General features: G+C 66.1%; 56 protein-coding genes and 1 riboswitch (2 of these 57 cut by a window edge). Of the genes, 33 read left to right on the forward strand and 23 right to left on the reverse strand.

What is annotated here, in order from left to right:
• A protein-coding gene (locus P2G67_RS05620; RefSeq protein WP_275820887.1) for an FAD-binding protein crosses the window boundary here: on the forward strand, positions 1 to 850 show its 3' portion. Its footprint begins 104 nt before the window's first position; the window shows 850 of its 954 coding nt (coding positions 105-954); its start codon lies beyond the left edge, outside the window; its stop codon occupies positions 848 to 850.
• Between the two features lie 48 nt (positions 851 to 898).
• A complete protein-coding gene (locus P2G67_RS05625; RefSeq protein WP_275820889.1) occupies positions 899 to 1,798 on the forward strand; it encodes a 3-hydroxybutyryl-CoA dehydrogenase in 900 nt (299 codons plus the stop codon).
• A 69-nt stretch (positions 1,799 to 1,867) separates the two neighbouring features.
• Here P2G67_RS05625 and P2G67_RS05630 read toward each other — a convergent pair whose 3' ends face one another.
• Positions 1,868 to 2,377 carry an Lrp/AsnC family transcriptional regulator gene (locus tag P2G67_RS05630; protein ID WP_275820891.1) on the reverse strand — a complete coding sequence of 170 codons (510 nt, stop codon included), beginning with the start codon at positions 2,375 to 2,377 and terminating at the stop codon, positions 1,868 to 1,870.
• 339 nt (positions 2,378 to 2,716) lie between these two features.
• On the opposite strand from P2G67_RS05630, the gene P2G67_RS05635 reads away from it, so the two are divergent.
• Complete coding sequence (locus P2G67_RS05635; RefSeq protein ID WP_275820893.1) at positions 2,717 to 3,079, forward strand: helix-turn-helix domain-containing protein; 363 nt, start codon at positions 2,717 to 2,719, stop codon at positions 3,077 to 3,079.
• 213 nt (positions 3,080 to 3,292) lie between these two features.
• Entirely contained in the window at positions 3,293 to 4,270 is a 978-nt protein-coding gene (trxB, locus tag P2G67_RS05640) for a thioredoxin-disulfide reductase (RefSeq protein WP_275820895.1), read from the forward strand.
• 43 nt (positions 4,271 to 4,313) lie between these two features.
• On the opposite strand, the gene P2G67_RS05645 is transcribed toward trxB, so the two are convergent.
• The gene (locus tag P2G67_RS05645) at positions 4,314 to 4,529 is read right to left on the reverse strand and encodes a DUF1674 domain-containing protein (RefSeq protein WP_275820897.1); all 216 of its coding nucleotides are present in this window, start codon (positions 4,527 to 4,529) and stop codon (positions 4,314 to 4,316) included.
• A 75-nt stretch (positions 4,530 to 4,604) separates the two neighbouring features.
• On the opposite strand from P2G67_RS05645, the gene htpX reads away from it, so the two are divergent.
• Genes htpX through P2G67_RS05660 form a run of 3 tightly spaced genes read left to right on the forward strand, consistent with a single transcriptional unit; the run spans position 4,605 to position 7,596 of the window.
• The gene (htpX, locus tag P2G67_RS05650) at positions 4,605 to 5,471 is read left to right on the forward strand and encodes a zinc metalloprotease HtpX (protein ID WP_275820899.1); all 867 of its coding nucleotides are present in this window, start codon (positions 4,605 to 4,607) and stop codon (positions 5,469 to 5,471) included.
• An 11-nt stretch (positions 5,472 to 5,482) separates the two neighbouring features.
• Positions 5,483 to 6,622, forward strand: a complete 1,140-nt coding sequence (locus P2G67_RS05655; protein ID WP_322099646.1) for a Do family serine endopeptidase — start codon at positions 5,483 to 5,485, stop codon at positions 6,620 to 6,622.
• 14 nt (positions 6,623 to 6,636) lie between these two features.
• Positions 6,637 to 7,596, forward strand: a complete 960-nt coding sequence (locus tag P2G67_RS05660) for a zinc metalloprotease HtpX (protein WP_275820901.1) — start codon at positions 6,637 to 6,639, stop codon at positions 7,594 to 7,596.
• Between the two features lie 126 nt (positions 7,597 to 7,722).
• Here the strand turns inward: P2G67_RS05660 and P2G67_RS05665 are convergent, their stop codons facing one another.
• The 8 genes from P2G67_RS05665 to P2G67_RS05700 form a co-directional block, all read right to left on the reverse strand.
• Positions 7,723 to 8,049, reverse strand: a complete 327-nt coding sequence (locus P2G67_RS05665) for a hypothetical protein (protein WP_275820903.1) — start codon at positions 8,047 to 8,049, stop codon at positions 7,723 to 7,725.
• Positions 8,050 to 8,176: 127 nt separating this feature from the next.
• A complete protein-coding gene (locus tag P2G67_RS05670) occupies positions 8,177 to 9,388 on the reverse strand; it encodes a phosphoglycerate kinase (protein WP_275820905.1) in 1,212 nt (403 codons plus the stop codon).
• A 60-nt stretch (positions 9,389 to 9,448) separates the two neighbouring features.
• Positions 9,449 to 10,282 (reverse strand): ferritin-like domain-containing protein, encoded by an 834-nt coding sequence (locus P2G67_RS05675; protein ID WP_275820907.1) that lies wholly within the window; start codon positions 10,280 to 10,282, stop codon positions 9,449 to 9,451.
• A 187-nt stretch (positions 10,283 to 10,469) separates the two neighbouring features.
• A complete protein-coding gene (locus P2G67_RS05680; RefSeq protein WP_275820909.1) occupies positions 10,470 to 10,886 on the reverse strand; it encodes a F0F1 ATP synthase subunit epsilon in 417 nt (138 codons plus the stop codon).
• Positions 10,887 to 10,922: 36 nt separating this feature from the next.
• Positions 10,923 to 12,347, reverse strand: a complete 1,425-nt coding sequence (gene atpD / locus P2G67_RS05685; RefSeq protein WP_275820910.1) for a F0F1 ATP synthase subunit beta — start codon at positions 12,345 to 12,347, stop codon at positions 10,923 to 10,925.
• A 51-nt stretch (positions 12,348 to 12,398) separates the two neighbouring features.
• Positions 12,399 to 13,295, reverse strand: coding sequence for a F0F1 ATP synthase subunit gamma (locus tag P2G67_RS05690; protein WP_275820912.1), 897 nt, complete (start codon positions 13,293 to 13,295; stop codon positions 12,399 to 12,401).
• Positions 13,296 to 13,334: 39 nt separating this feature from the next.
• Positions 13,335 to 14,864, reverse strand: coding sequence for a F0F1 ATP synthase subunit alpha (gene atpA, locus P2G67_RS05695; protein ID WP_275820914.1), 1,530 nt, complete (start codon positions 14,862 to 14,864; stop codon positions 13,335 to 13,337).
• Positions 14,864 to 15,424, reverse strand: coding sequence for a F0F1 ATP synthase subunit delta (locus P2G67_RS05700; RefSeq protein WP_275820916.1), 561 nt, complete (start codon positions 15,422 to 15,424; stop codon positions 14,864 to 14,866). The genes atpA and P2G67_RS05700 overlap by 1 nt, the downstream gene beginning before the upstream one ends.
• A gap of 241 nt (positions 15,425 to 15,665) precedes the next feature.
• Positions 15,666 to 15,780: riboswitch (TPP riboswitch) on the forward strand.
• Between the two features lie 55 nt (positions 15,781 to 15,835).
• On the opposite strand from P2G67_RS05700, the gene P2G67_RS05705 reads away from it, so the two are divergent.
• A complete protein-coding gene (locus P2G67_RS05705) occupies positions 15,836 to 16,795 on the forward strand; it encodes an ABC transporter substrate-binding protein (protein WP_275820918.1) in 960 nt (319 codons plus the stop codon).
• 39 nt (positions 16,796 to 16,834) lie between these two features.
• Here P2G67_RS05705 and P2G67_RS05710 read toward each other — a convergent pair whose 3' ends face one another.
• The 4 genes from P2G67_RS05710 to P2G67_RS05725 all read right to left on the reverse strand — a co-directional run bounded on the left by P2G67_RS05710 (position 16,835) and on the right by P2G67_RS05725 (position 22,102).
• On the reverse strand, positions 16,835 to 17,452 hold the full coding sequence (locus P2G67_RS05710; RefSeq protein WP_275820921.1) for a sarcosine oxidase subunit gamma: 618 nt from the start codon (positions 17,450 to 17,452) through the stop codon (positions 16,835 to 16,837).
• Positions 17,445 to 20,465 carry a sarcosine oxidase subunit alpha family protein gene (locus P2G67_RS05715; protein ID WP_275820923.1) on the reverse strand — a complete coding sequence of 1,007 codons (3,021 nt, stop codon included), beginning with the start codon at positions 20,463 to 20,465 and terminating at the stop codon, positions 17,445 to 17,447. The genes P2G67_RS05710 and P2G67_RS05715 overlap by 8 nt, the downstream gene beginning before the upstream one ends.
• Positions 20,466 to 20,544: 79 nt before the next feature.
• On the reverse strand, positions 20,545 to 20,838 hold the full coding sequence (locus P2G67_RS05720) for a sarcosine oxidase subunit delta (RefSeq protein WP_275820925.1): 294 nt from the start codon (positions 20,836 to 20,838) through the stop codon (positions 20,545 to 20,547).
• A gap of 10 nt (positions 20,839 to 20,848) precedes the next feature.
• On the reverse strand, positions 20,849 to 22,102 hold the full coding sequence (locus P2G67_RS05725) for a sarcosine oxidase subunit beta family protein (RefSeq protein ID WP_275820927.1): 1,254 nt from the start codon (positions 22,100 to 22,102) through the stop codon (positions 20,849 to 20,851).
• 229 nt (positions 22,103 to 22,331) lie between these two features.
• On the opposite strand from P2G67_RS05725, the gene P2G67_RS05730 reads away from it, so the two are divergent.
• The 7 genes from P2G67_RS05730 (at position 22,332) to P2G67_RS05760 (ending at position 28,303) form a co-directional block, all read left to right on the forward strand.
• Entirely contained in the window at positions 22,332 to 23,327 is a 996-nt protein-coding gene (locus P2G67_RS05730) for a GlxA family transcriptional regulator (RefSeq protein WP_275820930.1), read from the forward strand.
• A 72-nt stretch (positions 23,328 to 23,399) separates the two neighbouring features.
• Entirely contained in the window at positions 23,400 to 24,770 is a 1,371-nt protein-coding gene (locus tag P2G67_RS05735; protein ID WP_275820932.1) for a murein hydrolase activator EnvC family protein, read from the forward strand.
• Entirely contained in the window at positions 24,770 to 26,101 is a 1,332-nt protein-coding gene (locus tag P2G67_RS05740; protein WP_322099647.1) for a S41 family peptidase, read from the forward strand. Before P2G67_RS05735 ends, P2G67_RS05740 begins: the two co-directional genes overlap by 1 nt.
• A gap of 20 nt (positions 26,102 to 26,121) precedes the next feature.
• A complete protein-coding gene (locus tag P2G67_RS05745) occupies positions 26,122 to 26,355 on the forward strand; it encodes a hypothetical protein (RefSeq protein WP_275820934.1) in 234 nt (77 codons plus the stop codon).
• Positions 26,352 to 26,885: an RNA pyrophosphohydrolase gene (locus tag P2G67_RS05750; protein WP_275820936.1), complete on the forward strand. Its 534-nt coding sequence runs from the start codon at positions 26,352 to 26,354 to the stop codon at positions 26,883 to 26,885. The genes P2G67_RS05745 and P2G67_RS05750 overlap by 4 nt, the downstream gene beginning before the upstream one ends.
• Before the next feature lie 40 nt (positions 26,886 to 26,925).
• On the forward strand, positions 26,926 to 27,942 hold the full coding sequence (locus P2G67_RS05755) for an endonuclease/exonuclease/phosphatase family protein (protein WP_275820938.1): 1,017 nt from the start codon (positions 26,926 to 26,928) through the stop codon (positions 27,940 to 27,942).
• A 73-nt stretch (positions 27,943 to 28,015) separates the two neighbouring features.
• A complete protein-coding gene (locus P2G67_RS05760) occupies positions 28,016 to 28,303 on the forward strand; it encodes a ferritin family protein (protein WP_275820940.1) in 288 nt (95 codons plus the stop codon).
• A 25-nt stretch (positions 28,304 to 28,328) separates the two neighbouring features.
• On the opposite strand, the gene P2G67_RS05765 is transcribed toward P2G67_RS05760, so the two are convergent.
• The 4 genes from P2G67_RS05765 to wrbA form a co-directional block, all read right to left on the reverse strand.
• Complete coding sequence (locus P2G67_RS05765; protein ID WP_275820942.1) at positions 28,329 to 30,779, reverse strand: ligase-associated DNA damage response DEXH box helicase; 2,451 nt, start codon at positions 30,777 to 30,779, stop codon at positions 28,329 to 28,331.
• A gap of 66 nt (positions 30,780 to 30,845) precedes the next feature.
• The gene (locus tag P2G67_RS05770) at positions 30,846 to 31,289 is read right to left on the reverse strand and encodes a universal stress protein (RefSeq protein WP_275820944.1); all 444 of its coding nucleotides are present in this window, start codon (positions 31,287 to 31,289) and stop codon (positions 30,846 to 30,848) included.
• A 92-nt stretch (positions 31,290 to 31,381) separates the two neighbouring features.
• Positions 31,382 to 32,365 (reverse strand): glutathione S-transferase family protein, encoded by a 984-nt coding sequence (locus P2G67_RS05775; protein ID WP_275820946.1) that lies wholly within the window; start codon positions 32,363 to 32,365, stop codon positions 31,382 to 31,384.
• A 49-nt stretch (positions 32,366 to 32,414) separates the two neighbouring features.
• Positions 32,415 to 33,014 (reverse strand): NAD(P)H:quinone oxidoreductase, encoded by a 600-nt coding sequence (gene wrbA, locus P2G67_RS05780; RefSeq protein WP_275820948.1) that lies wholly within the window; start codon positions 33,012 to 33,014, stop codon positions 32,415 to 32,417.
• 209 nt (positions 33,015 to 33,223) lie between these two features.
• Between wrbA and tsaB the strand changes: the two genes are divergently transcribed.
• The 11 genes from tsaB (at position 33,224) to lnt (ending at position 43,365) form a co-directional block, all read left to right on the forward strand.
• Positions 33,224 to 33,934 carry a tRNA (adenosine(37)-N6)-threonylcarbamoyltransferase complex dimerization subunit type 1 TsaB gene (tsaB, locus tag P2G67_RS05785; RefSeq protein ID WP_275820949.1) on the forward strand — a complete coding sequence of 237 codons (711 nt, stop codon included), beginning with the start codon at positions 33,224 to 33,226 and terminating at the stop codon, positions 33,932 to 33,934.
• Positions 33,927 to 34,397 carry a ribosomal protein S18-alanine N-acetyltransferase gene (rimI, locus tag P2G67_RS05790; protein WP_275820951.1) on the forward strand — a complete coding sequence of 157 codons (471 nt, stop codon included), beginning with the start codon at positions 33,927 to 33,929 and terminating at the stop codon, positions 34,395 to 34,397. Before tsaB ends, rimI begins: the two co-directional genes overlap by 8 nt.
• A gap of 194 nt (positions 34,398 to 34,591) precedes the next feature.
• Positions 34,592 to 34,999, forward strand: coding sequence for a Ros/MucR family transcriptional regulator (locus P2G67_RS05795; RefSeq protein ID WP_275820953.1), 408 nt, complete (start codon positions 34,592 to 34,594; stop codon positions 34,997 to 34,999).
• Between the two features lie 325 nt (positions 35,000 to 35,324).
• Positions 35,325 to 35,783: a Fur family transcriptional regulator gene (locus P2G67_RS05800; RefSeq protein ID WP_275820955.1), complete on the forward strand. Its 459-nt coding sequence runs from the start codon at positions 35,325 to 35,327 to the stop codon at positions 35,781 to 35,783.
• Between the two features lie 79 nt (positions 35,784 to 35,862).
• Positions 35,863 to 36,696: a GNAT family N-acetyltransferase gene (locus P2G67_RS05805; protein WP_275820957.1), complete on the forward strand. Its 834-nt coding sequence runs from the start codon at positions 35,863 to 35,865 to the stop codon at positions 36,694 to 36,696.
• A gap of 4 nt (positions 36,697 to 36,700) precedes the next feature.
• Positions 36,701 to 37,579 carry a lysophospholipid acyltransferase family protein gene (locus P2G67_RS05810; RefSeq protein WP_275820959.1) on the forward strand — a complete coding sequence of 293 codons (879 nt, stop codon included), beginning with the start codon at positions 36,701 to 36,703 and terminating at the stop codon, positions 37,577 to 37,579.
• Between the two features lie 90 nt (positions 37,580 to 37,669).
• Positions 37,670 to 39,088, forward strand: coding sequence for a tRNA (N6-isopentenyl adenosine(37)-C2)-methylthiotransferase MiaB (gene miaB, locus P2G67_RS05815; RefSeq protein ID WP_275820961.1), 1,419 nt, complete (start codon positions 37,670 to 37,672; stop codon positions 39,086 to 39,088).
• Positions 39,085 to 40,080 carry a PhoH family protein gene (locus tag P2G67_RS05820; RefSeq protein ID WP_275820963.1) on the forward strand — a complete coding sequence of 332 codons (996 nt, stop codon included), beginning with the start codon at positions 39,085 to 39,087 and terminating at the stop codon, positions 40,078 to 40,080. Before miaB ends, P2G67_RS05820 begins: the two co-directional genes overlap by 4 nt.
• Positions 40,077 to 40,658, forward strand: coding sequence for an rRNA maturation RNase YbeY (gene ybeY / locus P2G67_RS05825; protein WP_275820965.1), 582 nt, complete (start codon positions 40,077 to 40,079; stop codon positions 40,656 to 40,658). The genes P2G67_RS05820 and ybeY overlap by 4 nt, the downstream gene beginning before the upstream one ends.
• A 29-nt stretch (positions 40,659 to 40,687) precedes the next feature.
• Complete coding sequence (locus P2G67_RS05830) at positions 40,688 to 41,743, forward strand: hemolysin family protein (RefSeq protein WP_275820967.1); 1,056 nt, start codon at positions 40,688 to 40,690, stop codon at positions 41,741 to 41,743.
• A complete protein-coding gene (lnt, locus tag P2G67_RS05835; RefSeq protein ID WP_275820969.1) occupies positions 41,740 to 43,365 on the forward strand; it encodes an apolipoprotein N-acyltransferase in 1,626 nt (541 codons plus the stop codon). The genes P2G67_RS05830 and lnt overlap by 4 nt, the downstream gene beginning before the upstream one ends.
• 10 nt (positions 43,366 to 43,375) lie before the next feature.
• On the opposite strand, the gene P2G67_RS05840 is transcribed toward lnt, so the two are convergent.
• Positions 43,376 to 44,197, reverse strand: coding sequence for an ABC transporter permease (locus P2G67_RS05840; RefSeq protein WP_275820971.1), 822 nt, complete (start codon positions 44,195 to 44,197; stop codon positions 43,376 to 43,378).
• On the reverse strand, positions 44,194 to 45,021 hold the full coding sequence (locus P2G67_RS05845) for an ABC transporter permease (RefSeq protein WP_322099659.1): 828 nt from the start codon (positions 45,019 to 45,021) through the stop codon (positions 44,194 to 44,196). Before P2G67_RS05845 ends, P2G67_RS05840 begins: the two co-directional genes overlap by 4 nt.
• Before the next feature lie 74 nt (positions 45,022 to 45,095).
• Between P2G67_RS05845 and P2G67_RS05850 the strand changes: the two genes are divergently transcribed.
• From P2G67_RS05850 to P2G67_RS05870, 5 genes are all read left to right on the forward strand, one after another.
• Positions 45,096 to 45,683 (forward strand): RecX family transcriptional regulator, encoded by a 588-nt coding sequence (locus tag P2G67_RS05850; RefSeq protein ID WP_275820975.1) that lies wholly within the window; start codon positions 45,096 to 45,098, stop codon positions 45,681 to 45,683.
• A gap of 49 nt (positions 45,684 to 45,732) precedes the next feature.
• The gene (locus P2G67_RS05855; protein WP_275820977.1) at positions 45,733 to 46,812 is read left to right on the forward strand and encodes a PA0069 family radical SAM protein; all 1,080 of its coding nucleotides are present in this window, start codon (positions 45,733 to 45,735) and stop codon (positions 46,810 to 46,812) included.
• A gap of 155 nt (positions 46,813 to 46,967) precedes the next feature.
• Positions 46,968 to 47,147, forward strand: coding sequence for a hypothetical protein (locus tag P2G67_RS05860; protein WP_275820979.1), 180 nt, complete (start codon positions 46,968 to 46,970; stop codon positions 47,145 to 47,147).
• A gap of 276 nt (positions 47,148 to 47,423) precedes the next feature.
• Positions 47,424 to 48,047, forward strand: a complete 624-nt coding sequence (gene rnhB / locus P2G67_RS05865) for a ribonuclease HII (RefSeq protein ID WP_275820981.1) — start codon at positions 47,424 to 47,426, stop codon at positions 48,045 to 48,047.
• Positions 48,048 to 48,273: 226 nt separating this feature from the next.
• Positions 48,274 to 49,311 carry a site-specific DNA-methyltransferase gene (locus tag P2G67_RS05870; RefSeq protein ID WP_275821469.1) on the forward strand — a complete coding sequence of 346 codons (1,038 nt, stop codon included), beginning with the start codon at positions 48,274 to 48,276 and terminating at the stop codon, positions 49,309 to 49,311.
• A 66-nt stretch (positions 49,312 to 49,377) separates the two neighbouring features.
• On the opposite strand, the gene greA is transcribed toward P2G67_RS05870, so the two are convergent.
• Complete coding sequence (greA, locus tag P2G67_RS05875) at positions 49,378 to 49,854, reverse strand: transcription elongation factor GreA (RefSeq protein WP_275820983.1); 477 nt, start codon at positions 49,852 to 49,854, stop codon at positions 49,378 to 49,380.
• An 80-nt stretch (positions 49,855 to 49,934) separates the two neighbouring features.
• Positions 49,935 to 53,198, reverse strand: coding sequence for a carbamoyl-phosphate synthase large subunit (carB, locus tag P2G67_RS05880; RefSeq protein ID WP_275820985.1), 3,264 nt, complete (start codon positions 53,196 to 53,198; stop codon positions 49,935 to 49,937).
• Positions 53,199 to 53,518: 320 nt separating this feature from the next.
• Between carB and P2G67_RS05885 the strand changes: the two genes are divergently transcribed.
• Positions 53,519 to 54,124, forward strand: a complete 606-nt coding sequence (locus P2G67_RS05885; protein WP_275820987.1) for a hypothetical protein — start codon at positions 53,519 to 53,521, stop codon at positions 54,122 to 54,124.
• Between the two features lie 121 nt (positions 54,125 to 54,245).
• On the forward strand, positions 54,246 to 55,016 hold the full coding sequence (locus tag P2G67_RS05890) for a metallophosphoesterase family protein (RefSeq protein WP_275820990.1): 771 nt from the start codon (positions 54,246 to 54,248) through the stop codon (positions 55,014 to 55,016).
• On the opposite strand, the gene P2G67_RS05895 is transcribed toward P2G67_RS05890, so the two are convergent.
• A protein-coding gene (locus P2G67_RS05895; protein WP_275820992.1) for a Na/Pi symporter crosses the window boundary here: on the reverse strand, positions 54,944 to 55,506 show its 3' end. It continues 1,072 nt past the right edge of the window; the window shows 563 of its 1,635 coding nt (coding positions 1,073-1,635); the start codon falls outside the window, past its right edge; the stop codon is at positions 54,944 to 54,946. The two genes, P2G67_RS05890 and P2G67_RS05895, sit on opposite strands and share 73 nt — an antisense overlap.

The raw sequence follows: 55,506 nt of genomic DNA on the forward strand, positions 1-55,506 counted from the left end.
ACTGCACATGCTGGTTGCCGGTGAAGGCGTCGACGCCGCCGCCGAGGCCGCTGCCAAGGTCGAGGGCGTCACCAAGGTCCTGAAGGCCGACGATGGCGCCTATGCGCACCTGCTGGCGGAGAATGTCGCTCCGCTCCTGGTCAAACTGGCCGAGAGCTACGACTATCTGGTCGCGCCGTCGGGCACATTCTCCAAGAACGTGATGCCGCGGGTTGGCGCGCTGCTCGACCTGCAGCCCCTTACCGACGTTGTCGCGGTGGAAAGCGCGGATAGCTTCGTGCGCCCGATCTATGCCGGCAACGCGCTGGCCACGGTGAAGATGGGCGATGCCCGCAAGCTGATCACCGTGCGCGCCACCGCTTTCGACGCAGCAGCGCCGGAAGGTGGCTCCGCCGCCATCGAGGCCGTGGAAAGCACCGGGGACAGCGGCAAGTCGAGCTACGTCGGCTCCGAGCTCACCCAATCCGAGCGCCCGGAATTGACCAGCGCCCGGGTCGTGATCTCCGGCGGCCGCGGCATGCAGAATGGCGAGAACTTCGCCATGCTGGAAAAGATTGCCGACAAGTTGGGTGCCGCCGTCGGTGCCAGCCGTGCGGCGGTCGATGCCGGCTATGTGCCGAACGACTATCAAGTGGGGCAGACCGGCAAGGTGGTGGCGCCCGAGCTTTACATTGCGGTCGGCATTTCCGGTGCGATCCAGCATCTCGCCGGCATGAAGGACAGCAAGGTGATCGTCGCCATCAACAAGGACGAGGAAGCGCCCATCTTCCAGGTCGCCGACTACGGCCTTGTGGCCGATCTCTTCCAGGCGGTCCCGGAACTGGAGCAGGAACTGGACAAGGCGCTGTAGGCGACGGGCCCGCCCCTCGCCTGACAGGCCCAACGCGGAGTGAGTTTCATGGCCGAGCAGGTCTCGACGCTGCAGGACTTCAAGACCATCGGGGTGATCGGCGCCGGCCAGATGGGCAGCGGCATCGCCCAGGTCTGTGCATTGGCCGGCTACGATGTGCGGCTGCAGGACATCGGTGAAGAGCCGCTCAAGCGAGGGGTCGAGGCGGTCACCCGCAACCTCGATCGCCAGGTCCGCAAGGAGCGCCTCAGCGAAGCGGACAGCAAAGCCGCGCTGGGCCGCATCTCAACTGATGTCTCCATGGATTTCCTCAATAACTGCGACCTCGTAATCGAGGCCGCCACCGAGAACGAGGAAATCAAGCGGGCCATCTTTCAGCAGCTCTGTCAGGGGCTGCAGCCGGAGGCGGTGATCTGTACCAACACCTCCTCCATTTCGGTCACGCGCCTCGCCTCGGGCACGGACCGGCCCGAGCGCTTCATGGGCATGCACTTCATGAACCCCGTGCCGGTCATGCAGCTCGTGGAGCTGATCCGCGGCATCGCGACCAACGAGGAAACCTTCAGCCGCATCCGGCAGCTCACCGTCACGCTGGGCAAGACCCCGGTCGCGGCCGAAGACTTCCCCGCCTTCATCGTCAACCGCATCCTGCTGCCGATGATCAACGAGGCGGTCTACACCCTCTATGAGGGCGTGGGTTCGGTGGAAGCCATCGACACGGCAATGAAGCTGGGGGCCAACCACCCTATGGGGCCGCTGGAACTGGCCGACTTCATTGGCCTCGATACCTGCCTTGCGGTGATGTACGTGCTCTACGAGGGCCTTGCCGACAGCAAGTACCGGCCCTGCCCGCTGCTGGTGAAGTACGTCGAGGCCGGCTGGGTCGGTCGTAAGGCTGGGCGCGGCTTCTACGACTACAGCACCGACACCCCAGTCCCCACCCGCTGAGCGGCCTCGAGCCGGCACACGGGGGCGGAGCCGATCAGTCGCCTGTGCGCGTGCCGGCCTGCATCACGATCACTCCTCGCCCTGCCCCACCTGAACGGAAAGCGCCGTTTCTTCTTCCACCGGCACGCCCGGACGGTCGGTCGAGGTGCGGATCGTCTGCACGGTCAGCACCGTGGAGACATGGGGCGAGCCGGTCAGGCGGCGCGTCAGTTCGTTCTCGTGGGAAGTGTTGCGGGCCACCAGCTTGAGCAGGAAGTCGTGCGGTCCGCGCGCCATGTGGCACTCGCGCACCTCGGGCCAGGCCGCGACCATCGCCTCAAAGCCTTCCAGAACACTCTCGCTTTGGCTGTCCAGACCCACCAGTGCGAAGAACAGCACCTCATATCCGAGCAACTCGGCATCGAGATCGGCGTGATAGCCCCTGATGAAGCCCGCTTCCTCCAAGGCGCGCACCCGGCGCAGACAGGGCGGCGCGGATATGCCCACGCGGCTCGCCAGTTCGACATTGGTCATCCGGCCTTCCGCCTGCAGATCCTTGAGAATACGCAGATCAATCCGATCGAGCTTGACGCGCGGCATTGGGGACTCCCTGTTTCTGGGCTTGCTTCGCTGTCCCGCAGGGGCTGTGAGAGTAGCGGGCAAAATGACAGCTGGTGACATCTGGCTCCGGCACCCGTCAAACTCGGATCCGGCGACTCACGATTCGCGCACGAATATTGCGCAAATCCCCCTTGTGAATCAAGCAGCGTGCGTCTGCTCGATTGTCGACAATGTTTTTTTCTCGGCACCCGTTGACGGCGAGGATTGGGTCAGCAATCATTGATTGCGGCAATGATAACCCGTGCCGACAACGCCCTCGGCATTAGAATCCACCGCAGTCCGGGGGACAAGGGCGCAGATATTAGGGGACTACGGGACATGTTTCACCCGACGGACGTGCACATCGGGCGGCGAATTCGTGAGCGCCGAGTCGAACTTGGCATGAGCCAAAGCGCGTTGGCCGAACAACTCGGCATCACCTTCCAGCAGGTCCAGAAGTATGAGCGCGGCGGCAACCGCGTGAGCGGCAGCCGGCTGTGGGACATCAGCCGCGTGCTGGGCGTCAACGTCAGTCACTTCTTCGAGGGTCTGCAGGAGCAGCCCAATGCGGCGGCGCAGGAAGACAGCATGCCGCTCACCCGTCAAAGTCTGGAGGTCGCCCGAGCGATCAACTCCATACCCGAGGGCGAAGTGAAGTCCCAGATCGTGAAACTGGTAAAGACCTTCGCCAAGTCGGCCTGACCAGCAGACAGGATCGGCCGGGGCCAAGGGGGTTCCGGCCGGCCCCCACTCAGCCTAAGCACGCTGGCCCACGCGCGTGCTTGCGAGGACAGGCCAGGCTTCTTACTGTCCAGCCAGCCGGCATGGTGGCCGGCTAGACTGGAGCCATGCCTCTACTCGGGTCGCTGAGCGACTCCGATCTGAGACGAGCGGCTCTAAAGCAGTGGAGCGGTTATGCCCGACACACGTCATTCGCGCGTTCTGATTCTGGGCTCGGGGCCGGCCGGCTACACAGCGGCCATCTATGCGGCCCGGGCAAATCTCAAGCCGATGCTAATCCAGGGCCTGCAACCCGGAGGGCAGCTCTCCATCACGACCGATGTCGAGAACTACCCCGGCTTTGCTGACCCCATCCAGGGCCCCTGGCTCATGGAGCAGATGGGCGCCCAGGCGGCGAACGTCGGCACCGAGATCATCACCGACACCATCGTCGAGGTGAACCTGAAGCAACAGCCCTTCCTGGCCGTGGGCGACAGTGGCACGCGCTACACCGGGGACAGCTTCATTATCTGCACCGGTGCCCAGGCCCGCTGGCTGGGGGTTCCGGGAGAGGAGCGTCTGCGCGGCTTTGGCGTCTCCGCCTGCGCCACCTGCGACGGCTTCTTCTATCGCGGCAAGCAGGTGGCGGTCATCGGCGGCGGCAACACCGCGGCCGAAGAGGCACTCTTCCTCACCAACTTCGCCGAAAAGGTTCATCTCGTGCACCGGCGCGACAGCCTGCGGGCCGAGAAGATCCTGCAGGACCGTCTCTTCGCCAACCCGAAGATCGAGTTCATCTGGAACTCTGTGGTCGAGGAAGTGCTCGGTGACGAAGGTCAGGGCGGGCTGCCGCCGGGCGTCACCGGCGTGCGTCTGAGGAGCAGCAAGGACGGTGAGCAGCGGGATCTGGCCGTGGACGGCGTTTTCGTCGCCATTGGCCACGATCCGGCCACGCAGCTCTTCAGGGAGCAGCTTCGCACCGACGCCAACGGCTACATCCTCACCGCGCCCGATTCCACCGCCACCGACATCCCCGGGGTTTATGCGGCTGGCGACGTGAAGGACCATGTCTACCGCCAGGCCGTGACCGCTGCCGGGATGGGCTGCATGGCCGCCCTGGAGGCCGAGCGCTGGCTCGCGACTCAGGATCTGGTCGAACAGGCTGCGGAATAGCGAGCGGCGCGGGTGGACAACGCGCTGCAGCCTGCGCCACGGCTCAGAAGTCGACGCAGATGCCCTTGCGTTCCCAGTCGCCGTAACGGGTCGGCTCCGGCCCCTCGGGGCCACCGATCTCCTTGCTTTCAGGCTTGGGGTTGGCAGCTTGCTCGGCACGAGCGCGTGCAGCAGCATCGACGGACTCACCGCCCGGACGCGCCCCGCTGCGCAGAGGCGCTGCCGGGCTTTTTGGAGTGTGGCTCTTGAACTCGCGCATGGGCGGAATATAGCCCGGCGGGCACCGGCTGCCAAGGCTTGAACAGGCGGTGGCGCGCCTTACTTATCTCTCGCTATGAGTTACGCAAAAACAGCTCTTCTCCTCGCCGGCATGACCGGCCTTTTTCTCGCGGTCGGCTACCTCCTGGCGGGGGGAAGCGGCATGCTCATTGCGCTGGTCATCGCCATGGGCATGAACTTCTTTGCCTACTGGAAGAGCGATTCCATGGTGCTCCGCATGTACGGCGCCAGACAGGTGGACCGGAGCAGCGCGCCCGAGCTCTACGGCATTGTCGAGCGCCTGGCGGAGAATGCCGGGCTACCCATGCCCAAGGTTTTTGTCATCGAGAATGAGCAGCCCAACGCCTTTGCCACGGGGCGCAACCCGGCCAATGCGGCTGTGGCCGCGACGACAGGCCTGCTCCGACGCCTGAGTTGGGAAGAGGTGGCCGGTGTCATGGCCCATGAACTGGCGCACGTCAAAAGCCGCGACACGCTGATCATGACCATCACCGCGACATTGGCCGGCGCAATCTCCATGCTGGCCAACTTCGCGCTGTTCTTCGGCGGCAACCGCAACAACCCGCTGGGCATCGTCGGCGTGATCCTGATGATGGTGCTGGCTCCAATGGCCGCGATGGTGGTGCAGATGGCGATCTCGCGCACCGGCGAGTACCGCGCCGACGCTGAAGGCGCACGCATCTGCGGCCAGCCGCTGTGGCTTGCCTCGGCCTTGGAGAAAATTGAGCAGGCGGCTCAGCGCATTGACAATGGCGCCGCCGAACGCAATCCGGCGACGGCCCATCTCTTCATCATCAATCCGCTGCACGCCCATAAGGTGGACAGTCTCTTCTCGACTCATCCGCGCACCGCCAACCGCGTTGCCCGTCTGCGGGAGATGGCCGGCGCCACAACCACCGCTGCACGAGGGCCCTGGGGATAGGGGGATCAGCCATGCCGGCAGAGCCAGGATTGAACGCACGCACCAAAAGTCCGGGACCTCTGAGCGGACAGCAAAGCCGCCGACGCACCCTGGCGCTGCTGGGCGCTGCGCTCAGCCTGCCGCTGCTTGCGCCAACGGCCGAAGCCTTCGATCTCGACCGCGAGCGCGGGGTGCTCACTGTTGCGCCACAGCTCTCCCGGGTCACGCCGGCCGTGGTCAACATTTCCGTGCGCCAGCAGGTGCCCGTGCACCAGAACCCGCTGCTACAGGATCCCTTTTTCCGCCGCTTCTTCGGCTTGCCGGAATGGCAGGCACCGCAGCAGCGCCAAGCGCTCTCCGCCGGCTCGGGCGTGATCGTCGATGCCGGGCGCGGCCTTGTCATGACCAACACCCACGTTATCGAGCACGCAGACCAGATCATCGTCTCGCTGGTGGATGGCCGCCAGGAGCCGGCCGAGGTCGTCGGTGTGGACTCCGCCACCGACATCGCCCTGTTGCGTATCCGCGGCGACAACCTCCAGGCCGCGCCCATGGGCGACTCCGATCGCCTGGAGGTGGGTGACCTGGTCTTTGCCATCGGCAATCCCTTCGGCCTGGGACAGACCGTGACCAGCGGTATCATCTCCGCTTTGGGCCGCACCGGCATCAACCGCGGCGGCTACGAGGACTTCATCCAGACCGACGCCTCGATCAACCCCGGCAATTCCGGCGGCGCGCTGGTCAACTCCCGCGGCGAACTCATCGGCATAAACACGGCGATCCTCAGCCGCTCCGGCGGCAACATCGGCATCGGCTTTGCCGTGCCGAGCAATCTGGCGCGCGGGGTCATGGAGCAGCTCATGGCCCATGGACGGGTCGAGCGCGGCCGCATCGGCGTGTCGATCCAGGATCTCACCCCCGATCTGGCCCAGGCCTTCGAGCTTCCCGGTGTCGACGGCGCCCTGGTCACCGCAGTGGAGACTGGCTCTCCTGCCGCCCAGGCCGGGCTGCAGCGTGGCGATCTCATTATCGCGGTTGAGGGTGAAGCAGTGCGCAATTCCACCGCGCTGCGCAATCGCATCGGCCTTGTGCGAGTCGGTGAGCGGGTGCGCATAACCATTCTGCGTGACGGACGACAGCATCAGCTCCAGCTGCGCGTCGCGGCTCTGTGACACGAGGGCCGACCATGGCCCGCCCCGGCTTTCCTTCCTCCGGCCTCAACGAGGCCATACGCCGCCGGCACAAGCGGCGCAATCTCCTGCAATCCTTGATTCTGCTCCTGGCCATGGCCGGACTGCTGGGCGTATGCGCGCTGCTGCTTTTTGGCCCGGCGGCCAGCCTCTGGGCGGCGCTGGGCTGGCTGCTCGGCATAGCCATCGCCCCACGGATCGAGCCGGGCGCAGCGCTGGCGCTTTACGGCGCCCGCCCCCTGCCCCGCCAGGCCTTTCCCAACGGCTACGACATCCTCGAGCGCCTGGCAGCCCAGGCCGGCTTGCAGCAGCTGCCGCCGCTCTATCATCTGCCCAGTCCGCAGCTCAATGCCTTCACCGTCGGACGCCGGGGAGAGGCGGCCATCGCCGTGACCGACGGGCTACTGCGCCAACTCAATGCCCGCGAGTTCGCCGCCGTGATGGCCCACGAGATCGGTCATCTGATAAACAACGATCTCTGGGTGATGAATCTCGCCGACAGCCTGTCCCGCCTCACCCGGGTGCTGGGCTTTGTCGGCCTGCTGCTGCTCTTCCTCGGATTGCCGCTCGTGCTCACCGGAGAGGCCGAACCGGGCTGGCTGCTTGGGGCCGGTCTGCTGGCGCTCGCGCCGACGCTGGCCGCCCTGCTGCAACTGGCGCTCTCGCGCACCCGCGAATTCGATGCCGACCTGGAAGCCGTAGCGCTGACCGGAGACCCCGCCGGCCTGGCCTCGGCCCTGACCAAGCTGGAGCGGCGCCAGCGCGGCCTCTGGGCGCTGGTGACCGGCCAGGGGAAGACGCAGATCCCGTCACTGCTGCGCAGCCATCCGGGCACCTCCGAGCGCATTGAACGCCTGCGCAGCCTCCAAGGCGACCAGGAGCGCATTGCCCTCTGGGGTGATCAACTTGATCGTCCGGACCGACCGTCGCGGCGACGCCCGTGGGATCGAAGATGAGGTATAGTACGCTTCATTGGGGCGCCAAAAGCAATCGGCCCGCCTCCGAGGAAGCGGGCCGATCTTGAAACCGGGGTACCTGCGTCATCCGCCCGCATGCACTGCGGGCGGATTGGCATGGGAGACTCAGGCACCTATGTCGCTGTCCTCGACCCAGCGGAAATCGGAGTTTTCCGCCACGCCCGGAGCAGCCTCAAATCGCGTGGGCTGCGACTGCGCGCTGTTCGGGTTGAAGGACTCGAGGCTGGCATTGCCGCTACCAACGGGCGCGTTGCGGTGGATAACCACGCCGTCGTGCGCGGACTGGAAAGCTGTGGGCTGATTGGCCTGCGCCTCGGTGGCGTGGCCGACGTAGCTGTTGAGGCTCGCGTTCTGCTGGCCCATGTCCGCCATGGCCGGGGTCGCCGCCACAATTGCCAGAACCGCTGCTGATGCCAATACCGTCTTCATCATGGTGATCTCCTTAAGGGTTGAGACTTGGAAGGAAAGATCCTCCAAGCGCCTGACCAAGAGATCGTTATTCCCTTCCGAATAGGTAAGGGCCGCATTCAGCAGCGGACTGTTTCCGAAAACAGAACAATCAGCCCCTTGAATCCTCACGCAGCACCTGGACGCCGGGGAGCGTCTTGCCTTCCAGCCATTCCAGGAAGGCGCCGCCGGCTGAAGAGACATAGCTGAAGGCATCCAGCACGCCCGCATGGCTCAGCGCGGCCACGGTGTCCCCGCCGCCGGCCACCGACAGCAGCGTGCCGGCGCGCGTCAAATCAGCCGCGGCCTGGGCCACCTGGTTGGTGCCGGCATCGAAGGGCTGAATTTCGAAGGCACCCAGGGGACCGTTCCACACCAGCGTCTTGCACTCCGCCAGTCGCAGCGCGATGTGCTCGGCGGTGCGCGGACCGATGTCCAGGATCATGCGCTCGGCCGGCACCTGCTTCACCGTCACCACGTCATAGGCGGCATTGGGCTTGAACTCGGCCGCGACGACCGCGTCGGTCGGCAGCACGATGTCGCAGTCAGCGGCCTTGGCCTTGCGCACGATCTCCTCGACCGTGGGCGCCATCTCCTTCTCACAGAGGGAAGCGCCCACATCGACGCCAAGAGCGTGCAGGAAGGTGTTGGCCATGCCCCCACCGATCACCAGGAGCTGCACCTTTTCCACCAGGTTGCCCAGCAGCTCCAGCTTGGTGGAAACCTTGGCGCCGCCGACGATAGCCGCCACGGGCCGCTCGGGCTGCTCCAGCGCCTTCTGGAGCGCCTCCAGCTCCTCCTGCATCAGCAAACCGGCCACGGCCGGCAGCTTGTGCGCAATGCCCTCCACTGACGCGTGGGCGCGATGGGCGGCGGAGAAGGCATCGCTGACGAAAAGGTCGCCCAGCGCCGCCAGCTTGCCGGCAAACTCAGGGTTGTTCTTCTCCTCGCCCTTGTGGAAGCGGAGGTTCTCCAGCAGCAGCACACCGCCCTCGGGCAGCGCGGCCAGGGCCTGTTCGGCCGGGGCGCCGATGCAATCCTCGGCAAAGCGTACGGGCACGTCCGGGCCCAGGGCGGCCTGAAGCTCAGGCACCAGCGGCGCCAGCGACATGTCCTCGCGGCGCTCGCCCTTGGGCCGGCCGAAGTGGCTCAGGAGTACGACCTTTGCACCGGCGTCCCGCAGGCGGCGGATCGTGGGCAGGGCGCGTGTGATGCGGGTCGCGTCGGTCACCCGCCCCGCTTCCATGGGCACGTTGAAATCCACCCGTACCAGGGCGGTGCGTCCCGCAAGCGTGACGTCATCAAGGGTTCGGAAGGCTGTCATGGGACGCTCCGGCAAAAAGGAGGACGTTGAACGAACGACTCCCGGTCGCATGGCCGGGCGTCAGGCTGCGAGCGCACCGTCGCGGCTGAGACGGCGGTGGCGCCGGCGCATTGTGCCATAGGCGACCTTGGCCATGAGCTGGGCCACGCGTCCCTGGGCACTGAGTCCGGCGGCCTTGCAAATCATGGCAGAGGCCCGCTGCACGCGCATGGGCTTATAGTAGCCATAGGCGCGCACCATGTAGGCACTGCTCCAGCGCTTGCGGTCATAGGGCTCGTCGGCCGGCGCGTTGGCGGCGTAGTAGGCATAGGCGAGCTCGTCGTCCTCGGTCTCCTGCATGCGGCCCACCGCGATCAGGAAACGCCGGAGGCGGCTGATGTTCTCATGCTCGAGATAGCGGCGCAGGTGCGTGTAGAAGAGCTTGTAGTGGCGCAGTTCGTCGGCCGCGATGCGCTGACAGATCTCCTTGAAGACCGGCTCCTCGGTCGAGTCGGCCAGAGATCCGTAGTAGGAGGAGGTGCCCACCTCGACGATGCAACGCGCCACCAACTCGCCGCTGCGCGAGCCGCGCACGGAAGTGGTGGAATCGACCGGAATACGGAAGCCGGCGCGGAAGCGTTCCATGGCGCCGTCGAAATCGAAGTCGGGATCGGCCATGCGGGCCCAGCGGCCCAGCGCTTCGCCATGTTGCACCTCTTCCCCGGCCCAGCGTCGGGCTTCAGCCTTGAAGGTCTCATCGTCGGGAAAGACGTTGCAGAGATAATCGGCGTAGTCGCCGGAATTGAACTCGACCAGCGCTGCTGCCTTGGCGATTTTCAGAAGCTCAGGATCGACCCGCGTGCGATCAAAGCGATCCCAGGCGATGTCGTCGAGCGACCAGTGCTTGTCGGACATGTCTCACCCTCGGCCCCCTGATGTTCACCGGTTCTTCGCTTTGGAATCCGGCGCTTGCCATGTAAGTGCGATGGCTAACGGCCGCAAGAGAGAGCATTTTCGCTCCGCACGCAACCCTCAAGCTCGCGTGGGCAGCCCAAAAAAACGAGGGCAGGACCGGTGTCGCACCGGCCCATCCGCCTCACACTCAGTTGGCGCGGCTCAAAGCGTCGAGCTTGGCTTCCAGGACGTTCACGCGCTTCGCCGCAACAGCCTTATCATGCTCGCTCTTCGCGTCCGCCACATCCTCGCGGGCATTCTTCAATGCTTGCTCGGTCGCAGCACGATCGATCTCTTCCAGCGGCTCCGCCTCCACAGCCAGAACGGTACAACGCTCTGGTGTGACTTCAGCGAATCCGCCGGAAACGAATAGGCGCTGGCTGACCGCCCGGCGCTCTTCGTAGACCGAAATGACACCGGGCCGCACCGTGGAAATCATCGGCGCATGGCGGGGCAGCACGCCGAAATCGCCATCGCCGCCCGGCACCACGACCATGTCCACTGCCTGCGACAGCAGCAGCTTCTCCGGCGAGACGAGTTCGAACTCGACCTTCTGCTCAGCCATGTCAGCCTATCCTCGTTCTTGCCAAAGACCCGTCGACTATGCCGCTTCGGCGGCCATCTTGCGGGCCTTCTCGACGGCGTCGTCGATGGTGCCGACCATGTAGAAGGCCGCTTCCGGCAGGTGGTCGTACTCGCCTTCCACCAAGCCCTTGAAGCCGCGAATGGTCTCTTCGAGCGGCACCTGCACACCCGGCGTGCCGGTGAAGACCTGTGCCACGTCGAAAGGCTGCGAGAAGAAGCGCTGGATCTTGCGGGCCCGGGCCACGGTCAGCTTGTCCTCTTCGGACAGCTCGTCCATGCCCAGAATGGCGATGATGTCCTGAAGCTGCTTGTACTGCTGCAGCGTCTCCTGGACCCGGCGCGCCACGTTGTAGTGCTCCTCGCCCACCACATCCGGCTCAAGGATGCGGCTGGTGGAGTCGAGCGGATCGACGGCCGGGTAGATGCCCAGCTCGGCAATCTGACGACTCAGCACCGTGGTCGCGTCCAAGTGCGAAAAGGAGGTGGCCGGAGCCGGGTCGGTCAAGTCGTCGGCCGGCACGTAAATGGCCTGCACCGAGGTGATCGAGCCCTTCTTGGTGGTGGTGATCCGCTCCTGCAGCTGCCCCATGTCGGTGGCCAGCGTCGGCTGATAGCCCACCGCCGAGGGAATGCGTCCCAAGAGGGCGGACACTTCCGAACCCGCCTGCGTAAAGCGGAAGATGTTGTCCACGAAGAACAGCACGTCCTGGCCTTCCTCATCACGGAAGTACTCGGCCAGGGTCAGACCGGTCAGCGCGACGCGAGAGCGGGCGCCCGGCGGCTCGTTCATCTGACCGTAAACCAGCGCGGCCTTGGAACCCGGGCCATCGGTCTTGATGACGCCGGAGTCCATCATCTCGTGGTAAAGGTCGTTGCCCTCACGGGTGCGCTCGCCGACGCCGGCGAAGACAGAGTAGCCACCGTGAGTCTTTGCGACGTTGTTGATCAGCTCCATGATCAGCACCGTCTTGCCCACACCGGCGCCACCGAAGAGGCCGATCTTGCCGCCCTTGGCATAGGGAGCGAGCAGGTCAACCACCTTAATGCCGGTCACCAGGATCTCGGCGTCGGTGGACTGATCGGTGTAGGTCGGTGCCGGCCGGTGAATCGGCGCCTGCATCTTGGCGTCCACCGGGCCGCGCTCGTCAATCGGCTCGCCGATGACGTTGATGATGCGCCCCAGCGTCTCGGGACCGACCGGAACCGCGATCGGTCCGCCGGTGTCGGTGACCTGCTGACCGCGCACCAGACCTTCGGTCGCGTCCATGGCGATGGTGCGGACCATGTTTTCACCGAGATGCTGCGCGACCTCCAGCACCAGTCGCTGGCCCTGGTTCTCGCTCTCGAGCGCGTTCATGATCGCAGGCAGGTCGCCTTCGAACTGCACGTCGACCACCGGTCCCATGACCTGGGTGACTTTCCCGACGAGGTTCTTGGCCATCCTATGCTCCTCTAGTGCCTTTCGCTTCCATGCAGCCGCGCGGCGTCGCGGTTACATGGCCTCCTTGGCGGAGACGATTTCAATGAGTTCTTTGGTGATCGCAGCCTGACGCGTGCGGTTGTACAGCAACGTCAGCTTCTTGTTCATTTCGCCTGCGTTGCGGGTCGCGTTGTCCATGGCAGTCATGCGCGCGCCCTGTTCGCCGGCGTTGTTTTCCAGCAGGGCGTTGAAGACCTGGACCGCGAGATTGCGCGGCAGCAGCTCGGCGAGGATGGTCTCCTCGTCGGGCTCGTAGTCATAGACCATGCCCTTGTTCTCGACCGCCTGCGCCTCATCGCCGGTCGCCTCGGCTTCCGGTGCGGCAAAGGGAACGAGCTGTTGGCGGGTGACGATCTGAGAAATAGCCGACTTGAACTGCGCGTAATAGAGCGTGCAGACGTCGAACTCGCCCTCGTCGTACATGGCCAACAGGCGCTGGGCGATCTCGTCGGACTTCTCGAAGCTCGGTCGCGGCTTGGAGACGTCTTCCAAGGTGTCGATGATCACATCGGCGTGACCACGACGCAGAGCATCGCGGCCCTTACGGCCGATGCAGAGCACCTTTACGGTCTTGCCCTCAGCCTTCAGCCGCTCGATGTCGCGGCGAGCTTCACGGGCGATGTTGGCATTGAAGGCACCGCAGAGGCCGCGATCGGCCGTTGCGACCACCAGCAGATGCACATCCTGCTTGCCCGTGCCGCTCAGAAGCTTTGGCCCCTGACCACCGCGGCTGCCCGAAGCCAGCGAGCCGAGCATGCGGGCCATGCGAGCCGCATAGGGCCGCGAGGCTTCCGCCTGCTCCTGGGCACGCTTGAGCTTCGCCGCGGCCACCATCTTCATGGCCGAGGTAATCTTCTGCGTCGATTTGACGCTGGCGATACGGGAGCGTAGCTCCTTGAGGCTAGCCATGTCGCTTCAACCGCGGCTGGTTCAACGAAAGGGCGAAAATCAAGCGTAGGCCTTGCCGAGGTCGGCAAGAAGGGCCTTCAGCTTTTCCTCGGCTTCGGAGGTCAGCTCCTGGCTGGTCCGAATGGATTCGAGGATCGACTGGCCCTTCTCGCGCAGCGCCGCAAGCAGCTTCTGCTCGAAGTCGGTCACCTGAGACGTCGGAATCTTGTCCAGGTAACCACGCACGCCGGCGTAGATCACGCAGACTTGCTCTTCCACCGGCAGCGGCCTGTACTGCGGCTGCTTCAGCAGCTCGGTCAGACGCTGACCGCGCTGCAGCAAGCGCTGGGTGGCCGCGTCCAGATCGGAAGCGAACTGAGCGAAAGCCTCCATCTCGCGGTACTGAGCCAGTTCCAGCTTGATGGTACCGGCGACCTTCTTCATGGCCTTAATCTGGGCCGCCGAACCGACGCGGCTAACCGAAAGGCCGACGTTCACCGCCGGGCGCACGCCCTTATAGAAGAGACCCGTCTCGAGGAAGATCTGACCGTCGGTGATCGAGATCACGTTGGTCGGAATGTAGGCCGAAACGTCGCCGGCCTGGGTCTCGATGATCGGCAGTGCCGTCAAGGAACCGGCGCCGTGCTCATCGCCCATCTTGGCGGCGCGTTCGAGCAGACGGGAGTGCAGGTAGAAGACGTCGCCCGGGAAAGCCTCACGGCCCGGCGGACGGCGCAACAGCAGCGACATCTGACGATAGGCAACCGCCTGCTTCGACAAATCGTCGTAGCAGATGACGGCGTGCATGGCGTTGTCGCGGAAATACTCACCCATGGTGCAGCCGGTGTAGGGCGCCAGGAACTGCAGCGGCGCCGGATCGGATGCGGTGGCGGCCACGACGATGGAGTACTCCATCGCCCCGGCGTCCTCCAGGGTCTTCACCAGCTTGGCAACCGAGGAACGCTTCTGACCCACGGCGACGTAGATGCAGTAGAGCTTCTTGCTCTCGTCGTCACCCTGGTTCAGCGGCTTCTGGTTGAGGAAGGTGTCGATGGCGATCGCCGTCTTACCGGTCTGGCGGTCACCGATGATCAGCTCGCGCTGGCCGCGACCAACCGGGATCAGCGAGTCGATCGCCTTGAGACCGGTCTGCATCGGCTCGTGCACCGACTTACGCGGGATGATGCCCGGGGCCTTGGTCTCGACGCGACGACGCTCGTCACTTTCGATCGGACCCTTGCCGTCAATCGGATTGCCGAGACCATCAACGACGCGGCCCAGCAGGCCTTTGCCCACTGGCACGTCGACAATGCGGCCCGTCCGCTTGACGGTGTCACCTTCCTTGATGCCTCGGTCGTCGCCGAAGATCACGATGCCGACGTTGTCGACCTCGAGGTTCAGCGCCATCCCCTGGATGTCACCGGGAAACTCGACCAGCTCGCCGGCCTGGACGTTGTCGAGGCCGTAGACACGGGCCACGCCGTCACCCACCGAAAGCACCTGGCCCACCTCGGCGACGTCCGCCTCGGCACCGAAGTTCTCGATCTGCTCCTTGAGGATCGCCGAGATTTCCGCGGCGCGGATGTCCATCATCCAACCCCTTTCATAGCGAACTGAAGTCGTTGCAACTTGGTCCTGAGCGAAGTGTCGATCATGCGGCTGCCCACCTTGACCACAAGACCGCCGAGCAGGCTCGGATCGGTCTTGAGGACGAGCTGGATCTTGCCGCCCACCGACTTCGACAGGGAATCGAGCAGGGCCTTCTCCTGCGTCTCGGACAGCGGCACAGCGGCCGTGACCTCGGCGCGCACTTCGCCGCGCCGACGCGCCAGCTCTGCCAGGAAGGCCCGAATCATGTTGGGTAGTGCGTGGAGGCGACGATTCTGCGCCACCACCATAATAAAGCGACGGGTGAGATCGGTGACCCCCGCCTTGGCCAGGACCGCATCCATGGCCTTGGCCTGCTGCTCGCGCCCATAGAGCGGGCTGCGCACCAGCCGCTGAAGATCCTCACTCTCGCTCAGCAAGGCGTCCACGCCCTTGAGGTCATCGGCGACCTTGTCCAAGGCCTGCGCCTGATCGGCGAGCTCGAACAGTGCCAGGGCATAACGCCCGGCCAGACCGCCCGTCGAGGTGTCTTCGCCTGCCAAAGCCTAATCGCTCCCCAGAAAGAAGTGAGGCATCGGCCCCATCGGCCGCGTGCCGCCTGAGAAGAACACCACCCAAAGACCGTCAGGCCAGGGAAGCATCCGCGGAAGCACGGAAAGGGACCGTCGCAGACAGGCTCCGCCCCATCCGCGCGACGGGTAGGTATCACAGGGCCTCAGGGAGTGCAAGCGGGCCTGCGCAGACTTTCGCTTGACCCCCGTGGCGGGCACAGCCTAGCTTTCCTGCGGTTCCTGGGGGTGCCCTCTCATGGTGAGGGCTGAGAGAGCGCGGTGCACGCGCAAACCCTTAGAACCTGATCCGGGTCATGCCGGCGCAGGGAATGGAACGGGCACGCGGGCCGCTCTGGTCCGCCGTCTCCCTCTTCCCCTGACAACGGCGAAGAGGAGAATGGAATGCCCATCACAGCAAAGAGTTTTGGCCGGGGACTGATCGCGCTTGCCGCCGCAGTCCTGTTGAACGGCGCGCCGGCCCGCGCGGAACCCCTGACCGTCCTGCTGGACTGGTTCGTCAACCCCGATCACGCCCCGCTGATCGTGGCCCAAGAGCGGGGCTTTTTTGCCGAGGCCGGACTGGAGGTCGAACTGATCGAGCCCGCCGATCCCAACGATCCGCCCAAGCTGGTCGCGGCGGGCCAGGCGCCGCTGGCGGTCACCTATCAGCCCATGTTGCACCTACAGGCGGAGGCGGGGCTGCCGCTGTCGCGCATCGCCACCCTGATCGCAACGCCGCTCAACAGCCTGGTCAGCCTGGCCGACGGGCCGGTGGAAACCATGTCGGACCTGAAGGGGCGGCGGGTCGGCTACTCCATCGGCGGCATGCAGGAGACACTGCTGCGCCGCATGCTGGAGAACAGCGGACTCGAACTAGACGACGTGGAGCTGATCAACGTCAACTTCGCGCTCTCCCCCGCCTTGCTGACCGGCCGGGTCGACGCGGTCATCGGCGCCTTCCGCAACTTCGAACTCAATCAGCTCGAATTGGAAGGCCAGGCCGGGCGCGCCTTCTATCCCGAGGAGCAGGGGGTGCCGGCCTATGACGAGCTGATCATCGTCGCCAACAGCGGCGCGCTGGACGACCCACGCCTTCCTGCCTTCCTCGACGCCCTGGAGCGCGGGGTGCAGTACCTGATCAATCACCCGGAGGAGAGCTGGGAGATCTTTGTCGCCTATGACGAGGGACTGGACGACGACCTGAACAGCCGCGCCTGGTGGGACACCCTGCCCCGCTTCGCCCTGCGCCCGGGCGCGGCCGACAAGGGCCGCTACGAGCGTTTTGCGCGCTTTCTGGAGGAAAGCGGGGTGGTCGAAGCCCTGCCGCCAGTGACCGACTACGTCACCGAACTGGACCGCTAGGTTCGGGAAGCCCTGACGAGCCCTGCCGCGCAGGGCTCGTCAGGCGCTCAGCACCGAGACGCCGTATTCCCGGCCGGCATCGCTCAGCCAGCGCCAGGCATAGTCGGCGAAAGAGCGGCGGACGTGGATCCGGAAGCGCGGGCTCTCGTCCAGCTTCTGCAGCGTCATGGGCGCCTTTGACAGCAGCGAGCGGGCACAGCGGCCGGCCGGGAAGCTGCGCGGATGCAGGTCGAGCGGGCAGGCCTTGGCCAAGAGGTCGGTTGCCTGCGGTCCGCTGATCTCCAGCGCAAACCAGTTGTCGCTGGTGTCCACTGCTGACGCAAACTGGCCGGCCAGTTCGTCCTCCAGGGCAACTAGCAGCGACTCGGCATCGCTGTTGCCATCGCAAAGCCACCACTCGTCCGGCCCGAGGCAGAGCAACTGCCGTCCCTCCGCCTCGCCGGTGATCGCACCAACCTCCTGCGGCAGCTTCAGGCCACTGGCTTGCTCCACTGCAGAAGCAAAGGCGCCTTCCCCGCCAGGGCCGCGCAGAGTGATCACGGTGCGGAAGGGGCGCTCAGCCAGTGCCACGCCATCATCCGCCGCGATCTCCGCGCGGGCGTGGGTGGCCAGACCCAGGTGGGACAGGGGACTTTGGCGCAGGAAGTCTTCAACCATGGAGGCGCTCTCCTGCCTTATCGAAAAATACCGGTTCGGTGATGGTGCAGGCGACGGTCCGGTCGGCCAGCGGTGCATAGAGCCGCTGGCCCATGCGCGCCTGGCCGCCCTTCACCAGCGCCAGCGCGATGGCCTTGCCGCAGTTCGGGCTCCAGTAGCTGGAGGTGACATGGCCGACCATGGGCACCGGCGGTCGGGCGGCACCGTTGCTCTCCACCAGCTGCGCCCCTTCGGGCAGGACCTCCCGCCCATCCTCGGTCTCGATGCCCACGAGTTGCTTGCGATCGGGCTTCTGCATGTCCGGGCGGAACAGCGAGCGGCGGCCCAGAAAGTCCGGCTTCTTCTTGGAGACGATCCAGTTCATGCCCAGGTCCAGCGGCGTCACCGAGCCGTCGGTCTCCTGGCCGACGATGATGAAGCCCTTCTCCGCGCGCAGCACATGCATGGCCTCGGTGCCATAGGGCGTGATGGCGTACTTGGCGCCGGCGCGGATCAAGGTCTCCCAGACCGCAAGCCCATAGCGGGCCGGAACGTTGATCTCGAAGGACATCTCGCCGGTGAAGGAAATGCGGAAGACCCGCGCCTTCACGCCGGCCACCCGGCCTTCGGCGAAGCTCATGTGCGGGAAGGTCTCCGAATCGAGTTTGAGATCGCTCACCTCGCCCAGCAGGGCCTTCGCCTTGGGGCCTGAGATGGTCATGGTCGCCCACTGTTCCGTGACCGAGGTCAGATAGACCTTCATCTCCGGCCATTCGGTCTGGAGCCACTCCTCCAGCCAGTCGAGGACGTTGGCCGCCCCGCCGGTGGTCGTGGTCATCAGGAAGCGGTCCTCGGCCAGGCGCGAGGTCACGCCGTCGTCGAAGACCATGCCGTCTTCCTTGAGCATCAACCCATAGCGACAGCGCCCGACCTTCAGGGTGGAGAACATGTTGGTGTAGACCAGATCCAGGAAGCGCGCCGCATCGGGCCCGCGCACCTCGATCTTGCCCAGGGTGGTGGCGTCGAGGATGCCCAGCGAGTCGCGCGTGGCCTTCACTTCCCGGGCCACGGCGGTGTGCATGTCCTCGCCCGGGCGCGGATAGTACCAGGCACGCTTCCACTGCCCCACGTCCTCGAAGGCCGCGCCCTGGGCCTGGTGCCAGCCGTGCATCGGCGTGGTGCGCTCGGGATCGAGCAGCCCGTCCACGTCGCGCCCGGCAAAGGCGCCGAAGGTGACTGCCGTGTAGGGTGGACGGAAGGTGGTCACGCCCACCTCGGGCACCGGCTTGCCCAGATGCTCCGCCACGATGCCGATGGCATTGACGTTTGAAGTTTTGCCCTGGTCGGTGGCCATGCCGGTGGTGGTGTAGCGCTTGACGTGCTCGATGGAGCGATAGCCTTCACGCAGGGCCAGAAGCAGGTCGGACGCCGCCACGTCGTGCTGTTGATCGACAAAGTGCTTGCCGCCCTGGCCCACCGGCTGAATCGAGGGGACAAGGTAGATTTCCCGCAAGGGAAGGAAGTCCCCCTCCCCGCCTGCGCGCGGCGCCTGTCGCTCGCTGCCGCTGCCGGCAAAGCCGGCGGCTTCGGCTGCCTGCAGGCCCGCAGCATGGGCCTCGCGCAAAGCCTCACCCAGCGCGAAGGTGCCGTTCGCCCCACCGACGACCGCCTGGTTGCGCTGCATGGAGCGAGCCGGGCGGAAACAGGCAAGCTGCTCGTCCCACTCCAGGCTGCCCTTCGACTGGCAGAAGAGGTGAACCGTGGGGTTCCACCCGCCTGAGACGGCGAGCAGGTCGCATTCGATTGGCTCGCCACCGCCGAAGACCCGGCGGCCCTCCCCGTCCATCGGCGCGACGAAGGCCTTGCGCAGACGCAGGTGCCCCTGGGTGCCCGTCACGGCATGGCCGCTGCGAATCGGGATGCCTTCGTCGCGCGCCTGTGCGCTCAAGGGACCTTCGGCCGCCAGACGCAGATCAATGACCGCGGCCAGGTCCACGCCGGCGTTCTTGAGATCCAGAGCTGCGCGATAGCCGCTGTCGTTGTTGGTGAGCACCAGGGCGCGCCCACCGGGCTTCACGCCCCAGCGGCGCAGATAGGCCGAGGCCGCAGAGGCCAGCATGATCCCCGGTCGGTCGTTGTCGCGGAAGACCGGCGGGCGCTCGATGGCGCCACTGGCCAGCACCACCTGCGCCGCACGCACCTTCCACATGCGCTGGCGCGGCAGATGCTGCGGGCGGGAATAGGGCGCGTAGTGGTCGGTGACCTTCTCCAGGACACCCAGGAAATTATGATCGTAATAGGCAAAGCAGGTGCTGCGGGTCAGCACCCGCACTTCCGGCAGCGACTCCAGTTCCGCGCGCGCCGCCTCGACCCATTCCGCGGCCGGCTGGCCGTCGATCTCGCTGTCCGGCGACGAAAGCAGGTGGCCACCCAAGGTCGAATCCTGCTCCACCAGCAGAACCCGGGCGCCGCGGCGCCCGGCAGCCAGCGCAGCAGCCAGCCCGGCGGGACCACCCCCGACCACCAGAAGATCGCAGTGGGCGTAGGTTTTGTCATAGCGGTCCGGGTCGGGCAGGCGTGGCGCGCGCCCCAGGCCAGCAGCGTGGCGAATCGGCCCCTCGAAGAGCTTCCAATTCGGCCACATGAAGGTCTTGTAGTAGAAGCCCGAGGGCAGGAAGCGGCTTGCCAGGCTTGCCGTCTCGTTGAGATCGAACTCCAGCGACGGCCAGCAGTGCTGCGGCATGGCGGTCAGGCCGTCGAACAGCTCCACCTGGGTCGCGCGCTGGTTCGGATCGGTGCGCGGATCCTCGCCGAGCTGCACCAAGGCATTGGGCTCCTCGGCACCGGCGGAAAAAATGCCGCGCGGCCGGTGATACTTGAAGCTGCGCCCGACGAGATGCACGCCATTGGCCAGCAGCGCCGAGGCCAGGGTATCGCCCGGATGGCCTTCATAACTGCGGCCGTCGAAGCTGAAGCGCAGGCTCTTGCTGCGATCGATCACACCGCCTTCCGGCAAACGGAAACTCTGGGCCATCGCACACTGGGTCCTTGAACTTTAGGTGGGCCTCGACGGGGCCAATTGACGGGGCAAGGCGCGTCTCGACGCCGAGCTGTTAAGGGTAGCGCCGCTCCGGCAAGTCCGGCGGCTCCGCCCCCATGGGATAAACGGTCAGGATTTCGTAAGTGACAGTGTCACGCGCGACATTGAACCAGCGCCGACAGCCATGGGCGTGCATCCAGCGCTCCCGGATCAGGCCCTTGGGGTTGTCGCGCAGGAAGACGTAGTCGGCCCACTCGGCATCGCTGAGCGCAGCCGGATCGAGGGGCCGGGCGATGTGGGCTTCGCCGCCGTAGGAGAACTCGGTCTCGCTCCGGGGGCCGCAGTGGGGGCAGTCGATCAGCAGCATGGGTGCTTCCTCAGTGCGCAACGGCCGCAGCGCCGTGCTCGTCGATCAGGTAGCCGGTGCGGTAGCGGTCGAGTGTGAAGGGGGCGTTGAGGGGGTGCGGCTCGTTGCGCGCTACGGTGTGGGCGAAGGCCCAGCCCGAGCCTGGCGTGGCCTTGAAGCCACCGGTGCCCCAGCCACAGTTGATGTAGATCCCCTCCACCGGGGTCTTGGAAATGATCGGACTGGCATCGGGGCAGACATCCACGATGCCGCCCCACTGCCGCATCATGCGCATGCGCCGGAAGATCGGGAACATCTCGCAGATGGCGGCCACCGTCTCCTCGGTGACCGGCTGGCTGCCGCGCTGCCCGTAGCCCACATACTTGTCGACACCAGCGCCAATGACCAACTCGCCCTTGTCGGACTGACTGATGTAGGCGTGGACCGCGCCGGACATGACCACGCAGTTGATGGCCGGCTTTACCGGCTCGCTCACCAGCGCCTGCAGCGGCACCGACTGCACCGGCAGGCGGAACCCCGCCATTTCGGCCAGCAGGGAGGAATGACCGGCGACAACGATGCCAAGCTTGTTGGTCTCGATGTAGCCGCGCGCGGTCTCCACACCCTGGACCTTGCCGTCGGCGACGCGAATGCCCTGAACCGGGCATTCCTGAATGATGTCGACACCCAGCGCATCGGCCGCTCGGGCATAGCCCCAGGCCACGGCGTCATGCCGGGCGGTGCCCCCGCGACGCTGCAGCGAGGCGCCCAGCACCGGGTAGCGCCCGCCGGCGCGCAGATCGATGGCCGGACAGAAATCCTTGACCTGCTGCGCATCGAGCACCTCGCCGTCGATGCCGTTCAGCCGGTTGGCATTCACGCGGCGCTGGATTTCCCGCAAGTCATGCAGGTTGTGCGCCAGGTTGAGCACGCCGCGCTGGCTGAACATGACGTTGTAGTTCAGCTCCCGACTCAAGCCCTCCCAGAGCTTCATGGCCTGCTCGTAGAGCGCGGCCGATTCGTCCCAGAGATAGTTGGAGCGCACGATCGTCGTGTTGCGTCCGGTGTTGCCGCCACCAAGCCAGCCGCGCTCCAGCACCGCGATGTTGGTCATGCCGTGTTGCTTGGCCAGATAGTAAGCCGTGGCCAGGCCATGGCCGCCGCCGCCGATGATCACCGCATCATAGCGCGGCTTCGGCGTCGGCGAACGCCATGCCTCCTGCCAATTCTCATGGCGACTGAAGGCATTACGAGCCAGTGAGAAGATCGAATAGCGCTTGTTCATGCCTGTTGCCGCACCCTCTGACCAGCCTGTTGTCCCGCAACGTCCAATCCCAGTTTCCGGCTGTATGGTGTCAGCGGCAACCCGACGATGCAACGCGGCCTTAAACCACCTCTTCAGGCGCATGGCAGCTCTTCCCCTCCCGCCGACAAGTTTCCATTTCGCGACATGCGTGCTTGTGCCACATTTCCCCTCCAGTCGTGTCGGCCAAGAGCCCGTCATAGAGGCATGCATGCTGGGTAATCTTCCCAAAGAGTTTCCGCAGGTCATCGGCTTCGTGCTGCTGCCGCGTTTTTCGATGATCGCGTTCGGCTCGGCCGTGGAAGCTCTGCGCCAGGCCAACCGGATCAGCGGCCGCGAGCTCTATCGCTGGCCGATCTTTTCGGTGGACGGGCAACCGGTGACCGCTTCGAACGGGCTCACCTTCACGCCCGAAGGCGACCTCGACACCGCCGGCAGGCTCCAGACCATCGCCCTGTGCGGCGGGGTGGAGGTGCAGAAGGCCGCGGACCGTCGCCTGATTTCCTGGCTGCGCCGCATGGATCGTCAGGGCTGCGACATCGGCGGAATCTGCACCGCGGCCTATGTGCTGGCCAAGGCCGGGCTGCTCGACGATGTGGCCTGCACGATCCATTGGGAGAACCTCGCCTCCTTCGTCGAGGAGTTCCCGGAGCTGGATGTCAGCAACGAGCTGTTCGAGGTCGAGCGCAAACGTTTCACCTGCGCCGGCGGGACGGCACCGCTGGACATGATGCTTAACGTCATCACCCAGCAGCACGGCCACGAACTGGCGGCTGCCGTGGCCGAGCAGTTCATGCATGAGCGCATACGCGACCAGCACGATCACCAGCGCATGAGCCTGCCGGCCCGCCTGGGGGTGCGCCACCCCAAGCTGCTCTCCGTCATCGCTACCATGGAGAAGAACCTGGAGGAGCCGCTGTCCCGGGCCCAGCTCGCCCGCGAGGCCGGGCTATCCACCCGCCAGCTCGAGCGGCTCTTCCGCAAATATCTCAATCGCTCGCCGGCGCGCTATTACCTGGAGCTTCGGCTGAACCGGGCGCGCCTGCTTCTGCTGCAGACCAACCTCTCCGTCATCGACGTGGCCCTGGCCTGCGGTTTCGTCTCCGCCTCGCACTTCTCGAAGTGCTACCGCGATTTCTTCGGCCGCACTCCGCGCAAGGAGCGCGGCCTGCCCGGCGAAGGCAACGACCTGCGCAAGGTCGGATAGCGCCCGCAGGCTTTGGCGTCGTGCGGTCGCTGCTCCCTCGACAGCACCCATTACCTCTCTATGCTGCAGCCGATGCTGTTTCGTGTCGTGCTGCTGATCGGCCTTGCGCTGGCGCCGCCCGTCCTCGCCGCCGATGCGCAGGATGAGGGGGCGGCGCGCGCGCAGCTCGAACGCCTGGAGCAGCAGCTCGAAGCCGACCGGCAGGAGGCCGAAGCCCTCACCGCAGCCGCCGAAGCGCTGCGCGCCGAGATCGAGAGCCTGCGCAGCGAGAGCCGCGCCCTTGCCGAATCCATCCAGGCCCTGGAAGCCGATACGACCCTGGGGGAGCTGGGGTCGGCCGTTCACCGCGTTGCCGAACTGCGCAGCCGCGAAGCGCTCGAAGTGGAACAGGCGCGCCTCGTGGGCAGCCTGGCTGCGCTGCAGCGCCTGGGACGCCTGCCGCCGGAAGCGGCGCTCGGCGCGCCCGGTGATCCCCTGGATGCGCTCAGGGCGGCGCGCCTGCTGGGCGGCGCGGTGCCGACCCTGGAGCGGCGCGCCAAGCGCTTCGCCGAACTGCACAGCCGCTACGCCAGAGCCCGGGCCCAGGCGCTTGCCGAACGCGAACGCCTGCAGGAGCAGGCAGCGCGGCTGGAGCAGGAGCGGGCGGAGTTGGCACGCGTGACCGAACGCCGCCAGGCGGTCCTCGGCGAGACATCCGAAGCCCGCTCCCAGGCCGAGGCCGCCCTGGAGGCACGCCTGGCCGAAGCCGACGACCTGCGCCAGCTCCTGGAAGCCCTGGAGGCCGAGGCGGAGCGGGAAAGACAGCAGCGCGAGGCGGAAGCTCGGCGCGCCGCCGAGGCTGCGGCCCGGGCCCAGGCCCTGCGCGAAGAGGCAGCGCGCGAGGCGGAACGGGCGCGCCAGGACGCCTCGCGCCGGGCCGAAGCCGAGGCGGCTGCAGCCGCCGCCGCAGCGGCCCAAGCCGATGCCCGGGCGCAGCAGGAGGCGGCAGCCCCCTTGCGCGAGGAGCGCCCCGCCGAGGCCCGCTCATTCCCCGAGCAGAGCAGCGCCATCCTGCAGATGCCGGCCCAGGGCCGCATCGCCCTGCGCTTCGGCGAGGAGGACCGCGCCCGTGGCGGAAGCCGGACCGAAGGCCTGGTCATCGAAGCACGTCCGGGGGCACAGGTGGTGGCCCCCTTCGATGGTCGGATTGCCTATGCGGGGCGCTTTCGTCGCTATGGGCTGATCTTGATCATAGAACACGACGGGCGATATCATTCGCTCCTCGCGGGGCTGGGCCGACTGGCAGCAACCAAGGGCCAATGGGTGCTCGCTGGCGAACCCGTGGGGTCGATGGCCGAGGACGGCGAGCGCGAAAGCGAACTCTATCTGGAACTGCGGCGTGGCGGGCAACCAGTGGATCCCCTACCCTGGCTGGCACTGTCCAGCGATAAGGCGCGAGGCTGATGCTTAGGATCAAACAGACGACCACGGCGGTGGCGAGCCTGCTGCTGCTCCTCATGGCGATGACCCCCTTGCAGGCGAGCGCGCAGGAGGCGGACACCTACCGGCAGCTCAAGCTCTTCGGAGAGGTCTTCGAACGGGTGCGCGCCGACTTCGTGGAAGAAGTCAGCGACCAGGAACTGATCGAGGCCGCCGTGCGCGGCATGCTCAACCACCTGGACCCCCACTCCGGCTATCTCGACCCCGACAGTTTCCGGGAGATGCGCACCCAGACTCGTGGCGAGTTTGGCGGCCTGGGCATCGAGGTGACCATGGAGAACGGCGTGGTGAAAGTGGTCTCGCCCATCGACGACACGCCGGCCTACCGGGCCGGCGTCGAGGCGGGCGACTTCATCACCCACATCGACGGCGAACAGGTGATGGGCCTCACGCTCAGCGAGGCTGTGGACCGCATGCGTGGACCGGTGGACAGCCCCATCACCGTTACCATCCGCCGCGGCGAGCAGGAGCCCTTCGACCTGGAAATCGTCCGGGACATCATCAAGGTGCAGTCGGTGCGCAGCCGCGTCGAAGGCAACATCGGCTACCTGCGCGTCACCTCCTTCAGCGAGCAGACCACCCCCGGCCTGGAAGAGGCCGTGGCGGAGATCGAAGCCGAGCTGGGCGACGACCTGCAGGGCTATGTGCTCGACCTGCGCAACAACCCCGGCGGCCTGCTGGAACAGGCGATCAGCGTGACCGACCTCTTCCTTGATCGCGGCGAGATCGTCTCCACCCGCGGCCGACACGATGAGGATTCTCAGCGCTGGAACGCCACCGCCGGCGATGACATCGAGGGGCTGCCGATGGTGGTGCTGATCAACAGCGGCTCGGCCTCCGCCTCGGAGATCGTGGCCGGTGCCCTGCAGGACCACCGCCGGGCCATCGTCATGGGCACCACCTCCTTCGGCAAGGGATCGGTGCAGACCGTGATCCCGCTGGGCGCCGAGGGCGCCATGCGCCTGACCACCGCGCGCTACTACACGCCCTCGGGCCGCTCGATCCAGGCCATGGGCATCGAGCCCGACATCCTTGTCGAGCAGGCGACCGTGACCACGCCAGAACAGCAGCGCCAGCGTCGGGAAGCCGATCTGCGCCGCCATCTGGACGGGGAGGAAGCGCCGGAAACACCTGCGGCGCCGGAAGACGAGGAGGCTGTGCCCGAAGTCATCCTTCCGGAGCCTGAGGCCGACGGCGATGAGGAAGCGGCGGAGATCATTGAGGACTATCAGCTCGCCCGTGCTCTCGACCTCCTGCGCGGCCTGGCGTTGTTCAACGGCCGCATCGTCAACTGAACCCGGCGGAGCGGCGGCCAGTGTTGCGGATCCTCCTCTGTATGGCGGTCGTGGCCGGTCTGGTCTGGCTGGGCGTGAGCCTGGTTCAGAGTCCGGGCGAGACCGGACGCACGGCCTCGCTTTACGTCGGCCCCCTGCCCGACCGGGAACAGGGGGAGCCGCGCCTGGCCGGATGGCAGAGCGTGCCAATTCCGGGCCCGGACGAGCAGTCCGATGCCACAAACAGCGCCACCAACGATGAGGAGCGCCCATGAGCGACACGGCCTACGACCCCCACGCCCACGGAACGCTGAGCGAAGCGGAGATCGCGCTCCTGCCGTATCGCCGCGGGGTCGGCGTCATGCTGCTCAACCGTGAGAATAGGGTGTTCGTGGCCCAGCGCCTGGACATGAAAACCGAGGCCTGGCAGATGCCCCAGGGCGGCATCGACCCTGGGGAGGATCCGCTCAAGGCTGCCTTCCGCGAGATGAAGGAGGAGATCGGCACCGACCGGGCCGAAATCCTGGCCTGCAGCGAATGGATCACCTACGACCTGCCCCATGATCTGGTACCGAAGCTCTGGAAGGGACGCTATCGCGGCCAAGAGCAGAAGTGGTTCGCCATGCGCTACCGGGGCGAGGACGCCGAGATCGACATCAACGGGCCCGAGCCCGAGTTTTCCGCTTGGCGCTGGGCGGCATTCGAGGACCTGCCCGACCTGATCGTCCCCTTCAAGCGGCCGCTCTACCACCGCCTGCTCGAAATCTTCCGGCCGGTCGTGCAGGACAGCAACTCAAGCCCCTAGACCTGCACAGGCCGGGCGGCGGAGCGCGGAAAGGACCGTGATGGCCGAAGGCCGGCTGCGCATCGCCACTTTCAATCTGGAGAACCTGGGCGTGGCCGCGGAGGGGCGCGGCGCACTGGATCAAAGATTGCCGCTGCTGCGCGCGCAACTGCAGCGCCTGCGCGCCGACGTGCTCTGCCTGCAGGAGGTGGACGCGCAGCGACCGCCCCCAGAAAGCACGTCCCGCAGCACGCCCCCCAGTAAGCCCCGGAGTCGGCAGCTCGAGGCGTTGCAAAGCCTGCTGGCTGAAAGCGGCTACGCCGGCTTCGACCATGCGGTGTCCCTGGACCGCAGCGGCAAGCGCCCGGCGGACAAGCACAACCTAGTCGTGCTGTCGCGCTGGCCGCTGATCTCCTGGGAAAGCCTGCACCATCGCCTGGTGCCGCCGCCGCGCCTGCAGTACGCCACGGCCCTGCCGCCCTCGGCCGAGGCCAGCCCCGTCACCTGGGATCGGCCGCTGCTGCGGGCCAGCCTGCGCCTGCCCGATGGGCCACTGCTCCACATCGTCAACCTGCACCTGCGCGCGCCCCTGGCCGCGCCGGTGCCGGGCCAGCGGCGGCGCGGCGGCGGCTGGCAGAGCCTGGGTGGCTGGGCGGAAGGCTTTTACCTGGCCAGCCTGAAGCGCAGCGGCCAGGCCCTTGAAGCACGCCTTCTGGTGGAGGAGCTCCTGGCGCTCGACAACGAAGCGCTGGTGCTGGTGGCGGGCGACATGAACGCCGGGGAGAATGAACCTCCTTTGCGCATTTTGCGCGGTGCCGCGGCAGATGTGGAGACGCCCGACCTGGCCGGAGGTGAGCTCACGCCGCTCACGCGCAGCCTGTCACAGGACCGGCGTTATTCGGTGCTGCACGATGGTCGGGCGGCGCTCTACGACCACCTGCTGGCCAGCGCGAGCCTCACGGCCCGCTTCCGGCATTGCGAGATCCACAACGAGGCCTTGCACGACGAAGGGGCCCTGCCGCCGGGCAGCCCACAGTCTTTCCACGCTCCCTTGGTGGCTGAGTTCGCACTGGCCTGATCCCCCGGTCCGCGGTTATCGTGACCCCGGCCCGATCGGGCTGCGAAGGATTCTACCAAGGAGAGATCGAAGCATGGCCAGTGACCAGCTCCACGCCCCGCGCGAGCGTCTGTCGAAGAAAACCCTGATGCGTCATCACGCCATCGTGTCCCTGATGGAAGAGCTCGAGGCGGTCGACTGGTATCAGCAGCGCGCCGACGATTGCGAGGACGAGGCCCTGAAGGCGATCTTGCTGCACAACATGCGCGAAGAGATCGAGCATGCCTGCATGGCCCTAGAGTGGCTGCGTCGCAACGACGAGACCTTCGAGAAGTACCTGCGAGAGTTTCTCTTCACCGAGGGTGACATCGTCGACCACTGATTTCCTCGGGTTATTTCTCAGGCCATCACAGCGGCAGGCTGCCCTGCTCCACCCCGCTGGTGGCCTCTGCGATCAGGTCGGCCGCCGCCTCGTCGAGCAGTTCGTCGATGGCGGCGCCGGCCACCTGCTCACGGCCGATCTCGAGCAGCACCGGCACCGCCAGCGGCGAGACCCGGTCGAGGCGGCGATGTTCGATGCGTCCCTGGACCCGGGCCAGCATGTCCGACAGGCGGCCAATGTCGGTGAGGCCGCCGGCGGCATCGGCGCGGGTGGCGCGCAGCAGCACGTGATCGGGCTCGTGCCGGCGCAGCACGTCGTAGATCAGGTCGGAGCTGAAGGTGACCTGGCGCGCGTTGCGCTCGGCGCCCGGCACCCGGCGCTCGATCAGCCCAGCGATCACCGCCACATTGCGGAAGGTGCGGCGCAGCAGCGACGATTCGGCCATCCATTCCTCCAGATCGTCACCCAGCATGTCCTGATCGAAGAGCTCAACCACATCCTCGGCCGGGCGCAGGGACCAGATGGCGATCACATAGTCGGTGGCGACGAAACCCAACGGGCCATAGCCTTTGCGCTCCATGCGCCGGGTCAGCAGCATGCCCAGGGTCTGGTGCGCGTTGCGTCCCTCGAAGCAGTAGGCCACCAGGAAATGCTTGCCGGCGCGCGGAAAGCTCTCGACCAGCAGCCCCTCGCGGGTCGGCAGGCTCGAGCGCCAGCGCTGGATGGCCAGCCATTCCTGCACGGCCGCGGGCAGGTTCGACCAGTCCTCCCGGCTGGCGAGCAGCCCGCGCACCCGCTCGGCCAGGTGGGTGGAGAGTGGCAGGCGGCCGCCCATGTAGGCGGGAACCTGGGGATTGCCGCTGCCGCCGCGGCTCACCTCCACCGTAGTTTCCCGAATACGCTCGAAGCGCAGCAGCTGGCCGGCGAAGATGAAGCTGTCGCCAGGGCGCAACCCTTGCGCAAAATTCTCCTCCACCTCTCCCAGACTGCGCCGCGCACCCTTGAAGCGCACCTTGAGTGTGGGCGTGTCCACGATCACACCCAGGTTAAAACGATAGCGGCGGACGTGGGCGGGGCCGCTCACCCGCCAGCGTCCCTTGGCGTCGAGGTTCAGGCGCCGGAAGCGTTCATAGCTGCGCAGGGCATAGCCGCCGCTGGCGACGAACTGCAGCACCGCCTCGAAGTCCGCGCGTGACAGGCCGGCATAGGGCGCCGCCGTCGTGACCTCCCGATAGAGCGCATCGGCCTCGAAGGGGGCGGCGCAGGCCATGCCCAGGATGTGCTGGGCCAGAACGTCCAGGCCGCCAGGGCGCAGCGTCTCGCCATCCAGGCTCCCGGCTCTCACCGCCTCGACGGCCGCGCGGCACTCCAGCACCTCAAAGCGATTGCCCGGCACCAGCAGCGCCCGACTGGGACGGTCCAGGCGATGATTGGCGCGTCCCAGGCGCTGCAGCAGGCGCGCCGCTCCCTTCGGCGCCCCCATCTGCACCACCAGATCCACCGCGCCCCAGTCGATGCCGAGATCAAGCGACGAGGTGGCGACAACCGCGCGCAGCTTGCCGGCCGCCATGGCCGCTTCCACCTTGCGGCGCTGCTCCACCGCCAGGCTGCCGTGGTGCAGCCCGATGGGCAGTGCCTCTTCATTCAGGCGCCAGAGTTCGCGGAAGACCAGTTCCGCCTGGGCGCGGGTGTTGACGAACACCAGCGTGGTGCCGGCTTGGCAGAGCCGGCGGTAGACCTCTGGCAGGGCATGCAGCGCCATGTGCCCCGACCAGGGCAGGCGCTCGCGGGTGGTGAGGGTCTCGATCTGCGGCTCCAGCCCGGCACTGCCGCGCACCAGCGCCAGCGCATCGCCCCGGCCGCCGGGCGCCAGCCAGTTTCGCAGCGCCTCTTCGTCGGCCACGGTGGCGGACAGCCCGACCCGGCGCAGGCCCGGCGCCAGTTGCTGCAACCGCGCCAGGCCCAGCGCCAAGAGCTCGCCGCGCTTGTTGGGGGCCAGGGCATGAATCTCATCCAGGATCACGGTGCGCAGGCCTCCGAAGATCCGCGGGGCATCGGGATAGGAGAGAAGCAGCGCCAGGGATTCCGGTGTGGTCAGCAGGATCTGCGGCGGGCGCTCGCGCTGGCGCCGCCGCTTGCCCTCCGGCGTGTCGCCGCTGCGGGTTTCGATGGCGAGTTCCAGGCCCATTTCCCGGGCCGGGGCGGTGAGATTGCGCGCCACGTCCACGCCGAGCGCCTTGAGCGGCGAGACATAGAGGCTATGCAGTCCCTCGGCCGGTCGCTCCGCCAACTCGACCAGGCTGGGCAGGAACCCGGCCAGCGTCTTGCCGCCGCCGGTGGGCGCAATCAGCAGCGCCGACTGCCCGTCGCGCGCGCGTGCCAGCAGCTCAAGCTGGTGGCGATGCGGCTGCCAGCCGCGCTGCTGGAACCAGGCGGTAAAGGTGAGGGGGAGAAGTGATGAGTCTGAGGCGCTCACGGCCCGCAGAATAGGCCTCTGCGCCAAGCGGCGCAAAGACCGGAAAGTCGCACGAACAGATCCGCGCTACTTGACCGTCACAACCGTGCTCTTCGCGAGGCTGGCGACCTTGTGGCTGACCGAGCCGAGCAGGGCGCCTTCCAGGTCGCCCATGCCGCGGCTGCCCAGGACAATACAGTCGTAGCGGCCGCGATGTGCGAAATCGATGATGGTGCGCGCCGGATTGCCTGTGCGCACCTCGGTGCGGACGCCGCGCAGGCCCGTGGCCTCGGCCACGTCCTTGGCCTTCTCCAGATAGGATTCGGTGTAGTCGTCCAGCACGTACTGGGCTTCGCCCGAGAGATGCTCGAGTTCCAGAAAGCGCTTCACCGCCTTGGAGGGCTTGAGCTCCTTGGCCACGGTCAAAAACGTCAGGGGTGCCTCGAAGCGCTGCGCCAGGGCACAGGCCGACTCCGCCGCCCGCAGGGCGTGCTCGGAGCCGTCGATACAGCAGAGGATCTTGGAGAACATGAAACGCGCCTCGCGGGAGTGAGCCCCGCCCATAGCACTCGGCTAGAGGCGGGGCTGCTCCGAAAGCGCCCTGCTTTGACCAGGGGGCGCCGTCAGCCGCGCCCGTGCGGCGCCTCGAAGTCGAGCAGCGGACCCAAGGGCACGACACCCGTCGGGTTGATGGTGTCGTGGCTGCCGTAATAGTGGTGCTTGATGTGGTGGAAGTTCACGGTCTCGGCCACGCCCGGCACCTGATAGAGTTCCCGGGTGTAGGCCCAGAGATTGGGATAATCCACCAGCCGGCGCAGGTTGCACTTGAAGTGGCCGACATAGACCGGGTCGAAGCGCAGCAGCGTGGTGAAGAGGCGCCAGTCCGCTTCGGTCGGGCGATCTCCCACGAGATAGCGCTGCCGGCCCAGGCGAGCCTCCAGGTCATCGAGCGTCTCGAAGAGGTCGGTCACCGCCTCCTCATAGGCCGCCTGCGTCGTGGCGAAGCCGGCCTTATAGACGCCGTTGTTCACCCGGTCGTAGACCATCTCGTTGATCGCATCGATCTCCGAGCGCAGCGCCTGCGGATAGTAGTCGCCCGCATGCGCCCCGGCCTCATCGAAGGCTGAGTTCAGCATGCGGATGATTTCGGCCGATTCGTTGGACACGATCGTCTCGCGCTTCTCGTCCCAGAGCACCGGCACCGTCACTCGCCCGCTGTAGTCGGGCTTGGCGCGGGTGTAGAGCTGGTGCAGGAAATCGGCGCCGAAGAGGGGGTCGCCGGTGACGGCGCCGCTCGGGTCGTCATCGGTGCGGAATTCCCAGCCATTCTCCTTCATCCGCCAGTGAACGACGGATACCGGGATGGCGGACTCCAGGCCCTTGAGCTTGCGGAAGATCAGTGCCCGGTGCGCCCAGGGACAAGCCAGGGAGACATAGAGGCGATAGCGCCCCTGCTCGGCGGCAAAGCCGCCGCTCCCGGACGGGCCGGGACTGCCGTCCGGCGTGATCCAGTTGCGAAAAGCACTCTCGCTTCGCTCAAAGCGGCCGCCAGTGCTGTCCGTATCGTACCATTGATCATGCCATTTGCCGTCAATCAGCAGTCCCATAACGCATCCTTTTCTTTCCGGTCCTAAACCCGTCCCTTGGGTGAAAGGGTCAGCCGTGCAGCTTCTGCGCAATCTGCGCCACGTGACGGCCCTGGAAGCGTGCCAGGCTCAGTTCCTTCTCGCTCGGCTGACGGCTGCCGTCGGCGCCGGCGATGGTCGCGGCCCCATAGGGACTGCCGGCGCGCACTTCTGAGATATCGCTCAGTTCGGCGGCCGTATATGGAAGGCCAACGATCACGAGGCCGTGATGGACCAGCGTGTTCCAGGTGGACGTAATGGTGGTCTCGCTGCCGCCGCCGGTTCCGGTCGAGGTGAACACGCTACCGACCTTGCCCACCAGGGCGCCCTTGGCCCAATGGGCACCGGTCTGGTCCCAGAAGGTGCGCATCTGGCCAGGCATGTTTCCGAAGCGGGTCGGCACACCCAGGATGATGGCGTCGTAGTCGACGAGCTCGTCGACCGTCGCTTCCGGTGCCGGCTGGTCGAGCTTGGCGCCAATCTGCTCCAGCACGTCGCGCGACATGGTCTCGGGCGCGCGCTTGATCATGACCTCCGTGCCCTCGAGCGAGCGGGCGCCCTCGGCAACGGCATGAGACATTGTCTCGATATGGCCGTACATGGAGTAGTAGAGGACGAGGATCTTGGACATGAAGCATCTCCTTGTAGGTACTAGGCAGGCAATCCCCTGATCGCCGGCACGTTCCCCAAAGACATGATTGCTTCCCTGCTCAGTGCCAAGCCACACCTGATGCAATTGATTGTTTCTGATACCGAACCAATATGCGCAGACGTGCAGTAAGCCGCCGATGCGGCTAGAAAGCTGCAACTCTCAGATCGCCTAAGGCAAAAGCCTGTTTTATGCCCAACGCCCCCTTCACCCCATCTCCTGTGCTCGCCTTCGACTGCGCGGGCAGCAGTTGCTCCGCCGCCATCCTTGTCGGCGATCAGGTCCTGGCACAGCGCTTCGAGGCGCGGCGGCGCGGCCAGGCCGAACGCCTCCTGCCGCTGTTGCAGGAATGCCTGGCAGAAGCGGGACTGTCCTGGACCGATCTCGGACGTCTGGCCGTCACCCGCGGCCCCGGCAGCTTCACCGGGGTGCGCGTGGGCTTGGCCACCGCGCGGGCCCTGGCCCTCGCCAGTGGCCTGCCCTTGTTCGCCGTCGACGGCTTCCGCCTCTACGCTGCCATGACCACCCACTCACTCCCCGAGGCGACACGGCGCAATAGCGCGCTGGTGGTGGCGATCGACGCCCGGCGCGCCGACCTCTTCCTGCAGTGTTTCGATGCGCAAGGCCAGCCGCTGGCGGAGCCGCAATCGCTTCTGCCCGAGCAGGCCGCCGCACGTCTTCCCGCGGGGCCCTTGCTCCTGGCCGGTGACGGGGTGGAACAGCTCCTGCCGGCACTTACGGGTCGCGACTACCAGGTGGTGGAGGGCAGCGCGGCGGCCGACAGTGTGGCGCTGGCCCGTTTGGCCGCAAACCTGCCGCTGCCCCCGGCCGGCAGCCTGCCGCCAACCCCGCTCTACCTGCGCCCGCCCGACGTCAGCCTGCCGGGCAAGCCTCGTGCCTGAGCGTGGCGTTCGGCCGATTGATACCGCAGACCTGGGCGCCGCGGCGGTGCTGCACGCGCGCTGTTTTCCCCATGAGCCCTGGTCCCGGCCCAGCTTCGAGCAGCTGCTGGCTTCCCCAGGGGTCTGCGGCTGGCTAGCCCCTTCAAGCGAGCAGCTGGACGAAGCATCGCTCGCAGGCTTCATCCTCTTGCGGATCGCGGCCGACGAAGCGGAGGTCCTGACCTTCTGTGTCGCGCCGGAACAGCGCCGGGCCGGCCTGGGCAGCCGGCTGCTGACGACCGCTCTGCCCCGGCTGCGGCTTTTCGGCGCACAGCGCGTTCTGCTCGAGGTGGCCGAGGACAATGCCGGCGCGCTGGCACTCTACCGGCGCTTCGGGTTCGAAGAGGTGGGACAGCGGCCGAATTATTACAGCCGGGAAGGCGAAAGGGTGGATGCCCTGTTGCTCGCCTGTGACTTGCCGTAACGCCGTGATGCCCCGAGTATCCACAGCCACAGATTTCCCCGCTGCGAGGCGGTTTTTCTCCGCCCACTTCAAGCGCATGCATCTCCTTTCCTTAGCGATGCGAGGGACTACTTCCGGTATGCAAAAATAGTATTGCGTGCCTTGTCCCACTTATCTATATGCTCAGGAAGATTTCGTTTTCTTGGGAATGAGTAATGTCTGAACAGCCAAAGCCGAGTGAACTTCTCTCTCTGACCAGCAACATCGTCGCGGCCCATGTCTCCAATAACGCCGTGGCGCCTTCAGATGTGCCGGGACTGATCCGCGAAGTTTACGAGATGCTGGCCCAGGTGGGCTCTCCCGCCGAAAAGCAGGAAGAGCGCCCGGTTCCGGCCGTGCCGATCAAGAAGTCGATACATCCCGATTACTTGATCTGCCTGGAAGACGGCAAAAAGCTGAAGATGCTCAAGCGTCATCTGAAGACCGCCTACGACATGACCCCGGACCAGTACCGCGAGAAGTGGGGCCTTGGGCCAGATTATCCCATGGTCGCGGAGAACTACGCCAAGCAGCGCAGTCAGCTCGCCAAGGAGATCGGGCTCGGCCGACGCTCCAGCAAGTAGGTCCAGCAAAGAGGCCTTACCGCAGGCTGCGGTGTCGCGGCACGGACATGGGCCAGCCACAGACGGCCACGCCAGAGCCCATAACAGCTCACTGGCGTGGCCGCGTCGCATTGGCCCGCCCGCAAGTGCAGATCGCGGTCACTTTGGAACCCTTATGTTTCAGATTGAACGCGATCCGGTCTTGGGTCGGATTACCATTGCCCCGACACGCGATCTTGGCATTATAGGGTCAGCCGCGGCCGGGCTCGGCGGCCGGACGCAGGAGGCTGCACGGTCGCCCCGGCCAGGTGTTTGGTGTTGCAGCGTTAAAGTGACAGGTAGGGTGATGGCCGAACGGATTGAAGCCCTCTGCATCGAGCGCGGCCTGAAGATGACCGAACAGCGTCGGGTCATCGCGCGCGTTCTGTCGCAGGCACACGACCATCCCGACGTGGAGCAGCTCTATCAGAGAGCCGTGGAGATCGATCCCAAGATCTCGATTGCCACGGTCTATCGCACCGTAAAGCTCTTCGAAGAGGCTGGCATCCTTGAGCGCCATGAGTTCGGCGACGGCCGGTCGCGCTATGAGGAAGCCACCGAGGAACATCATGATCACCTGATCGACATGCAGTCGGGAGAGGTGATCGAGTTCATCAACGAAGAGATCGAGCGCCTGCAGGAAGAGATCGCGCGCAAGCTCGGCTACCAGCTGATCGATCATCGGCTCGAGCTTTACGGCGTTCGCCTGGAGGAGGCCGAGCGCCGACAGGCGCGCAACAAGCAGACCCCCAGCGACAAGTCCTGAGGATGTCCGCTCGACGACAAACTGGCGTGCCGCTTCGCGCCATAACCGAACGGACATCGGACGGGCGGAAGGCATCCCAATGAGTCACATCAGGCCCGACAGCGGGACCACCGATCGCCCGGTCGACGTGCGTGCGCGCACCTTCCGGATTCGCCTGGCCGAAAGCGAGGCCGAGGTGGCCGCGGCTCAAGAGCTGCGCTACCGGGTTTTCGTTGACGAGGTGGGTGCGAAGCCGAGCGAGGAAATGGCGCGCACGCGCCGCGAGTTCGATGCCTTCGACCCCCACTGCGACCACCTGCTCATCTTCGACCACAGCGAGGGCGAGCCGGGGCGGGTGATCGCCACCTATCGCTTCCTGCGCCGCGCGCAGGCCAAGCGTGCCGGGCAGTTCTATACCCAGGACGAGTACGACATCAGTAAGCTGCTGGATTACCCCGGCGAGATCATGGAGCTCGGCCGCTCCTGCGTCGACCGGGACTATCGAACCAGCGGAATTATGCAGCTGCTCTGGCGCGGCATTGCCGCCTACGTGCTGCATTTCAAGGTCGACCTGCTGTTCGGCTGTGCGAGCCTGCGCGGCACCGACGTGTCTTCGCTGGCGCAGCCCCTGGCCTACCTGCACCACCAACACCTCGCACCGTCGGATCTGCGGCCGCGCGCAGTCGAAGAGCGTTACGTCGACATGAACCTCATGCCCGCCGAGGCCCTGGATGCCAAGGCGGCGCTTCATTCCCTGCCGCCGCTGGTGAAAGGCTATTTGCGGCTCGGCGGTTTTGTGGGCGATGGCGCCGTGGTCGACCATGAATTTGGCACCACCGATGTCTGCGTGGTGGTGAAGACCGACGTCGTGACGGACAAGTACCGGCGCAATCTCACCCGGAGCGAAGCGGCAACGGAGACGGGAGAGGCCTGACACCATGGAAGGGGGCTACTCCTCGCCGCTGCGGGCTTTGCGTCGGACGCTGCTCTATCTCGGCTTTACCCTGGCCCTCATGCCGGTTCAGGCCTTCTTCCTGCTCTTCAGCACCCGTCTGGCCCGGGAGCTGCCCTATCGCTTTCACCGCCGCGGCTGCCGCCTGCTTGGCATCAAGGTGCTGGAAGTGGGCAAGGCCGTGCAGGAGCACCCGGTGCTCTATGTGGCCAACCACGTGTCCTACTTCGACATCCCCGTGCTGGGATCGCTGCTGCGCGCCTCCTTCATCGCCAAGGCGGAGATCGCCAGTTGGCCCTTCTTCTCCTGGCTCGCCAAGCTGCAGCGCTCGGTCTTCGTCGACCGCCGTCGCTCACAGACCGGAGGACAGCGTGACGAGATCGCTGCCCGCCTCGCTGCGCGCGACGATCTGGTACTCTTTGCCGAGGGCACCAGCAGCGACGGGAACCGCGTACTGCCCTTCAAGTCGGCGCTGTTTGCGGTCGCGGAGCGAGAAGTGGAGGGTGGTGAGCCCTTGACGGTTCAGCCCGTCTCCATCACCTACACGCGACTGGACGGCATGCCCATGGGCCGCTTCCTGCGTCCCTATTTTGCTTGGTACGGTGACATGAGCTTGCCGGGGCATGCATGGGAAGCCCTGGGCATGGGCATGGTCACCGTGGTGGTCCAGTTCCATGAGCCCGTAACCCTGCGCGACTATGGTTCGCGCAAGGCGCTGGCCGAGCATTGCCACCGGGTCGTGGCCCAGGGAGTCGCCGACGCCTTGGCGGGCAAAGTGGGCATACCGGAACGGCGTCGACTGGGCCTGCGGCGCGTGGCGCGGAAGTCTCCGACCACTCACCCGCCACAGCCGGCGGGCGGTTGAAGCGGATGAAGCGCCGCAAATTTTGTGCTAAACATTTTGAATAAGGGAGCAGGGCCGCGTGGCCCGCTTCCCGGATTGGCAGGACGGAGCGTGTCGAGCAAAAGAGTCTACATCAAGACCTACGGGTGCCAGATGAATGTCTACGACTCCGCCCGCATGGCGGACAGTCTGGCACCATTGGGCTATAGCCAGTGCGAGTCCGCCGAAGGCGCGGACCTCATCCTGCTGAACACCTGCCATATCCGCGAGAAGGCCAGCGAGAAGGTCTTTTCCGAACTGGGTCGTCTGCGCGCCCTGCAGAACGCCGCAGCCGAGGAGGGCCGCCGGCTCTTGATCGGTGTGGCCGGCTGCGTCGCCCAGGCCGAAGGTGAGGAGATCGTGCGCCGCGCGCCACAGGTGGACTTGGTGGTCGGGCCACAGACCTATCACCGCCTGCCCGGCCTGGTGACCCGTGCCTTGGCCGGGGAAGACCGCAAGGCTCTGGTGGACACGGAATTTCCGACTGAATCCAAATTCGATTTCCTGCCCGAGGAATCCGCCTCACCTGGCGCCGCGGCTTTCCTTTCCGTGCAGGAAGGCTGCGACAAGTTCTGCGCCTTCTGTGTGGTGCCTTACACGCGCGGCGCCGAGGTCTCCCGGCCTGTGGTGGATATCCTGGCCGAGGCCGAGCGCCTGGTGAAGGCTGGGGTGATCGAGATCACGCTGCTGGGCCAGAACGTCAACGCCTATCACGGTGAGGGGCCGGATGGACGTGAGTGGGGGCTCGGGCGGCTGCTGCGGCGCCTGGCGGAGTTCGAGGGGCTGGAGCGCTTGCGCTACACCACCTCACACCCGCGCGACGTGGACGCCGAGCTCATCGCCGCGCACCGCGACGAAGCCAAGCTCATGCCCTTCCTGCATCTGCCGGTGCAATCGGGCTCTGACCGCATTCTCGACGCCATGAACCGGCGGCACGACGCCGCCTTCTATCACCGTGTTGTGGAGCAGTTGCGCGAGGCGCGACCGGATCTCGCTCTGTCGAGCGATTTCATCGTCGGCTTTCCCGGGGAAAGCGACCGCGACTTCGGCGACACGCTGCGCCTCGTCACCGAAGTCGGCTACGCCCAGGCCTATTCCTTCAAGTACTCGGCCCGGCCGGGCACTCCTGCAGCCGGCGCTGCTCAGTCCGTGCCGGAAGCGGTCAAGTCCGAACGCCTTGCCATGCTGCAGCAGCTCCTGAACGAGCAGCAGCAAGCCTTCAACCGCAAGAGCGTCGGCCAACGGGTGCCGGTGCTGCTGGAACGCGCCGCCAAGCATCCGGGCCAGCTCGTAGGCCGCAGCCCCTGGATGCAGTCCGTCGTGGTCGAAGCGCCGGCGCGCCTGCTCGGTCATCTGGTGGATGTGGATGTGCTGGAAGCCCACCCCAACTCCCTGATCGGCCGCGTGGTCACCTTGAGCGAGGGCAATGACATGAATGTCGTAGAGCCGCCGCAATCGGCGGCGGGAGCAGCAACGAGGGCGATGGCTTGACCCGCGACGCACTGCAACTGCAGTTCGACGACAACTCCCTGCTGCCACTGCTGTTCGGCCAGCATGATGAAAACCTGACGCGCCTGGAGCAGCAGCTCGGAGTCAGCCTGGCCTCCTTCGGCAACAACGTCACCGTCACCGGGCCAGAAGACTCCCGCCAGGCTGCCGGCGAGGCCTTGGGCGCGCTCTATGAACGCTTGAAGAAGGGCATGGCCGTGGGCAATGCCGAGGTCGATGCCGCCGCCCGCATGGCGCTGAGCCAAAGCCGTGATGCCGGCCTTCAGGCCATGCACGGCAAGGAACTGGCTCTGGTCACCAAGAAGCGCCACGTGACTCCGCGCTCGGCGGGTCAGGTAACTTACCTGAAGGCGCTCTTTGCCAATGAACTGGTTTTCGGGCTGGGGCCGGCCGGCACCGGCAAGACCTATCTTGCGGTTGCCATGGCCGTGACTTGGCTGCTGAGCGGTAAGGTGGACCGTCTTATCCTCTCGCGCCCCGCCGTCGAAGCCGGAGAACGCCTGGGCTTCCTGCCGGGGGACATGAAGGAGAAGGTCGACCCCTATCTGCGGCCGCTCTACGACGCGCTGCACGATCTGATGCCGGGCGATCAGGTGATCAAGCGCTTGGAAACCGGGGAAATCGAGATCGCGCCGCTGGCCTTCATGCGTGGGCGTACCCTGTCCAACGCCTTCATCATCTTGGACGAGGCCCAGAACACCACGCCGACCCAGATGAAGATGTTCCTCACCCGCCTGGGCGAGAACAGCCGCATGGTGGTGACCGGCGATCTCAGCCAAGTCGACCTGCCGCGCGGCCAGCGTTCCGGCCTGCGCGACGCCGCCGACCTGTTGGCCGGCATCGACAGTGTGACCTTCGTGCAGTTCACAGACGCCGATGTGGTGCGCCACAAGCTGGTCACCCGCATCGTCCAGGCCTATGCCGCCCGCGACGCCGGGCTGGCGCAGGAGGCAGATCTCTTCGAACGACCATGACCACCGCTCCTTCAGGACGCCGTGGCGCCCAGGCGCCGGAACCACGCATCGCCGTACTTTGTGAGGCTCCCGCCTGGCGACGTGCCTTTCCCCGCCCCCTGACCCGCTTGCGACAGGCTGCGGCACTCACCCTGCGGCAGAGCGGTGCGCTCTCGCCTGCGGGCCGGGACGAGCTTTCGCTTTTGCTCACCGATGACGAAAGCCAGCAGGAACTGAACAGCCTGTGGCGCGGGCGCGACAGCTCCACAAATGTCCTGTCTTTCCCCGACGGCACGGCGCTGCCAGAGGGCGGGCGCTCGCTGGGCGATGTTTCCCTAGCCTTCGAGACCTGCCGCCGGGAAGCGCAAGAGCAGGGCAAGAGCTTGGCCGACCATGCCACCCATCTGGTGGTGCACGGGGTGCTGCACCTGCTGGGCCACGATCACGAGGAGCCAGGCGAAGCCGAGGCCATGGAGGCCCTGGAAGTGCAGCTGCTGGCGGAACTGGGCATCGCCGACCCCTATGCCGAGGGCGAGACCAGCGAGGCAGCTCAGGCTGTGACCGGGCGAGTGGAACCAACGAGCAGTGAAAGGCTATGATTCAACAGTTTGAAAGAGCAGGAGACGACGTGAACAGGTCCGAAGGCGAAGAGCCTCCGAGTAGCACCGTGGGCTCCCCCGGCACCTCAGGTCCTTCCGGCTCCAAGCCGGCGGAAACGGCGCCGCGCCCCGTGCCGGAGACGGAGCCCTCAGAGGAACATGAACGCGCGTGCAGAAACGGCGGGCGCAACGGCAAGGGCGAAGAGCCGGGAGCCCTCAAGCGTGCTGTGGGTTGGATCATGGGGCGCCTGCGCGGGCGCAACGGCGACAGCCAACAACTGCGCGAGACCCTGGAGGAGATCATCGGCGAAATCGAAGACCAGGACGATGAGGATGCGACGCCGATTGGCACCCATGAGCGGATGCTGCTGGGCAACATCTTCAAGCTGCGCCACCTCACGGCCTACGACGTGATGGTGCCGCGCGCGGACATCGTCGCCCTGCCCCTCGATGCCGATTTCGACCGGGTGCTGGAAACCATTGCCGAAGGCGGCCACAGCCGGTTGCCGGTTTTTCGCGAGTCCTTGGATGACATCGTCGGCATGGTTCATATCAAGGACGTGCTTGCGGTCAGCCGCCAGGGCAATGCCTTCCGTCTCGGCAACATCCTCCGGCCGGCGGAGTTCGTCGCGCCCTCCATGCGGGTGCTCGACCTGCTGCTGGACATGCGCCTGAAGCGCAGCCACCTGGCCCTGGTGGTCGACGAGTTCGGCGGCATCGACGGCTTGGTCACGGCGGAGGACCTGGTGGAGGAGATCGTCGGCGAGATCGAGGACGAGCACGACGTGGTCGAGGCGCCGAAGATGGCCTGGCGGCCGGATGGCACCCTGCTCGCCGACGCCCGTACGCCCATCGAGGACTTCGAAAAGCTGGTCGGCCCGATCCTCACCGAAGAAGAGCATGACGAGGATATTGATACGCTGGGCGGACTGGTGTTCTACATCGCGGGGCGCATCCCGGGGCGCGGTGAGCTGGTAGAACATGCCTCGGGTGTCACCTTCGAGGTGCTCCAGGCCGATCCCCGGCGCATCAAGCGCCTGCGCTTGCGCAACCTGCCTGCATTGCGCGAGGCCGGAGCAGGGTGACGAGGTCGGACGACCTGACACCTGCCTCACCCAGTCGGGTCAGGGGTCTGGAAGGCTTCGCCCAGCGTCTGGCGGGACTGTCGCCCTGGCGGCGGGCCGGCGTGGCGCTGCTTTGCGGCCTGCTGACGGCGACGGCACTGCCGCCGCTCTTCCTGCTGCCGCTGCTCATTCCCGCATTCACCAGCCTGCTCTGGCTGCTGGACGGCGCGCGCGACCGACGCCAGGCCTTTGCGCTGGGCTGGTGCTTCGGGCTGGGCTACTTCGCCGCCGGCCTCTACTGGGTCGGGATCGCCATGACGGTCGATCTGGCGCAGTTCGGCTGGTTCATGCCGGTCTCGGTGTTGGGACTGTCGGGCGGCCTGGCGCTCTTTACCGGTCTGGCCCTCTGGGCCGTCTGGCAGAGTGGGCTGCAGGGGCGTGCCCGGGTTTTGCTCCTGGCTCTTGTCTGGCTTGCGGCCGAGTTTGCCCGCTCGGTCTTGCTCACCGGCTTTCCCTGGAACCTGCTGGGTAGCGTCTGGAGCCTAGACCCGGCACCCTTGCAGATCGCAGCGGTCACGGGTGTCTGGGGCCTCACCGTCCTCACTCTGCTGGCCGCGGCCGCGCCGGCGGTGCTGGCCGGCACCGGCTGCCTGTCGCTGCGGCGTGGCTTGGGTTTCCTGGCGCTCTGCTGGCTGCTCCCGCTGCTGGCGCTGGGCTACGGCACGCTGCGCCTGGCCCAGGCGCCGAGCCCTGGCGAAGCGATACAGCCGGACGTGTCCCTGCGCCTCGTCCAGCCCTCGATCCCGCAGCACGAAAAATGGCAGGGCGAGCTGCGGCAGCAGCACCTGCAGGAGCATGTCCGCCTCTCCCGGCAAGCGGCACCAACGCCTCCGACCCACATCATCTGGGCCGAGACCGCCCTGCCCTGGTACCTCAATCATGAGCCGGCTTTGGCCGAGGCGCTGGGCGAGCTGGTACCGCCTGACGGCCTGCTGATCTCAGGCGCGCCCGCTTACGAAGAGACCGACAGCGGCGACCTGCAGGTCTACAACTCGATCTATGCCCTGGATGAGCAGGGCGAGACGCGGCTGCGTTACGACAAGTTTCACCTCGTCCCCTTTGGCGAATACCTGCCCTTGCGCGATTTTCTGGGCTGGTTCGGCATGGACAAGATCACCGCCGGCAGCATGGATTTTTCCTCCGGCCCCGGTCTGACGACGGCCGCGCTGCCCGGCCTGCCGCCGGCCAGCCTTTTGGTCTGCTACGAGATCATCTTCTCCGGCCGGGTCACGGCCACTGATGCCCCGCGCCCCCAATGGCTGCTGAACCTGACCAACGATGCCTGGTTCGGCCGCTCTTCCGGCCCGCATCAGCACTTCGCCAGCGCACGCCTGCGTGCCGTGGAGGAGGGGCTGCCGCTGGTGCGCGTCGCCAACAACGGCATCAGCGCCGTGGTCGATCCCTACGGCCGAACGCTGGTTCGTCTGGAGCAGGACGCGGTGGCCGCCGCCGATTCGCCACTTCCCACCCCACTGCCGCCCACGATCTATGCCCGCCTGGGCCGCTGGTGGGTGCCGATACTGCTCGTGCTTCTGGGGGCGGGCTGCCTGCTGACCCGCCGGGACGGCAAGGCAGCCGCCTGACGCGGCCCGGTCAGCTCTGCACCCGCCAACCGCGCCGCAGCAGGCGCCAGACCAACGCTCCCAGACCTATCGTCAGGACAAGCCCGAGGGCGAACCCGAACAGCGGCGACACCTCCGAAACGCCGGTGAAGCCACTGCGAAAGCCGTCGATCAGGTAGAAAACAGGATTGACCTGCATGATCCAGCGCGCGGTTTCCGGCAAGATCGCCGGCGTGAAGAAGCTGCCAGAGAGCATGCCCAGTGGCATGACCAGGAAGGTGTCGACCACCGCATAGCGATCCCACTTTTCCGCCCACATGCCGGTCAGAAACCCCAGCAGGGCGAAAAAGAGCGTGCCCAGAACCGCAAAGGCGAGCACCGGCAACAAGGCCGGCAGCGGAAGCGGCATGAACAGCGCCAGTACGAGCAGCACCGCGCTGCCGGTGATTAAGCCGCCGGTGGCCGCCGCGGCGACATAGGCGCAGAGAATCTCCGCCGGGGTCAGCGGCGCCATCAGGATGTCGCCAAGCATGCCCTCAAGCTTGTCGTAGAGCAGGCCGAAGGCCGCGTTCTCGAAGGCATTGTGGAAGAGTGCATAGCCCGCAATGCCGGGGGCCAGAAAGACCAGGGCCGACACCCCGGGCTGCAGCTGTAGACGATCCGGCCACGCCAGGGTGAAGACGGCAAGGAACAGCAGAGAGGAAATCAGGGCGCCGCCCAGGCTTTCCGGAGCGATGCGCAGGTAGCGCAGCAACTCCCGCCGGTAGAGCGCCCAGAGCGCCGGCCAGCCGATCCGCCCCCAGTTGCGCGGCGGCCGCCAGCCGGCGGGCTCAGGGAGAGCCTGCGGCTTCACGGCTTCAGCTTGTACCCGCTGGCCACCAGGCGGTAGGCCAGCGCCCAGAGCAGCAGATTGACAACCCCCACCAGGATGGCGCCGAAGATGAGATTGCCGTCATGCACACCGACGAGGCCAAAGCGCAGGCCGTCGATCAGGTAGAAGAAGGGATTGAAGTGGGCGACAAAGGACCACTCTTCCGGCAGGCGCTCGACCGAATAGAAGGTGCCGGACAGGAAGGACAGCGGCACGACGACGAAGTTGGTCACGGCTGCGATGTGATCGAACTTCTCTGCCCAGATGCCGCCGATCAAACCCAGGAGCGCCAGCATCAACGAGGCATTGAGCGCGTACCACAGCACCGCATGCGGCGCGTTCAGGCCGAGCGGCACGAAGGGCAGCATCGCCAGACCCGTCGCCAGCCCCACCAGCAGGCCGCGCGTCACACCCGCCGCGGCATAGGCCAGTGTGAACTCGAAGGTGGAGAGCGGGGGCATCAGAACATCTACGATGTTACCCTGCACCTTGGAGATCAGCACCGAGGAGGAGGTGTTGGCGAAGGAGTTCTGGAGCATGGTCATGGTGATCAGCCCCGGCGCCAGGAAGAGCGCATAGGGCAGGCCATGCACCACCATGGAGCCACGCCCCAGCGCCAGGGTGAAGATCGCCAGGAACAGCAGCGCCGTCACCACAGGCGCCATCACCGTCTGGGTAATGACGTTGAGGAAACGGCGCACCTCCTTCAGATAGAGGGTCCAGAGGCCGAGCCAGTTGATCTGGCCGAGTTGCCGCGGCGCCGGCGGCGTGGCCGCGGGCGGGGCAGACGGGTTGCTGTCGATCATGGCCTGGACATAACGCCGCATCTCCAGCGGAACAAGGCCGCTGGCGCCATGGGTCACTTGCAGGAGGCGCATGCATGTCGGACAAAGCCAAGACTCGCAGGCGCGCGCCCCGTAAGGCAACGCCCGACTACCTCGAACGCGCGGCCCTCTTCTACCTGGAGCGCTACGCCAGCTCCTCGTCCAGCCTGCGCCGCGTGCTGCTGCGCAAGGTGGCCCGCTCCGCCGAAGCGCACGGGACCGATCCAGCGGAGGGCGCGGCAGCAGTGGAGAGCTTGATCACCCGGCTGCAGGAACGCGGCCTGGTCAACGATGCCGCCTTCGCCGAATCGCGCGCCCGGGCTCTGCGGCGGCGCGGCGCCTCCGCGGCCGGCGTGCGCGCCCGCCTCGCAACCAAGGGGATTACCGGGGATCTGGCGCAGCAGGCGCTGGCAGCCGTGGCGCAGGAAACGCCGGGCGACGAGGAACTGGCCGCCGCGATTGCCTTTGCCCGCAGACGGCGCCTGGGCCCTTGGCGCGCCCCGGAACAGCGGGCGGAGCGGCGCCAGCGCGATCTGGCCGCCCTCGGGCGGCAAGGCTTCCCTGGCACCCTGGCCCGCCGCGTCATTGACGCCGAGGATCCGGAGGCGCTGGAGCAGCAACTTGCCGAGACGCGCGAAGACTGACGCGACTTCCGTATTGCGTTTGTTCTTGTTTTGAACCTATGCTGCGGACATGGACGAGCGGCGACCGGAACAGGCGATCAAGGGGCGCGGCGCGGTGGGCAATCCCACCGGCCGCTTCGAAGCCTACGAGCGCGAAGCCACCTGGGACGGCTGGTGGCTCGATCCCGAGGAACTGGAGGAGCGGCCCGCGACCAGCGTCCTGCCCGACGCCAGTCGCAGCATCCTGGCACGCAACGACAGCCCGGACGTGCCTTTCGAGCGCTCGATCAATCCCTACCGTGGCTGCGAGCACGGCTGCGTCTACTGCTTTGCCCGGCCCAGCCATGCTTACCTCGGACTCTCCCCCGGGCTGGATTTCGAAACCCGGCTCTTCGCCAAGCATCAGGCGCCGCAGTTGCTGCGCGAAGCCCTGCGCAAGCGTGGCTACAAGCCCTCCACCCTGGCGCTGGGCGCCAACACCGACCCTTACCAGCCGGTGGAGCGCAAGCTCGAGATCACCCGCGGCCTGCTGCAGGTGCTTGCTGAGGCCAACCACCCCGTCTCCATCATCACCAAGTCCGCCCTGGTCCTGCGCGACCTGGACATTCTCGCCCCCATGGCGCGCGAGGGCCTGGTGCGGGTCTGTCTCTCGATCACCACGCTGGACGGCACGCTGGCGCGCATTCTCGAGCCCCGCGCGGCGCAGCCGAAACGGCGACTGGAGGCCCTGCGCCGGCTTACAGAGGCCGGAGTGCCGGTGGCCGTGCTGGCTGCGCCCATGATCCCGGCCATCAACGACATGGAGATGGAAGCCATTCTCGAAGCCGGCGCCGAGGCCGGGGCGGACCGGGCCTCCTGGATCCTTCTGCGCCTGCCGCGGGAACTGGGCCCGCTGTTCAAGCAGTGGTTGGAGGCGCATTTTCCGCAGCGCAAGGCAAAGGTTCTGAACCTGCTGCGCGACACCCGCGGCGGCGCCCTTTACGACGCGCGTTTCGGCAGCCGCATGCGCGGCGAAGGGCCCTACGCCTTCCTTCTCGCCCGGCGATTTTCCCTAGCTTTGCGCCGGCTGGGTCTGGACAAACGCAGTTGGGATCTCGATATAAGTCGCTTCAAAGCACCAGGCCCCGAAGGGCAGATGACCCTGTTTTAGTCTTCCATTTGAAAGACTTAGCCGCTAGGGCAGATCGGTTATTCGCAGAACGCAATGCTGCGCTGCGATATGATGCTTTGATGACACATGAATCTTCTTTATATACCGAAGCCATCCACGAATGATCCGTATGGCAAGGGCTTGGGAGAGATCCGATGGCCAGAAATCGCAGTGAGACAGTCAAGAAGCCGGAGAGCGACCGTCCGCACGTCTCCAAGACGCGCAAGTGTCTGATGTGCCGCAACGAGTTCCGCTCTCAGTGGTCGGGCGAGCGCATCTGCCCGAATTGCAAGCAGACCCAGGCCTGGAGCGACGGGCACGGGATGGCGGCGTGACCCGTTAAGGGTCGGGGCCGGCGGATGTGCCGTCGCTGCAAATTGCCGCGACACATCCGCCGGCCTGAAGTCGCAAGACCGGATCGCATTCCATCTGATCCAACCGGATCCAGGTTGAATGCGATCCGGTCTTTTTCTTGCGCAAAGAGGGAGAGGCACGCACCAAATCCGAACCCCGGCGGGTGACTCAGATTTGATGTGATCTGCTCTATGCCGTTGAACGCGGCAGACCGCTGCAGTATCGCTGGGGCCGGAGAGGCCGCGAGAGCAGACGGAATGCCGGACGATCGCTACGAGATCGAATTGGGCGCCCTTCATGGGCGCCTTGTCGTTGGTGTGGACGAGGTGGGCCGCGGCCCCCTGGCTGGACCGGTGACAGCGGCAGCCGTCGTTCTGGATCTCAAGGCGCTGCCGCAAACGCTGCGTCGGGACCTGCAGGATTCCAAGAAACTCACGGCCCGGCGCCGCGAAGAGCTTGCTGCAGCCATCCCCGATTACGCCGCGACCGCCATCGCCAGCGCAACGCCGGCGGAAATCGACGAGATCAACATTCTGCAGGCCAGCCTGCTGGCCATGCAGCGGGCTGTGGCCGCCCTGCCTGTGGTGCCCGAGGCGGCCTTGATCGATGGGCTGCAGGCCCCGGCGCTGCCTTGCGAGCATCGCTGCCTGGTCGGCGGAGACGATCTGAGCTGGTCCGTCGCCGCCGCCTCGATCCTGGCCAAGGTGGCGCGCGACGCCGAGATGGAAGACCTCGCCGAAGCCTTTCCCGGATACGGCTGGGAGCGCAATCGCGGCTATGGCACCGCAGAGCATCGCCGCGCCCTACTAGATCTAGGGCCTTGCCTGCATCACCGGCGCTCTTTTAGTCCCATACGTCAACTTTCTCTCCCAAATGCCTGAGTCCGCTCAAGAATCTTGACCCGGAATCCCGGTCGTAGGATGCTGCACACCATGCAGATGGCCTAGGGGCCTTTGATCGGGGGTAGAGACTATGGCGGGTGTGACCAAGGCTTCGGCGCGGGCAGCGGCAAGAAAACGTGCCGCATCCCAAGGGGGAAAGGAAGCCGGAGCGGCGGCATTGGACGCGGCGCTGGACCGGGTGCTGGAGGGCGATTGCGTCGAGCTGATGCGCAGCCTGCCCGACGCTAGCGTCGACGTGATCTTCGCCGACCCGCCCTACAATCTGCAGCTCGGTGGCGAGCTGCACCGGCCCAACAACAGCCGGGTCGACGGCGTCGAGGACAGCTGGGACCGTTTCGACGACCTGGCCACATACGACGCCTTCACCCGGGCCTGGCTCGCCGAGGCGCAGCGCCTGCTCAAGCCGGATGGCACACTCTGGGTCATCGGCAGCTATCACAACATCTTCCGGGTCGGCGCGGCGCTGCAGGATCGTGGCTACTGGATCCTCAACGATGTGATCTGGCGCAAGTCCAACCCCATGCCCAACTTCCGCGGCCGGCGCTTCACCAACGCGCACGAGACGCTGATCTGGGCCGCGCGTTCGCAGGAGTCACGCTACACCTTCAACTACGAGTCCATGAAGGCGCTGAACGACGATCTGCAGATGCGCAGCGACTGGTACATTCCGATCTGCAGCGGCGGCGAGCGCCTGCGTGATGCGGAGGGACGCAAGCAGCATTCGACCCAAAAGCCGGAGGCCCTGCTGCACCGCGTGTTGCTCGCTTCGACACGGCCGGGGCAGTTGGTGCTGGACCCCTTCTTCGGCAGCGGCACCACCGGCGCCGTGGCCAAGCGCCTGGGGCGGCGCTGGATCGGGCTGGAGCGTGACAACGACTACGCCCGCATCGCCCGCGAGCGCATCGCCCGCGTCGAGCCCCTGACCGACCCCAGCCTCATCGAGATCAAGCCTAAGCGCGAAGCGCCGCGGGTGCCCTTCGGCTGGCTGGTGGAGCGTGGCTTGCTGGAGCCGGGCACCCTGCTCTACGGTCCCGGTCGCCGGCACTGCGCCAAGGTGCGCTCCGACGGCACGCTGATCGCCAGCGGGCCGGAAGGCGATCACCGCGGCTCGATCCACCAGGTGGGCGCCGCCCTGCAGGGCGCGCCGGCGTGCAACGGCTGGTCCTTCTGGCATCTCGATGTGGAAGGCCGCGCCGTGCCCATCGACGTGTTGCGCCAGAAACTGCGTGCGGAGATGGAATGACGCCGATCCTGCCAAGCCTGGGCCTGGCGAAACCATACCCGGGCCAGCAGATCAGTAATCCGTGGCTCAAACGTATTGGACGTTGAGGATTTCGTAGGCCTTGGTGCCCTTGGGGGTGGTGACCTCGACGGAATCGCCCACGGCCTTGCCAATCAGCGCCCGGGCAATGGGCGAGGTGACGGCGATGCGGCCGGCCTTCACGTCGGCCTCGGTCTCACCCACGATCTGGTACTGGGTTTCCTGGTCGGTGTCCTCATCGACCACGCGCACCGTGGCGCCGAACTTAACCGTGTCGCCCGACAGCTTTGTCGGGTCGATCACCTGCGCACGGCTGATCCTGTCCTCAAGCTCGGCCACGCGGCCCTCGATGAAGGATTGGCGCTCACGCGCGGCGTGGTACTCGGCATTCTCCGAGAGGTCACCGTGCTCGCGTGCCTCGGCAATGGCCTTGATCACCTCGGGCCGCGCAACGGTCTTGAGGTGACGCAATTCTTCTTCCAGCCGGGCAAAGCCTTCGGCTGTCATGGGAAATTTTTCGCTCATCGCCCTTCGGAAACCCTCCTGGCAAGCGTGCCGACCCTTTGGGGTGGCCGAAAAAACGTGCGTTCCGACCGCAGGGGCGGTCAGAACGCTCCTTTAAAGTATGACTGAAGCGGAGCCACTTCAAGCAGCCCGCCACGCGCGGCGCTAATCGCCTGTACCGCAGCCTCCGCCCCCGCCATGGTCGTATAGTAGGGCACGGAGTTCGTCAAAGCGCTGCGGCGAAGCGAGAAGGAATCCGCCACAGCCTTGCGATCTTCCGTGGTGTTTATCACAAGTTGGACGTCGCCGTCGATCATCCGGTCCACAACGTGAGGTCGATTGCCGTCACGCACCTTATGGACGAACTCGGCCGCAATGCCTTGCGACTCCAGATATGCAGCCGTCCCTGCAGTGGCTATGACCGAGAAGCCAATCTCGATGAGCTGGCGCGCCAGCTGGGCCGCGAAGGGTTTATCGCCATCCTTCACGGAGATGAAAACGCGGCCCTCGGACGGCAGTTTGACGCCGGCGCCGAGCTGTGACTTGAGAAAGGCCCGGGCAAAGTCCCGGTCGATGCCCATCACCTCACCGGTGGACTTCATCTCCGGTCCCAGCACCACGTCGACGCCAGGGAAGCGCGCGAAGGGGAAGACCGCTTCTTTCACCGCAACATGCTCGCGCTTGGAGCGGGCAAGGTTGAAGTCGGCAAGCTTGGCCCCGGCCATGACCTGGGCGGAAATCTTGGCGATGGGCACGCCGGTCGCCTTGGCCACGAAGGGCACGGTGCGGCTGGCGCGCGGATTGACCTCCAGGATGTAGATCTCCGAGCCCTGCACCGCGAACTGCACGTTCATCAGCCCGACGACGCCCAGGGCAAGCGCAAGCTGCGCCGTCTGCCGCTCGATCTCCTCGACGATCTCCTGCGAGAGCGAATAGGGCGGCAGGGAGCAACCGCTGTCTCCGGAGTGGATGCCGGCTTCCTCGATGTGCTCCATGATGCCGGCGACGAAAACGTCTTTTCCGTCACAGACGGCATCCACATCGACCTCGGTGGCATCGCGCAGGTAGGAGTCGATCAGCACCGGGTTGCGCCCGGAAACCTGGACCGCCGTGGCGATGTACTGCCGCAGCTCTGTCTCGTCATGGACGATCTCCATGGCCCGGCCGCCCAGCACGTATGAGGGGCGCAGCAGCACCGGATAGCCGATGCGCTCGGCTTCCGCCACCGCCTCCTCCAGGGAGCGCGCCAGGCCGTTGGCCGGCTGCTTGAGGCTCAGTTCTTGCAGCAGCGCCTGGAAGCGCTCGCGGTCCTCGGCCCGGTCGATGGCATCGGGCGCCGTGCCCAGGATCGGCAGGCCGGCAGTCTCCAGGGCCTGGGCCAGCTTCAACGGCGTCTGGCCACCAAATTGCACGATGACGCCCTTCAGCGTCCCGCGCGATTGTTCCAGGCGGCCTATGGCCAGCGTGTCCTCGACCGTCAGGGGCTCGAAGTAGAGGCGATCCGAGGTGTCATAGTCGGTGGAGACGGTTTCCGGGTTGCAGTTGACCATGATGGCCTCGAACCCGGCTTCCTTCAGGGCATAGGCGGCATGAACACAGCAGTAGTCGAACTCAATGCCCTGGCCGATGCGGTTCGGACCGCCACCCAGGATCATCACCTTCTCGCGCTCGCTGGGCTCCGCCTCGCACTCCGGCTCGCGCCAGTCGTGGCCCTCGTAGCAGGAGTACATGTAGGGCGTGGGCGAAGGGAACTCCGCGGCACAGGTGTCGATGCGCTTGTAGACCGGCTGGACCCCCACGCTGAGCCGTGCGGCCTCGACGGCAGCCTCCGTTTGCCCGGTCACCGCAGCAAGGCGGGCGTCGGAGAAGCCCATGGACTTGAGGCGCAGCAGGGCTCGCCGCTCCCGGGGCAGGCCGTCGCGACGCAGTCCGGCCTCCGCATCCACCAGTCCGGCGATCTGGCGCAGGAACCAAAGGTCGATCTGCGTGGCGCGGTGAATTTCCTCCACCGAGAGCCCGTAGCGCATGGCCTGGGCCACAGCCAGAAGCCGCTCCGGCACGGACTGTGAGAGGTAGCCCAGGACGGCCTCGCGGTCGACCTGGCCCTCCTCATCGAGGGCGCCGGGGATCACCACCTCATCCAGGCCGCTGAGGCCGGTTTCCATGGAACGGAAGGCCTTCTGCAGCGACTCCTGGAAGGTGCGGCCGATGGCCATGGCCTCGCCCACCGACTTCATGGAGGTCGAGAGCAGCGCCTGGGTGCCCTTGAACTTCTCGAAGGTGAAGCGCGGCATCTTGGTAACGACATAGTCGATGGTCGGCTCGAAGGACGCCGGGGTCACCTTGGTGATGTCGTTGTCGAGTTCGTCCAGGGTGTAGCCGACCGCCAGCTTGGCGGCGATCTTGGCAATGGGGAAGCCGGTCGCCTTGGAGGCGAGCGCCGAGGAGCGCGAGACCCGGGGGTTCATCTCGATCACCACCATCTCCCCAGTGGCGGGATCGACGGCGAACTGCACGTTGGATCCGCCAGTCTCCACCCCGATCGCCCTGAGGCAGGCAATCGAGGCATTGCGCATGATCTGATATTCCTTGTCGGTCAGGGTCAGCGCCGGGGCCACGGTGACGGAATCGCCCGTGTGGATGCCCATAGGGTCGATGTTCTCGATGGAGCAGACGATGATGCAGTTGTCCGCCTTGTCGCGGACCACCTCCATCTCGTACTCCTTCCAGCCCAGCACCGACTGCTCGATCAGCACCTCGCTGGTCGGGCTCGCCCGCAGCCCGTTCTTGACGATCTCGACATATTCCTCGCGGTTGTAGGCGATGCCGCCGCCGGTGCCGCCCAGCGTGAAGGACGGCCGGATGATCGCCGGCAGGCCGACGAAGTCGAGCGCGTCCATGGCCGCATCGAAGCTGGTGATCATGCGCGAGGCCGGGCTCTTCAGGCCGATGGCGTCCATGGTCTCGCGGAAGCGCTGCCGATCCTCGGCCTTATCGATCACATCGGCATCGGCGCCGATCATCTCGACGTTGTAGCGCTCCAGGATGCCCAGTTCGGCGAGCTTCAGCGAGGCATTGAGCGCGGTCTGGCCGCCCATGGTGGGCAGCAGTGCATCGGGTCGCTCGCGCGCGATTACCTTCTCCAGGAACTCCGGCGTGATCGGCTCTACATAGGTGGCATCCGCCAGCCCGGGATCGGTCATGATCGTCGCCGGATTGGAGTTCACCAGGATCACCCGGTAGCCCTCCTCTCGCAGCGCCTTGCAGGCCTGAGCTCCGGAATAGTCGAACTCGCAGGCCTGTCCAATGACGATGGGGCCGGCACCGACGATGAGAATGGACTGGATGTCGTTACGCTTGGGCATGCGGGCACTCTGACTGGGCGCACGGACCTACTCGGGGCCCGACGCGCAGGGGTTCACGAGGATCTTACATGGCGACTGTCTGCTGAAGCATGGTTTCTGCCAGAAGCAAGCGGGTAAGGAAAGCGCGAAGGGGAAAGGCGGCTACTCCGCAAGAATTGACGCCAAAGCTTGCAGCCGGTCCCAAAACACGCCACCTGTGGATAAAGCACGTCAGCAAGGTTGACTGGCCCACGGTTGGCTGGCGGCGGCCGGGTGCGTGCCGAACCGACGCGCCGAGCCGCGGCTGGACACTTCACGAACAAGAATTCGGACCAACAAGAATGACAAGCCGCCGCAGTTTCCTGTCCTTCACCCTTCTGCTCACCGGTGGGCTGCCCTTGATCGCCGCCTGCACGCCGCCGCCGCCGCCCAGCCCCGACTACACACAGATCGGCTTCGGCCACCGCGCGCCCTTGCGCCTTAATGTAGCGCGGGTCGTCTTCCGGGACGAAAGCCGGCAGCCGCGCGAGGCGCCTGAAGTCGGGCACCTCTTCCCCGATCCGCCGCCCACCGTGGTGGAACGCTGGGTGCGCGACCGCCTGCAGGCTGTGGGCAGCGGGGGCGAAATCGAAGCGGTGCTGCGCGAAGCCTCGGTTACTGAAACGACACTGCCGCGCAGCAGCGGCCTGCGCGGGCTGGTGACCCGCGAACAGAGCGAACGCTACGATGCGCGCATCTCGCTGGCCCTACGGGCACGCAATGCCAGCGGCGAACCCGACGGAAGCGTTGAGGCTCGCCTGGAGCGCAGCACCACGGTGCGCGAGAACCTGGGGCGCGGCGAGCGCACGGCAATCTGGCACCGTCTCATGGAAGAGATGGCGCGCAGCCTGGACGAGGAGATGGAGCGCGCCATTCGCGATGGCGATCTCGCACGTCTTCTGGCCTAGGATCAAGAGTGTAGACCAGATTCACGACTCACATCGGGTCGCTTCGTGAACCGGATTTGAGTCGATCTGGTCTCTTGAAAGACCAGGGGCACAGCGGGGGGAAGTTGGGAGGGAACTTGCGGTGAGCCGCTATGCTGCTCCGCCGGATACGCGTCTTTACGCCATCGGAGACATCCATGGCGAAGCGGCGCTGCTCGAGCTCCTGCTGGAGCGCATCGAGGCCGACGCGGCCGCGCATCCGGCCACACGCCACGTCCTGATCTACCTGGGCGACTACGTGGACCGCGGTCCCGCCTCCTGCGAGGTGCTCGATCGACTGGTGGCGGGCCCGCCGCAAGGCTTCGAGCAGGTTTGCCTGCGGGGCAATCACGAAGAGATGATGCTGGGCTTTCTTACCGGCAACCCGGCCTTGGGGGGACTCTGGCTGGACTACGGCGGAGACGAAACCTGCCGCAGCTACGGGGTGGATCCCGAAGAGCGACCAGCGGCGCTGGCCGAAGCCCTGCGCGCCCGGCTGCCGGAGAGCCACAGGGCGCTGCTGTGGCGCCTGGCACTAAGCCACCGCGAAGACGGCTATTTCTTCGCCCATGCCGGCGTGCGCCCCGGCGTGCCGCTTGCCCGGCAGCAGCGCGACGATCTGATCTGGATCCGCGGGCTCTTCCATCGCAGCGACGCCGACCATGGCGGTGTGGTGGTGCATGGGCACTCGCCGGTCGCCGCGCCGGAGAACCATCACAATCGGATCAACGTCGACACCGGCGCCGTCTATGGCAACGCGCTCACCGCCGTCGTCCTGGCAGGGCAAGAGCGCGCTTTTCTTCAAGTGGATGCACGCTCGGGCGCCTTTTGCGAGATTCCCTCTGCCAAGGAGTCCGGCAGCAGTACTGCATAGCGGTGGATCAGCCACACCAGGCGCTCGAACAGCGCGGTTGCGGCCAGCAGTCCATTGCGCTGATCGGCATCCAGGTCGGCACCGTTACGCAGCAGATCGCGCCGCAACCTCTCCATCAAGGCCGAGCGATCCGCGGTCAGGGCACGCAAGAGCTGTGGATCCACCGCCTCGCCTTCGCCCCCGGCTTCCATGAGGCTGTCGAGCAGGGCATGGGCCGCCTCGGTGAGATTGACCGACAGCGGCGGGGGCCCGGCCGATCCGTTGCTCGTGTCCAGGGCCGTCATTAGTTCGTCCAGGGTCTCGCAGAGGGCTTGCAACAGCGCATTGCGGCTCTTGAAGTTCATGGCCCGTTCCAGGGCCTCATCGCCTTCGCTGCGCTGCACGACCTCCGAGAGAAAGCGCTCGACCTCCGCCACCACCTCCTGGCTTGCCTCCAGCACGGCCTGCCGCTCGGCGGGCGGCGGAGCCACTTGCCCGTCAGCGGGAATCA

Source organism: Aquibaculum arenosum (assembly GCF_029222965.1).
In the GTDB taxonomy this organism is placed as follows: Bacteria; Pseudomonadota; Alphaproteobacteria; order Kiloniellales; family DSM-21159; genus Aquibaculum; species Aquibaculum arenosum.

Coding starts and splice junctions, on each gene's coding strand:
- rnhB (WP_275820981.1), top strand. CDS start 47,424: ATGCCGGACGATCGCTACGAGATCGAATTGGGCGCCCTTCATGGGCGC.
- P2G67_RS05705 (WP_275820918.1), top strand. CDS start 15,836: ATGCCCATCACAGCAAAGAGTTTTGGCCGGGGACTGATCGCGCTTGCC.
- P2G67_RS05720 (WP_275820925.1), bottom strand. CDS start 20,838: ATGCTGCTGATCGACTGCCCCCACTGCGGCCCCCGGAGCGAGACCGAG.
- atpD (WP_275820910.1), bottom strand. CDS start 12,347: ATGGCCAAGAACCTCGTCGGGAAAGTCACCCAGGTCATGGGACCGGTG.
- trxB (WP_275820895.1), top strand. CDS start 3,293: ATGCCCGACACACGTCATTCGCGCGTTCTGATTCTGGGCTCGGGGCCG.
- P2G67_RS05850 (WP_275820975.1), top strand. CDS start 45,096: ATGTCGGACAAAGCCAAGACTCGCAGGCGCGCGCCCCGTAAGGCAACG.
- P2G67_RS05735 (WP_275820932.1), top strand. CDS start 23,400: ATGCTGTTTCGTGTCGTGCTGCTGATCGGCCTTGCGCTGGCGCCGCCC.
- P2G67_RS05750 (WP_275820936.1), top strand. CDS start 26,352: ATGAGCGACACGGCCTACGACCCCCACGCCCACGGAACGCTGAGCGAA.
- P2G67_RS05675 (WP_275820907.1), bottom strand. CDS start 10,282: ATGTCCGACAAGCACTGGTCGCTCGACGACATCGCCTGGGATCGCTTT.
- P2G67_RS05635 (WP_275820893.1), top strand. CDS start 2,717: ATGTTTCACCCGACGGACGTGCACATCGGGCGGCGAATTCGTGAGCGC.
- P2G67_RS05630 (WP_275820891.1), bottom strand. CDS start 2,377: ATGCCGCGCGTCAAGCTCGATCGGATTGATCTGCGTATTCTCAAGGAT.
- P2G67_RS05670 (WP_275820905.1), bottom strand. CDS start 9,388: ATGACAGCCTTCCGAACCCTTGATGACGTCACGCTTGCGGGACGCACC.
- greA (WP_275820983.1), bottom strand. CDS start 49,854: ATGAGCGAAAAATTTCCCATGACAGCCGAAGGCTTTGCCCGGCTGGAA.
- P2G67_RS05740 (WP_322099647.1), top strand. CDS start 24,770: ATGCTTAGGATCAAACAGACGACCACGGCGGTGGCGAGCCTGCTGCTG.
- P2G67_RS05770 (WP_275820944.1), bottom strand. CDS start 31,289: ATGTTCTCCAAGATCCTCTGCTGTATCGACGGCTCCGAGCACGCCCTG.
- P2G67_RS05645 (WP_275820897.1), bottom strand. CDS start 4,529: ATGCGCGAGTTCAAGAGCCACACTCCAAAAAGCCCGGCAGCGCCTCTG.
- htpX (WP_275820899.1), top strand. CDS start 4,605: ATGAGTTACGCAAAAACAGCTCTTCTCCTCGCCGGCATGACCGGCCTT.
- P2G67_RS05680 (WP_275820909.1), bottom strand. CDS start 10,886: ATGGCTGAGCAGAAGGTCGAGTTCGAACTCGTCTCGCCGGAGAAGCTG.
- P2G67_RS05710 (WP_275820921.1), bottom strand. CDS start 17,452: ATGGTTGAAGACTTCCTGCGCCAAAGTCCCCTGTCCCACCTGGGTCTG.
- P2G67_RS05860 (WP_275820979.1), top strand. CDS start 46,968: ATGGCCAGAAATCGCAGTGAGACAGTCAAGAAGCCGGAGAGCGACCGT.
- P2G67_RS05855 (WP_275820977.1), top strand. CDS start 45,733: ATGGACGAGCGGCGACCGGAACAGGCGATCAAGGGGCGCGGCGCGGTG.
- P2G67_RS05725 (WP_275820927.1), bottom strand. CDS start 22,102: ATGAACAAGCGCTATTCGATCTTCTCACTGGCTCGTAATGCCTTCAGT.
- P2G67_RS05795 (WP_275820953.1), top strand. CDS start 34,592: ATGTCTGAACAGCCAAAGCCGAGTGAACTTCTCTCTCTGACCAGCAAC.
- atpA (WP_275820914.1), bottom strand. CDS start 14,864: ATGGACATCCGCGCCGCGGAAATCTCGGCGATCCTCAAGGAGCAGATC.
- P2G67_RS05730 (WP_275820930.1), top strand. CDS start 22,332: ATGCTGGGTAATCTTCCCAAAGAGTTTCCGCAGGTCATCGGCTTCGTG.
- P2G67_RS05760 (WP_275820940.1), top strand. CDS start 28,016: ATGGCCAGTGACCAGCTCCACGCCCCGCGCGAGCGTCTGTCGAAGAAA.
- P2G67_RS05625 (WP_275820889.1), top strand. CDS start 899: ATGGCCGAGCAGGTCTCGACGCTGCAGGACTTCAAGACCATCGGGGTG.
- P2G67_RS05845 (WP_322099659.1), bottom strand. CDS start 45,021: ATGATCGACAGCAACCCGTCTGCCCCGCCCGCGGCCACGCCGCCGGCG.
- P2G67_RS05665 (WP_275820903.1), bottom strand. CDS start 8,049: ATGATGAAGACGGTATTGGCATCAGCAGCGGTTCTGGCAATTGTGGCG.
- carB (WP_275820985.1), bottom strand. CDS start 53,198: ATGCCCAAGCGTAACGACATCCAGTCCATTCTCATCGTCGGTGCCGGC.
- P2G67_RS05655 (WP_322099646.1), top strand. CDS start 5,483: ATGCCGGCAGAGCCAGGATTGAACGCACGCACCAAAAGTCCGGGACCT.
- P2G67_RS05870 (WP_275821469.1), top strand. CDS start 48,274: ATGCGCAGCCTGCCCGACGCTAGCGTCGACGTGATCTTCGCCGACCCG.
- P2G67_RS05775 (WP_275820946.1), bottom strand. CDS start 32,365: ATGGGACTGCTGATTGACGGCAAATGGCATGATCAATGGTACGATACG.
- ybeY (WP_275820965.1), top strand. CDS start 40,077: ATGACCACCGCTCCTTCAGGACGCCGTGGCGCCCAGGCGCCGGAACCA.
- P2G67_RS05805 (WP_275820957.1), top strand. CDS start 35,863: ATGAGTCACATCAGGCCCGACAGCGGGACCACCGATCGCCCGGTCGAC.
- P2G67_RS05660 (WP_275820901.1), top strand. CDS start 6,637: ATGGCCCGCCCCGGCTTTCCTTCCTCCGGCCTCAACGAGGCCATACGC.
- P2G67_RS05690 (WP_275820912.1), bottom strand. CDS start 13,295: ATGGCTAGCCTCAAGGAGCTACGCTCCCGTATCGCCAGCGTCAAATCG.
- P2G67_RS05885 (WP_275820987.1), top strand. CDS start 53,519: ATGACAAGCCGCCGCAGTTTCCTGTCCTTCACCCTTCTGCTCACCGGT.
- P2G67_RS05715 (WP_275820923.1), bottom strand. CDS start 20,465: ATGGCCCAGAGTTTCCGTTTGCCGGAAGGCGGTGTGATCGATCGCAGC.
- P2G67_RS05800 (WP_275820955.1), top strand. CDS start 35,325: ATGGCCGAACGGATTGAAGCCCTCTGCATCGAGCGCGGCCTGAAGATG.
- P2G67_RS05810 (WP_275820959.1), top strand. CDS start 36,701: ATGGAAGGGGGCTACTCCTCGCCGCTGCGGGCTTTGCGTCGGACGCTG.
- tsaB (WP_275820949.1), top strand. CDS start 33,224: ATGCCCAACGCCCCCTTCACCCCATCTCCTGTGCTCGCCTTCGACTGC.
- P2G67_RS05755 (WP_275820938.1), top strand. CDS start 26,926: ATGGCCGAAGGCCGGCTGCGCATCGCCACTTTCAATCTGGAGAACCTG.
- wrbA (WP_275820948.1), bottom strand. CDS start 33,014: ATGTCCAAGATCCTCGTCCTCTACTACTCCATGTACGGCCATATCGAG.